Source organism: Roseovarius sp. MMSF_3350, from assembly GCF_030733425.1.
In the GTDB taxonomy this organism is placed as follows: Bacteria; Pseudomonadota; Alphaproteobacteria; order Rhodobacterales; family Rhodobacteraceae; genus Roseovarius.
Genome location: NZ_JASHIZ010000006.1, coordinates 113,832 through 170,895 on the forward strand (window position 1 = coordinate 113,832; position 57,064 = coordinate 170,895).

The window sequence follows — 57,064 nt, forward strand, 5'->3', positions numbered from 1 at the left end:
GCTGAAGATCAGTCTCAGCGACATCGAGCTGTCGATCCCGCCCTATACGCCGCAGCTGGACCTGTCCGAGGGCTGGGAGGGGATCAAGGCCTTCTTTGCCGCGCTCGATTTCGAGAACTTCGTCTTCCTGACCGAGGACGACCTTTACTGGAAAGCCTACCTTTCGTCGCTTCAGATCGCAGTGATCTCGACGGTGCTGACGCTGTTGGTGGGCTATCCGATGGCCTATGCCATGGCGCGCGCGCCGAACCATTGGCGGCCGACGCTCTTGATGCTGGTGATCCTGCCGTTCTGGACCAGCTTTCTGATCCGGGTCTATTCGTGGATGGGGATCCTGTCGACCGAAGGGTATCTGAACCAGCTTCTGCTAAGTTTGGGTCTGATTTCGGAACCCCTGCTGATTCTGAACACCAATGTCGCGGTCTATATCGGGATCATCTACACCTATCTGCCGTTCATGATCCTGCCGATTTATTCCGCGCTGGAGCGGATGGATGACAGCCTGCTGGAAGCGGCCGAGGATCTTGGGTGTTCGCGGCTGACGGCGTTCTGGCTGGTGACGCTGCCCCTTTCGAAGAACGGGATCATCGCGGGCTGTTTCCTGGTCTTCATCCCGGTGATGGGCGAATTCGTCATTCCGTCGCTCTTGGGCGGGTCGCAGACGCTGATGATCGGCAAGGTGCTGTTCGAGGAATTCTTCAACAACCTTGACTGGCCGGTGGCAAGCGCGGTGGCGGTGATCCTGCTCTTGATCCTGATCATTCCCATCGTGCTGTTCCAGCGCAACCAGCAGAAAACGCGTGAGGCCGAAAGATGAGCGTGGGCAAAACTCTTGAGAAGAGTTTTGCCAAAAGCTTTCGGAAAGCTTTTGGCGGACTGGCACGGAAGGGGGCGCGATGAAACGTTTGACCTGGTTCAACACCACCTCCCTGACGCTGGGCTTTGCGTTTTTGTACCTGCCGATGATCATCCTGGTGATCTACAGCTTCAACGCGTCGCAGCTTGTCACGGTCTGGGCCGGGTTCTCGACCAAATGGTATGGCGAGCTGTTGCGGAACGAGGCGTTTCTGGATGCCGCGTGGGTGACGTTGCAAGTGGCCGTGGTCAGTTCGACCATCGCCACGGTTCTGGGCACGATGGCGGCCTATGTTCTGGTGCGCGCGGGGCGGTTCTGGGGGCGGACGCTGTTTTCGGGTATGATCTATGCGCCGCTGGTGATGCCCGAGGTGATCACCGGTCTGTCGCTCTTGCTCTTGTTCATCGGAATCGGGCTGGACCGGGGGGTGCTGACGATTATCCTGGCGCATACCACGTTTTCGATGTGCTTCGTGTCGGTCGTGGTGTCCTCGCGGCTGGTCAGCTTTGACAGGTCGCTGGAAGAGGCGGCACTGGACCTGGGATGTTCGCCGTTCCAGGCATTTCGCCTGGTCACCCTGCCGATCATCGCGCCGGCGGTGATTTCCGGCTGGCTGCTGGCCTTTACCCTGTCGCTGGACGACCTGGTGATCGCCAGCTTTACCGCGGGGCCGTCGGCCACGACGCTGCCGATCAAGATATGGTCGTCGATCCGCCTTGGCGTCAGCCCCGAGATCAACGCGTTGTCGACGATCCTGATCGGTATCGTGGCGGTGGGGGTTGTCACCGCATCGCTGGTGTCAAAGCGCCAGTTGATGCGACAGGATGCGGATGAAAAGGCCGCGGTCCGGGCCGAGGCATGACCAAGCTGAAGCGAATCTGGGAAGACGGGGCCTATGGCGCCGCGCCGGTGGCCGACTGCTGGTGGGCGGATACCGTGCCGCCGGGCGACTGGCCGGCGCTGGAGGGTGACACGACCACCGATGTGGCGATCATCGGCGGCGGTTTCACCGGGCTGAACGCGGCGCTGGCGCTGGCCGAGGCGGGTGTCGGCATCACGGTACTGGAGGCGCGGCACCCGTTCTGGGGTGCCTCGGGGCGCAATGGCGGCTTCTGCTGTCTGGGTGGCGCCAAGGCCAGCCATACCGAGATCAAGGCCCGGTTCGGCGAGACCGAGGCGCGCGCCTTTGCCCGGGCCGAGATGGCGGCGGTGGAGCATGTGGGCGGTTTGATCGACCGTTTCGGGCTGGACGTGGACCGCCATTCGGAGGGTGAGACGCAGCTGGCGCACCGTGCGGGCGATTTCGACGCGATGCGCGAAAATGTCGGTGCGACGCAGGAGCTTTACGGTGTGACGCCGACGTTGACGCCGCCGGAGGAGTTGGCGCAGGCCGGGCTGAAAGGGCCGTTCCACGGCGCCTGCACCATGCCGATCGGCTTTGCCCTGAACCCGCGGAAATACGCGCTTGGGCTTTGCCGGGCGGCCGAGGCGGCGGGGGCCGTGGTGCATGGGCAGAGTGCCGTCACGCGAATCGAGGGCCTGGCCGATGGGCGCTATCGGCTACACACGGATAAAGGCTCTGTTACGGCCGAAAACTTCATTGTCGCGACCAACGGCTATAGTTCTGACAACCTGCCGGACTGGATGGGCGCGCGGTACCTGCCGACGCAATCGAGCGTGATCGTGACGCGCCCGATGAGCGATGACGAGCTGGCCGCCCAAGGCTGGACCAGCCGACAGATGTGTTACGACACGCGGCACCTGTTGCACTATTTCCGGCTTATGCCGGACAACCGGATGCTGATGGGGATGCGCGGCGGGCTGCGGCATTCACCTGGCACCGAGGCGCAGATCAGGGCGATGATTCGCGCCGATTTCGAGAAGATGTTCCCGGCTTGGGCGCATGTGGAAACGCCGCATTACTGGTCGGGCTTCGTCTGCGTGACGCGCGATCTGGTGCCTTATGCCGGTCCGATCCCGGAGATGCCGGGCGGGTTCGCGGCGTTCGGCTACCACGGCAACGGCGTGTCGATGGGCAGCTATGCGGGCAGTCTGCTGGCCGATCTGGTGCTAGGCGAGACGCCCGACAGGCCCTACCCCGCGCCACTGCGGCACAAGCCGCGAAAGTTCCCGTTGGGCCGGTTCCGCCGGATGCTGATGCGGCCGGCCTACCTGCATTACGCGTGGCTTGATCGCTAACCCTGTGGCGTCTTTGCCGCCTTGGCCTTGCCGCGTTGGATTCCAAGCTGACGTTCGCGCAGGATGATGATGATCCCCGCCAGCACGATCAGCGCGGCGCCGGTCAGCATTTGCGCGGTCGGCACCTCGTCGAAGATGACGTAGCCGATGGCGATGGCAAAGAGCATCGAAGCATAGTCGAAGGGCGCGATGACGCTGGCATCGGCAAAACGGTAGGCCGAAGTCAGGAAGATTTGCGCAAGCCCGCCGATCAGGCCGGCAAGTACAAGGTAAACTGACTCTGTTCCGCCCGGAATGACCCATCCGAAGGGCAGGGTCAGCAGCGACAGCAGCGTCGAGGTGAGCGAGAAATAGAACACGATCGCGCTGGTCTGTTCGGTCTGGACCAGTTTGCGGATATAGATCTGCGCCAAGGCGGCGCAGACCGCGCCCAAAAGGACCAATACCGCACCCACCGCCTGTGCGGTTTCCACGGTGGCCCCGCCAAAGGTGGTCAGGCGCGGGGTCAGGACCACCAGGACTCCGACAAGGCCCAGCGCCACGGCCCCAAGGCGGAAGATGCCGACCTTTTCATCCAGGAACATCGCCGCGAAGACCACCACCAGAAGGGGGGCGGCATAGCCCAGCGCCGTCACCTCGGGCAGTGGCAGAAGGCCCAGACCGGCGAACATCAGGCCCATTGCCGTGGTGCCGACGAAGCCGCGCCAGAAATGGCCCATGCGCGATTTCACGCGAAGGCCGGTCGACATTTCGCCGCGGATCGCGAGCCAGGCGAGGATCACCGGGATTGCAAAGAAAGAGCGGAAGAAAACCGCCTGCCCGGGTGGAACAGTGTCTGATGCGGCCTTGATCAGGGCGGACATGACGATGAACAGAGTCACCGCGACAAGTTTTAGGGCAATACCTTTGAGAGGTTTCATGGAGCGTCTCCGTCACCCTGAATTGGCCCAAAGCTGCGGCAAAATCAATCGCCGCGCACGCAAGGCCGCCATGCGGGATTGATCCGGGCTGGGCGATGGCGCGTACCGCCCTATAATCACGGAGTATGATGATGCGCTTTCTTTTCGGGCTTCTGGCCACGGTTTTTGCCCTTCCCGCGCTTGCGCTGGACCTGCAATCCACCTTCACCAATATCGACGGCGGTACGCACCGCCTGGCGGATTGGCAGGGACAGCCTGTGTTGGTGGTCAACACCGCGTCGATGTGCGGGTTCACCGGGCAATATTCAGATTTGCAGACGCTGTATGACACGTATCGCGACCGGGGGCTGGTCGTTCTGGCGGTGCCGTCGGACGATTTCAATCAGGAACTGGCGAGCGAGGACGAGGTCAAGGATTTCTGCGAAGTGAACTATGACCTGACCCTGCCGATGACCGGCATCACCAACGTGCGGGGCGCGGCCGCTCACCCGTTCTATCGCTCGGTCGCAGAGGAGGCCGGGTTCACGCCAGCGTGGAATTTCAACAAGATCCTGCTGAGCCCCGAGGGCGAGGTCGTTGCGACCTACGGCTCGCCCGTCAAGCCGATGTCGTCCACGATCACGGGCGAGATCGAGAAGCTGCTGGCCCGGAAGGGCGGCTGATCGGGGTCGTCGCATCCGCCTCCTTGCTGGGGGCAATGTTGTAGAGCTTGCGGTAGGCGCGGGAAAAATGCGTGGGGCTGGTAAAGCCGCAGAGCACGCTGATCTCGGTGATGCTCATCTCGGTCTGACGCAGCAGGTTTCGAGCCTTTTCCAGCCGAATTTCCAGGTAATAACGGCTGGGTGAGGTGTTGAGGAACGCCATGTAGAGGCGTTCGAGTTGGCGCACAGAGACACCGACCATCGCCGCCAGTTCGCTGAGCTTCAGCGGATCCTCGATATTGCCGCGCATGATCTCGATCGCCTGCGTCAGGCGGCGGTTTCCGCGCCCGACACGGGCAGGCAGCGCCAGGCGTTGAGACTGGCTGTGGTCGCGCGGAGCGGTGTAGACCATTTGTTCGGCCACGTACTCCACCAGTTTCGGCCCGTAATCCTCGCCGATGAGGTGCAGCATCAGGTCCATCGAGGAGGCACCGCCAGCACAGGAAAAGACCCGGCCGTCGACCGAATAGATCGTGTCCTGGACCGTGACCTGAGGCAGCGCCTCGGTCAGGGCATCGACATATTCCCAGTGCGTGCTGACCCGGCGGCCCGCGATCAGGCCCGCAAGTGCGAGCGTGTAGGCGCCGCTGGAAAGCGAGCCGAAACTGATGCCTTTGCGCGTTTCGCGGCGCAACCAGGCCAGCACATCCTTGGTGCTGCCCGCGGCGGCGGCGTGACCGGCGCAGACCACCAGCGTATCGTCGCGGCGCAACTGTTCCAGCGCGCCGTCGACGGCGACTGTCACGCCGTTCCAGGCCTCGGCCGGGGCGCCGTCGGCGCTCAGCAGGCGCCATTCATAATAGGTGCGGTTGCTGGAGTGCCGGTTCGCCAGGCTCAGCGATTCCAGCGCGCAGGTGAAGCCCAGCATCGAGAAGCCCGGAATCAGCAGGAAGACATAGCGTTTCGGCGGCTGGGTTCTGTCGCGCATCAGATGGTCTCTGGCTGTGGGTCACGAAAGGCGTGTCTGCGGGATGCATGATCGGGCTTCCTTCAACCGTTCCGGCCCTGCCTGTCGCGCGTGTTTTCGGCGCGAAGCTGTCCGCAGGCGACATGAATTGACCCAATCCGTCAGATTCGTGTCGTTGGCCGGTTCATGGCTTCAGGACTCGCCCCAGTCCATCACCACCTTGCCGGAATTGCCCGAGATCATCGCGGCGAACCCTTCCTCGAAGTCGTCGATGCCGATCCGGTGCGTGATCAGGCCGGAGACGTCCAGCCCCGACTGCACCAGCGCGATCATCTTGTACCACGTCTCGTACATTTCGCGGCCATAGATGCCCTTGATATGGAGCATCTTGAAGATGACCGTGTTCCAGTCGACCGGAAACTCGGTGGGGGCGATGCCCAGCAGGGCGACCTTGCCGCCATTGTTCATGCGCGCGATCATCTGCTGCATGGCCGCCGAGGCGCCCGACATTTCCAGCCCCACGTCGAAGCCTTCGGTCATGCCGATCTCGTCCATCACCTCGCGCAGTTCTTTGCGGCTGACATCCACGACGTGCTGCACGCCCATCTCTCGGGCGAGGTTCAGGCGATAGGGATTGATATCGGTGATGACGGTCTTTCGCGCGCCGACCTTCTGCGCGACCAGCGCGCCCATGATGCCGATCGGGCCGGCGCCGGTGACCAGAACGTCCTCGCCCACGAGGTCGAAGGACAGGGCCGTGTGCACGGCGTTGCCGAACGGGTCGAAAATGGCGGCGATCTCGTCGGGGATATCCTCGGGGATCGGCACGACGTTGGATTCGGGGATGCAGAGATATTCGGCAAAGCTGCCGGCGCGGTTGACGCCGACGCCCTTGGTGTTGCGGCAGAGGTGCCCGCGCCCGGCGCGGCAGTTCCGGCAGGCACCGCATACGATGTGCCCCTCACCGCTGACCCGCTGGCCGATCTGGTATTTCAGCGCGGCGGGGCCCATGTCGACGATCTCGCCCACGAATTCGTGGCCCACGACCATCGGCACGGGCACGGTCTTGGCGCTGAATTCGTCCCATTTCCAGATATGCACATCAGTGCCGCAAATGGCCGATTTCTTCACCTTGATCAGCACGTCGCTCGGCCCCGGTTCGGGGACCGGGACATGTTCCATCCACAGTCCCGGTTCGGGTTTGGACTTCACGAGGGCTTTCATCTGGTTCTGCATGGTCTAGTCCCACAAATCGGTGCTGAGGTATTTCAGGCCGCTGTCGCACATCACGATGGCGATCGTGCCGCCCTGTTCGAGCCCGCCCAGCAGCTGGATCGCCCCGGCGAGGTTGGCCCCGGCGGAATAGCCGGTGAATATGCCTTCGGTGCGGGCCAGGAGGCGGGCGGCCTCGGCGGCGTCACGACCGGAAACAGTGACTGTTCCGGCCAGATCGGCGGATTTCAGGTGAGTGAGGTCCGGCATGGAGTAGCCGCCTCCCTGGATCGGATGATCGGGTTTGTCGGGGTCGATCCCGTAACAGCGCACGCCTTTTGGTCCAAGATAAGCCGTTACCCCGGCGAGTGTGCCGCCGGAGCCGATGAAGTCGCAAAAGGCGGTGACCGTGCCGTCCGACTGCGCCCAGATCTCTGGCCCGGTGCCCATCTCGTGCGCCAGGGGGTTGCCGGCCCGTTCGAACTGGTCGGCGCGGTAGGCGTCCCGTTCTGCCGTGATCTCCTGCGCGGCGGCGTCGACCAGCGCGAGGTCCGCGCCGGACACCTCTCCCTTGCCGCCGCCTTGCGCCTGCGGGACGAGGATCACCTCCGCCCCCAAGGCGCGCATCATCCGGGCGCGTTCCTCGGAATTGCCTTCGCTCATCACTGCGACGAACGGATGCCCCAGCACGCCGCAGACAATGGCCAGCCCCGTGCCCATGTTGCCGGAGGTCAATTCAACCACCGTCTGACCGGGCGCGAGGTCGCCCGTGGCGCGCGCGCCTTCGATGATCGCCCGCGCCGCGCGGTCTTTCTTGGAAAAGCCCGGCATCAGGTAATCGAGCTTGGCGAGGATCCGGCCGTCGAGGTGCAATGCGTCTCTGATACGGCTCAACTCAACCAGGGGCGTGTCGCCCATGGCCTCGATGACAGAGGGCAGGACGGTCACGCGATGACCTCCAGTTCGCGGCCCACGGTCTCGAACGCGTCGATGGCGCGGTCCAGCATGTCACGGGTCAGGGCGGCGCTCATCTGGGTGCGGATGCGGTCCTGTTCGCGCGGCACGACCGGAAAGCTGAAGGCGGTGACATAGACGCCGCGGTCATTGAGCCGTTTGGCCATTTCCTGCGCCAGCTTCGGGTCGCGCAGCATGACGGGGATGATCGCGTGCTGACCGGGCAGCAGTTCGAAGCCCAGCTGGCCCATACGCTCGCGGAAATAGGCGGCGTTGTCCCACAACCGACCGCGCAGATCGTCGCCACGTTTTTCCAGCAGGTCGAAGACACGCAGCGACGCGGCGGCGATCACCGGCGCGAGGGTGTTGGAAAATAGGTAAGGCCGCGAGCGTTGGCGCAGCCAATCGACCACCGGCTCGCTGGCCGCGGTATAGCCGCCCGATGCACCGCCCATCGCCTTGCCCAGCGTGCCGGTCAGGATGTCGACGCGGCCCATGACGCCGCAATGTTCGTGACTGCCGCGCCCGGTTTCCCCCAAGAACCCGGTGGCGTGGCAGTCATCAACCATGACCATTGCATCGTACCGCTCGGCCAGGTCGCAGATCTGGTCCAGCCTGGCGATATAGCCGTCCATGCTGAACACGCCATCCGTGGCGATCAGGCGATGGCGCGCGCCCTCCGCCTCTTTCAGGCAGCGTTCCAGGTCAGCCATGTCGCTGTTGGCATAGCGATAGCGCTGCGCCTTGCACAGGCGCACGCCGTCGATGATGCTGGCATGGTTCAGGGCGTCGGAAATGATCGCGTCCTCGGGGCCCAGAATCGTCTCGAACAAACCTGCATTCGCGTCGAACGCGGCGGCGTAAAGGATGCTGTCCTCTGTCCCCAGGAACCCCGCGATCCGCGCCTCCAGCGCCTTGTGCTCTTCCTGCGTGCCGCAGATGAACCGCACGCTGGCCATGCCGAACCCGTAACGGTCGAGCGCATCGTGGGCGGCGGCAATCACCTCGGGATCGTCGGCAAGGCCGAGGTAGTTGTTGGCACAAAGGTTCACTACCTCGTGCCCGCCGTCCAGCGTCACCTCGCCGGACTGCATCGAGGTGATGACCCGCTCGGTCTTATACAGCCCGTCGTCGCGCAACCCGTCGAGGCGCCCGGCAATATCCGCGTCAAATTTCTCGGCCGCCCGCATGGTACGCTCCCTCTCGCTTTCATCGTTCCTCAAATACTCAATGTAGCATCCGCCGATCACTAGCGCAGCCGTCAGATGTGTGACCCGGTCACGTGGCGATGCGCGGTCGGCCGCTGACCGCGACCGTGACAGTTGCCTCGAGAAACACCTCCCGTGCCTCGGCCTGCGCGGTCTTGATGTCGCGGCTGACGCTGAGTTGCAAGTCCTCGGCGCCGGCGGCGAGGGCTGTCTGACGTGCATCGGATTTCAACACGTCTATCAACCGCTCCATGGCTTTGTCGGACTCGATAAAATCTTCCGGCCCGGTTTCCAGATGCACGCGAAAGCGGCCCTCGGCGGGGCTGGTGATGGTGCCCTGCCGTCGGATCGTGACACGCCCGACCACCGCGCCGATGGCATTGGCGACACCGGCGTGTTCGGGCAGGATCATGTCGCAGCCAAGGCGCACGCCCACCGCCGGATAATAGCTGCCGGCCGAGGCGCCCAGCCCGATCACCGGCACGTTCAGCCCGGTATCGAGCCGCACCAGCCCGCGATGCCGGTCCAGCCCTTTCTGCATCAGGACATGCCGCGCCAGTTGCGCCGAGGGCAGGCCGAAGTCCTGGTCATCCTCGGCGAAAGCAGTCTCTAACAAGGCCAAACTTGTCTGTTGGGTCAGTTGATCGACGATCATCTGCGCCATCGCCTGAGGCTCGGGGCACAGGCGGTTGCCGTTGCCGGTGCGCTTGCGCCCGACCAGTTGCACGGCCTTGCGCGCCGCCCCGGCATCCCAGGCATCGAGTCGGCCCAGCACGTGACTGGCATCCGAAGGCGTGACGCCCGCGACCTGCACCAGACCCCGCGCCACCAGTCGCCGTAATGCCGCGCCGTCCATCCGGTTGCGCAGCACCACGCCAAGGGGCTGTACCCCGGTGCCGATCCGCTCCAGCAGAGCGGCCTCTTTCGGCCCCAGCCCGTCGGCCTCCATCCCCGGCACGATGCGGATAAAGCGCCCGTCATGTTCGCCGGGCGTGTCGTTGCGCAACTGGTCGTCCAGCACGGCATGCAGAGCTGCTGGGTCTTCCAACGCGATCAGGCTGACCGGGACCACCCGGCGCGGGCCCAACGTGACGCCGCCAACCAGCCCTTCGTCGATGACGTGCACCTCGCTGTCGCCGCCCAGGCCGGTGGTGCGCATCGCGACCGCCTCGACCATCGTGCGCCAGGGGCCGACCTGTGCACCCGCTGGGTCGATCATGGGACGGCCATCGCGCAGCACCGCCACGTCCGTGGTCGTGCCGCCGATGTCCGACACCAACGCCTCGGTAGCGCCGGTCATCCAGCGCGCCCCGACGATGCTGGCCGCCGGACCGCTGAGGATGGTCTCGATGGGCCGCTCCCGCGCCTGCGCGCTGGAGATTAAGGCACCGTCGCCGCGCACCACCATCAGCGGCGCGTCGATGCCGAACCGCGCGAGCGTGCCTTCGGCCTTTTCGATCAGCCGGGCGATCATGCCGATCAGGCGCGCGTTCAGCAGCGCGGTCAGCGCCCGCTTGGGCCCGTTCAGCTTGGCTGACAGGTGATGCGAGCAGCTGACGGGCTTGCCCGTCGCGGCACGGATCATCTCGGCCACGCGCAGCTCGTGGCTGGGATTTCGGGTGGCGAACTGGCTGGCGACGGCAAAGGCGGATGCACCAAGATCAGTCTCTAACCAAGCAGAAAGCGCGGTTTCATCCAGCGCTGCCGCCTCGCTGCCCGCATGGTTGTGCCCGCCGCCGAGCACCAGGGCCGGATCCCCGGCCAGAGCCTCGGTCAGTCCATGCGTGTCAAGGTCGCGCTCGCGAAACCCGATATAGACCAGCCCGACGCGACCGCCCTGCCCCTCGACCAGCGCGTTGGTGGCCAGCGTGGTGGAGAGCGAGGCAAGCCCGATCTGATCGGGCGTCACGCCGCTTTGACTCAGCACCGCCTCGATCGCGTCGCCGATGCCGATGGACAAGTCCTGCCGCGTGGTCAGGGCCTTGGCGCTGGCGATCACCTCACGCTCGTCGCGCACAAGAACGGCGTCGGTATAGGTGCCGCCGGTATCCACGCCCAGAAGTATCGCCATGATGGTCCCTCTCGTCCGGGGTTCGGTTTACGCCAAACCGCGGGCTATTCGCGCCCGTTTGCGGCATCCGCGAGCCGCTTTACCGCCCATCGCGCCGCATCTGCCACGGTTGGGTCGGGATCGTCGCACAAATTTTGCGCCACCGGCGTCAGACCGGTACGGCCCGAGTTGCCGATGGCATAAAGCACGTTGCGCACGAAACGGTCCCGCCCGATGCGCTTGATCGGGCTGCCGGAAAACCGGGCGCGGAACGCGGCGTCGTCCAGTTGCGCCAGCTCTGCCAGCGGCGGCGCGACGAGATCGTCGCGCGCGTGATAGCGCAGCTCGGTCGCCTCTACCGCGAACTTGTTCCACGGACAAACCGCAAGGCAATCGTCGCAGCCATAGATCCGGTTGCCCATCTTTTCGCGCAACTCCTCGTCGACGGGGCCCTTGTGTTCGATCGTCAGGTAGGAAATGCAGCGCCGCGCATCCAGCTGGTAGGGTGCCGGAAAGGCATCGGTCGGGCAGACATCCAGACAGGCGCGGCAGCTGCCACAATGGTCATTTTCTGCCGGATCAGTGTCGATTTGAAGCGTGGTGAAAACCGACCCGATGAAGAACCAGCTGCCCATGTCGCGGCTCACGAGATTGGTGTGCTTGCCCTGCCAGCCCAGCCCTGCCGCCTCGCCCAGCGGTTTCTCGGGCACCGGAGCGGTATCGACGAACACCTTCACCTCGCCGCCCGCCTCCGCGATCAGCCAGCGTGCCAGCCGCTTCAGCCGCTTCTTCACCACATCGTGGTAGTCGCGGTTGCGGGCATAAACCGAGACAGTGCCCACCTCGGGGTCAGCCAGCGTCGCCATCGGGTCGGTGTCGGGCGTATAGCTTTCGCCCAGCATGATCACCGATCGCGCCTCTGGCCACAGAAGATCGGGCGCGCCGCGCCAATGCGCCCGGTCGGCGAGCCAGCCCATCTGCCCGTGATACCCCTCTTCCAGAAACGCGGCCAACCGCTCGGCCACCTGCGGCACGTCGCCGGGCCGGCACACCCGGCAGAGGTCGAACCCTTCGGCCAAAGCCTGCGCAACCAGTCTCTGTTTCAGCCCATCCATGGCTCTTCTTCTGGCCAAAAATATCCTGGGGTGAGGCCGTAGGCCGAGGGGCAAAGCCCCTCAGAAATCAAGATTGGCATATTGCGACGGCGGCGGGAAACCCGGCACCTGGTCGGCCAGGATGCTGCGGAAGGCCGGGCGCGACTTGATCTTGGCGTACCAGTCCTTGACCACGTCCGAGCGGTTCCAGTCCACATCCGAGATATAGTCGAGGCTCGACAGGTGCGCGGCCGCGGCAAAATCTGCCAAAGTCATCACGTCGCCGGCCAGCCAGCGGCGCCGGTCCAGCAGCCAGGCCATGTAATCCAGGTGGAACTTGATCGCCTTGGCGCCCGCCTTGACATTGGTGCTGTCGGGAAAACCCTTGCCCATGACCTTCTTGTTCACCCGCTCGTAGAGCAGCTTCGACGACACCTCGTGGTGAAACTTGTCGTCGAACCACGCCACCAGCCGCCGCACCTCGTAGCGCCCTTCATGTGCCTTGGGCAGCAGAGCGGGTTCGGGGTACTTGTCTTCGAGGTACTCGCAGATCGGCGTGCTTTCCGACAGGGTCATGCCATCCAGGCGCAGCACGGGCACCTTGCCCGCCGGATTGCGGCGCAGGAAATCGGGATCGGCCTCCCAGTAGCGTTCCTCGATCAACTCGCACTCGATCCGCTTTTCGGCCAGGCAGAGCCGAACCTTCCGGCAGAACGGGGAGAGGGGAACGTGGTACAGCTTGGCCATCATGACTCCGGGCGGCTTGCGAGAATCTGTTCTTCCATGCCCTCAAACCGCGTCCATTTCAATCCTCGAAACACGACGCGCGCCCGTCGCGGCGAATCGTGGCCGCCCCGTCCATGATGCCGGCGGCGCGCTTGCGGGTGGCGTCGCTGGGCTGAGAGGCGGAGCGCTCCTTGGGATTCGGCAGGATGGCCGCCAGCCGGGCGGCCTGCACGTCGCTCAGCGCGGCGGGGGCGACGCCGAAATAGTGGCGTGCGGCGGCGTCGATGCCGAAAATCCCCTCGTCGAACTCGGCGACGTTGAGGTAGACCTCGATGATCCGCCGTTTCGACCAGAACAACTCGACCACCGGGGTCAGGGCCGCTTCGAGCGCCTTGCGGGTCCAGCTGCGCCCGTGCCAGAGATAGACATTCTTGACGACCTGCTGTGTGAGGGTCGAGGCGCCGCGCCCGCTGCCGTCTTCCAGCGCGTCGCGGATGGCGTTCATGTCAAAGCCCCAGTGCAGGCAGAAATTGGCGTCTTCGGCCGCCACCAGCGACCGCGCCATGACCGGCGCCACATCACCGAGCGGCACCCACTGGTGCCGGATCTCGCCCAGGCGGTGGGCTTCCTGCTTCATGTAGAGCGTGTCCGGCGGGGCCCACCAGCGATGCGCCAGGACCGTGCCACAGACGATCACGACGACGATCAGGAAGACGCGCACGACCCAGTTGCGCGCCCACACCACGGGGGCCGCGATCCGATCCATCACCGAAGGTCTGGATTTTCTGCTGCTCTGTTTCCTGGCCATCGCTGCCCGCAATAGTGCAAACCGGGGTCCGATGGTCAATCGGCTCGTTCTTCTGACGCGAAGCATCTCGGCCGAGGGCAGGTCGTGCCCGCCCTCGGCAAGATCTCGATCCAGACCCTATTCCGCCGGAACGGCGCTTTCTTCGATGCCGATCGGGTGCTCCAGCTTGCCCAGCATTTCCTTGGGGCAGACCTGGACGAACTTGTCCTTCTCGGCCTCCCAGTACTGCAGGATCTCGCTGGCCTTGACGCTGCCGGTCTCATCGACGTGGCGTTCGATCAGGCCTTTCAGCTCGGTCAGCCAGTGGATCTCGGTCACCGGGCAGGTCACCACGGATTCCCGGTTGATAAGCTTGTCGGTGGCGCCTTCGGGATCATAGAGGAAGGCCATGCCGCCGGTCATGCCCGCGGCAAAGTTCGCTCCGACCGAGCCGAGGATCACGGCGATACCACCGGTCGTATATTCGCAGCCGTTGCTGCCGCAGCCCTCGATCACCACCTTGGCGCCCGAGTTGCGCACGGCGAAGCGTTCGCCCGCCCGGCCGGCGGCAAAGAGGTACCCTTCGGTCGCACCGTAAAGCACGGTGTTGCCGATGATGGTGTTATCGGCCGCCTCGAGCGGGCTGACCATGGGGGGGCGCACCACGATGGTGCCGCCCGACAGGCCCTTGCCGACATAGTCGTTGGCATCGCCCGACACCTCGATCTTGAGCCCCGGCGCCGCGAAGGCACCCAGAGACTGACCCGCGCTGCCGGTCAGCTTGACGGTCAGGTGATCGGGTTGCAGCGCGTTGCGCATGCCGAAGTTGCGAACGATATGGCTGCTGACGCGGGTGCCCACGGTGCGGTGCGTGTTCTGCACCGCATAGTGAAGCTGCATCTTCTCGCCATCGTTGAGGAACCGCGCGGCGTCGCGCACGATCTCGGCGTCCAGCGTATCGGGCACCTCGTTGCGCGGCTTGTTGCGGTCATAGGTGATGTGCTGGGCGCCATCCACGGTGATCAGCATCGGGTTGAGGTCAAGGTCATCCAGATGCGCCGAGCCACGGCTGACCTGGGTCAGCAGGTCGGCACGCCCGATCACGTCGTCCAGCGACCGTGCGCCGATGCTGGCCAGCACCTCGCGCACTTCCTGGGCGTAGAAGGTGATCAGGTTCACCACCTTGTCGGCATTGCCGGTGAACTTCTCGCGCAGCGATTCGTCCTGGGTGCACACGCCCACGGGGCAGGTGTTGGACTGGCATTGGCGTACCATGATGCAGCCCATCGCGATCAGCGCGGCAGTGCCGATGCCGTATTCCTCGGCCCCCATCATCGCGGCCATGACGATGTCACGCCCGGTGCGCAGGCCGCCATCGGTCCGCAGGGTGATGCGGTCGCGCAGGTTGTTCATCGACAGAACCTGGTGCGCCTCGGTCAGGCCCATTTCCCAGGGCAGGCCGGCATATTTTATCGACGTCGCGGGCGAGGCGCCCGTGCCGCCATTGTGGCCCGAGATCAGGATCACGTCGGCCTTGGCCTTGGCGACACCGGCGGCGATGGTGCCGACACCGGACTGCGACACCAGCTTGACGCAGACCTTCACATTCGGGTTGATCTGTTTCAGGTCATAGATGAGCTGCGCCAGGTCCTCGATCGAGTAGATGTCGTGGTGCGGAGGCGGCGAAATCAGGGTCACGCCTTCGGTCGAGTGGCGCAGACGCGCGATCAGCTTGGTCACTTTCATTCCCGGAAGCTGGCCGCCCTCGCCGGGCTTGGCACCCTGGGCGATCTTGATCTCGAGCTCTTCGCACTGGTTGAGGTATTCCGCCGTCACGCCGAAGCGGCCCGAGGCCACCTGCTTGATCTTGGCGCTGGGGTTGTCGCCGTTGGGTTCGGGCACGAAATGTGCCGGATCCTCGCCGCCCTCGCCCGAGTCGGACCGTGCGCCGATGCGGTTCATGGCGACGTTCAGCGTCTTGTGCGCCTCGGGGCTGAGCGCCCCCAGCGACATGCCTGGCGTGACGAACCGCTTGCGGATCGCGGTGACGCTTTCCACCTCTTCCAGAGGCACGGCCTCGCCCATGGGCTTGATCGCCATGAGGTCGCGCAGGTGAATCGGCGGATTGGCCTGCATCGCCTGGCTGTAGCGTTTCCACAGCTCGAAGCTGGCCTTGTTGCAGGCCATCTGCATCATGTGCATCGTCTGCGCGCCCCAGGCGTGGGTCTCGCCCGATTTGCGGGACTTGTAGAAGCCGCCGATGGGCAGCACGTTCTTGCCGCCGCGGAACGCGGTGGCGTGGATTTCCTCCAACTTGGCCTGGATGCCGCTGATCCCGATACCGGAGATGCGGCTGGTGAGGCCCGGGAAGTACTCGGCGCACATGGCGCGGGAAAGGCCCACGGCCTCGAAGTTCAGACCGCCGCGATAGGACGAGATGACACTGATGCCCATCTTCGACATGATTTTCAGCAGGCCCTGGTCGATCGCCAAACGATAGCGCGCCACGGCCTCGGTCAGCGTACAGTCCAGCAGGCCGCGGTCGATTCGGTCGGCCAGGCTGTCCTCGGCAAGGTAGGCGTTGACCACGGTCGCGCCAGCGCCGATCAGCACGGCAAAGTAATGCGGGTCGATGCATTCGGCGGACCGCACGTTCAGGCTGGTGAAGGTGCGCAGGCCCTTGCGGGTCAGGTGGCTGTGCACCGCGCTGGTGGCCAGGATCATGGGCATCCCGATGCGTGTCTCGCTCACGCCCTGGTCGGTCAGGACGATATGCCCCGAGCCCGAGCGCACCGCATCCTCGGCCTCGGCGCGGATGCGTTCCAGCCCGTTGCGCAACGCGCCGGTACCGGCCTCGAATGTGCAGTCGATCTCGCACACCTCGGCGTTCAGGCAACCCAGCATGGCCTGCCATTGCGCGTTGCCGACAAAGGGGCTTTCAAGAACCATGATCTCGGTCTGGGCGCTCGATTCGTCCAGCACGTTCTTGAGGTTGCCGAACCGGGTCTTGAGGCTCATGACGCGGAACTCGCGCAGGCTGTCGATCGGCGGGTTGGTCACCTGGCTGAAGTTCTGGCGGAAATAGTGACTGAGCGGGCGGTATTTCTTGGACAGAACCGCACTGGGCGTGTCGTCGCCCATGCTGGCCACGACTTCCTTGCCGTCCTCTGCCATTGGGGCCAGCACGCCTTCGAGTTCCTCGACCGAGTAGCCGGCGGCGATCTGACGGCGTCGCAGGTCGGTGCCCGAACACGTCGCCGTCTCGGTCACGCCGGCCAGTTGTTCGTCGAGGTCGGTGATCTTGCCGACCCATTCGTCGAAGGGCAGGGCGCGGGCCAGTTTGTCCTTGATCTCGGTGTCGTGGTAAAGCACGCCTTTTTCGGTATCGATGGCCAGCATCTGGCCCGGACCAAGCGCGCCTTTTTCGCGCACGGTGGCCTCGTCGATCGGAACCATCCCGGCCTCGGACCCGGCGATGACAAGGCCGTCGCCCGTCACCACATAGCGCATCGGGCGCAGGCCGTTCCGGTCGAGCCCGGCGCAAACCCAGCGGCCATCGGTCATGGCAAGGGCAGCGGGACCGTCCCACGGCTCCATCACCGAGTTGCAGTAGGAATACATGTCGCGCCATGCCTGCGGCAGTTCCTCGGCCTGCTTGGACCAGCTTTCGGGGACCAGCATGGTTTTCGCCATGGGGGCGGAGCGGCCGGCGCGCACCAGAACCTCGAAAACAGAGTCCAATGCGGCGGAATCCGACGATCCTTGGGCAATGATCGGCTTGATGTCCTCGGCCATCTCGCCAAAGGATTGCGAGGCCATGCGGATCTCGTGGCTCTTCATCCAGTTGGTGTTGCCCTTCAGCGTGTTGATCTCGCCGTTATGGGCCAGCATGCGGAAAGGCTGCGCAAGCCACCATTGCGGAAAGGTGTTGGTGGAATAGCGCTGGTGATAGATGGCGAAGTTGGACTTGAAGCGCTCGTCCTTGAGGTCGGGATAGAACTCCGCGACCTGCTCGGCCAGCATCATGCCCTTGTAGATGATGCTGCGGCAGGACAGCGACGCGATGTAGAGCTGTCCGACGCCAGCCGCGGCTGCGGCTTTCTCGATCCGACGGCGGATGACGTACAGTTCGCGCTCGAAATCCTCCTCGTTGATGCCCTTGGCATTGGAAATCAGGATCTGCTCGATCTCGGGACGGGTGGCGTTGGCCTTTTCACCCAGCACGCTGATATCCACGGGCACGTGGCGCCAGCCGTAGATGTAGTGACCCATGCGCAGCACTTCGGTTTCCACGATGGTCCGGCAGGTTTCCTGCGCCCCGAAATCGGTGCGGGGCAGAAAGACCTGGCCCACGGCCAGCAACTGATCCTCGCGCGGCTCGTGGCCGGTACGGCGGACCTGGTCATAGAAGAACGGTGCCGGGATCTGGATGTGGATGCCGGCCCCGTCGCCGGTCTTGCCGTCGGCGTCCACGGCGCCGCGGTGCCAGATAGCCTTCAAAGCGTCGATGCCGGCCTCGACCACCTTGCGGCTTTCCTTGCCGTTGATCGAAACCACCAGACCGACGCCGCAGGAGGAATGCTCTTCGGCTTCGGAATACATGCCGTTCTCGGCCATCCACTTGCGCTTGGCCTCTTCCTGCGAGGCCCAGTTCTCATCGAATTTCGTCATCACTATACCCTTTCAGTGGGTGCGGGCAGGGCCCTGAAACAGTCTCTAATGCGGCGATAAGCGCTTATTCCGCCGCCACCGCCGTTGCGCCGGCGTCCATCTCATCGAGGATTGCCGCCGCGGCATCCCGCCCGTCGCGGATGGCCCAAACCACGAGGCTCGCGCCGCGCACGATGTCGCCCACGGCGTAGACGCCCGGAAGCGAGGTCTTGCCGCTGGTGAACTCGGCGCGGATAGTGCCCCAGCGGGTCACGGTCAACTCATCCTGGTTCCACAGCGTCGGCAGTTCCTCGGCCTCGAAGCCCAGCGCCTTGATCACCAGATCGGCGGGCTCGTCGTAATCCGCGCCTTCGATTTCCTCGGGGCTTTGACGGCCCGTCGCGTCGGGCGAACCCAGCCGCATCTGCTGCACCTTCACGGAGGTCACTGGATCGCCGTGGAAGGCCTTGGGCGCGGAAAGCCACTGGAAGTCGACGCCTTCTTCCTCCGCATTCATCACCTCGCGCTGGCTGCCCGGCATGTTGGCCCGGTCGCGGCGATAGAGACATTTGACGCTGGTGGCGCCCTGCCGAATCGCGGTGCGCACACAGTCCATCGCGGTGTCGCCGCCGCCGATCACGACGACGCGCTTGCCCTCTGCATTCAGCTCGCCGCTTTCGAACTCGGGCACATCGTCGCCGAAACTCTTGCGATTGCTGGCGGTCAGATAGTCGATGGCCCGCACGATGCCTGCGGCGCCCGCGCCGGGGCCGGGCAGTTCGCGGCTCTTGTAGACGCCCGTCGCAATGAGGACGGCAGTGTGTTTCTGGCGGATCTCGTCAAAGGTGATGTCCTTGCCCACGTCGCAGTTCAGCACGAATTCGACGCCACCTTTTTCCAGTTGTTCGACACGGCGCATCACCACGTGCTTTTCCAGCTTGAAGCCGGGGATGCCGTAGGTCATCAAGCCGCCGGCGCGATCATAGCGGTCGTAGACCGTAACCTGCACGCCGGCGTTGCGCAGCACGTCCGCCGCCGCCAGCCCGCCAGGGCCCGCGCCGATGATGCCGACGCTTTCCTCGCGTTCTTGGCTAGGCGCGATGGGCTGCACCCAGCCTTCCTCCCACGCGGTGTCGGTGATGTATTTCTCGACCGCGCCGATCGTGACCGTGCCGTGGCCCGATTTCTCAATCACGCAATTGCCTTCGCACAGGCGGTCCTGCGGGCAGATGCGGCCACAGATCTCTGGGAAGGTGTTGGTGGCCTGGCTGACCTCGTAGGCCTCCTGCAACCGCCCCTCGGCGGTCAGGCGCAGCCAGTCGGGGATGTTGTTGTGCAGCGGGCAATGGTTCTGGCAATAGGGCACGCCGCACTGGCTGCAGCGGCCGGACTGCTCTGCTGCCTTATCGTCGGCGTATTCGGCATAGATCTCGTTGAAATCTTCCCGCCGCGCATCAGCGGTGCGCTTGGTGGGCATGTCCCGCTCGACGGACACGAATTTCAGCATCGGTGTTTTTGCCACGATTCTCTCCAAAGATCGCCTAGGTTCAACAGGTGTAGTTCAAGGTCATGGTAAAATAAAGTCAGCATGATTGACCTATATTCCATTATTTCTATCTTCCATCCCGGCTTGCGTCAAGTTTGATCAAAAACTTGAGTCCGATTCGGACTTAAATGCTCTCTTTCTTCCGTAGGGCCATGCGGTATAGCTGGTTAAAAAGAGCAGAGCAGCGCATATGCCACTTTTCCATCTCATCCTGGTCGCGGTGATCCAGGGGATTACCGAGTTCCTGCCGGTGTCGTCCTCGGGCCACCTGATCCTTCTGCCGGGCCTGACCGGGCTCGAGGACCAGGGACAGGCGATCGACGTGGCGGTGCATGTGGGCACGCTTTTCGCGGTGATCCTGTATTTCTGGTCGGACGTGAAGCTGGCGCTGTCGGGCCTGCCCCGCGCCCTGACGGGGCGGATCGACACTGACGGCGCGAGACTGGCTTTCCTGCTGATCGTGTCGTCGATCCCTGTGGTGGCGTTCGGCTTGCTCTTGAAAATGACGGGGCTGGACGAGGACATGCGGTCGATCGCCGTGATCGGCTGGACGATGCTGGTTTTCGGCATCGTCCTTTATTGGGCGGACCAGGCTGGCGAGGCGACGCGCAAGGCCGCTGACTGGTCGCTGCGTGACGCGATGGTTATGGGGGTCTGGCAGGCCATCGCGCTGATCCCCGGCACGTCGCGATCCGGCATCACCATCACCGGCGCGCGGTTCATGGGCTACGGCCGGTCCGACGCTGCGCGGCTGTCGATGCTGATGTCGATCCCGGTGATCATCGAAAGCGGCGTGTTCCTGGGGGGCGAGGCGATCTTCACCGCGAATACCGCACTGATCCGCGACAGCGCCATTGCCGCCGCGTTCGCCTTTGTCTCGGCGCTGCTGGCGCTGACCCTGATGATGCGGCTGTTGCGCAGCGTGTCGTTCACGCCTTACGTGGTCTACCGGATCGTTTTGGGTGTCGTGCTGCTGGTCGTGGCTTATTCGTAATCCGGCAGGTCACTGAAACGCTCGGGGATGAACAGCGCATAGGTCAGAAAGCCCCAGTAGTCGTTCCAGGCCGGATCTGTCACGGCGACGGTCACGGTGGAGAAGGTGGTGAAGGACGAACCGTCGAGCGTATTTCTTCCGAAATACAGAATTTGTCCGCGCCATTTCTCTGCCATCGCGGGCGAGGCGCACCACAGGTGCAACGTGTCGCCCAGCGGCAGATCCAGCGACAGGAGCACATGCCCCTTGCGCGCCATCGCCCCCTCGATCGCGAGGACATGCCCGCCAAAGCCCTTGCGGAAGGCGCGCCATTGATCGGCAGTTGGCCCGGTTTCAGGGTCTATCTCGCCGGGAAACAGGGTCATGATATCCCTTTGCGGGTCGCCTGCGAAATCGGCCAGGCCTTGCTGTTCCAGCACCAGCGGCATCTCGTTGATATACTTGTCCTCGAACCCGAGGATGTGACCGCGAGCGTCCAGCAGGCTGATAATCCCGCGCAGCGTGCGCTCTGCCGCCGGGGCGTTCTCAAGACCGTAATAACCAATGGCTTCGCGCGTGGTGGGCGGCGTTTCGATCAGACGCTGCGCGGTATCCATGACCTGCGGGTCGTCGCCCGACACGTCGCGCGCGAATTCGAGAAACAGCTGCGCCTGCTTTTCGGGGATCGGTTGCGCAGCGGCACCAAGCGTCCCCAGCAAAACGATCAGCGCGGCACAGATCGCGCGGGGGATCATCCCTCGCGCAGGTTGCGCGCCGACTCCTTGATGTCGGAATACTGGCCCGACGGGCGGAAGCGCCACAGATAGTCGGGCAGAACGGCTTCCATCGCCGTGGGCCGGATGCCCAGCGCGGCGAAACCCCTGGCATCGTCGGAGGCGACATTGTCCCGCCCAAGGCTGGCGACCTGGTCACGCGTGATCTGCGCCGGGATCAGCCCGCCGCTGAGAAACTGGACCCCGTCCATCACCGCCCCCAGGGGCCGCGCAACCGCGAAGGGGATGTTCATGATCAGGCGACGGCGGCGGATCACTTCCAGCATCTGCTGCATCAGCTCGCGGAAGGTGTGCACGTCCGGCCCGCCCAACTCGTAGATGCCGGGCGCGGCCTCGCCCGTGGCGCCCATCACCGCGGCCTCGGCGACGTTGTCGACATAGACCGGCTGGAATTTGGTGCTGCCCCCCACGACGGGCAGCACCGGCGAGAACTTGGTCATGCCCGCGAACCGGTTGAAGAAATTGTCCTCGTGCCCAAAGATCACCGACGGGCGCAGGATCACGGCGCCGGGCATATGCTCCAGTACGGCCTCTTCACCCTTCGCCTTGGTCTGGCCGTAGATGCTGGGGGACTCCGTGTCGGCGCCGATGGCCGAGATCTGCACCATGCGGTCGACGCCCATCTCGGCCGCCAAATTCGCCACGCGGCGCGCTCCGTCCACCTGGATGGCGTCGAAATTGTTCTTGCCGCGCCGCTCGAACGTGCCGACGCAGTTGATCACCGCATCCGCGCCGTGCATCACCGAGCGCACGCTGGCGTCGTCACGGATGTTGCAGGCCACGGGCGCGACCTGTCCCACCACGCCATAGGGTTTCACGAAGATCGCCTCGTGCGGGCGGCGCACAGCGACCCGCACGCGCCAGCCCTTTTGCGCCATCCGCCGCGCGATATACCGGCCGACAAACCCCGATCCGCCGTAAATGGTGACAAGCCTGGACATGATTGGTGCTCCCGTCTGCGCCTTTGGGTTCCTTTCTACTAGACGTGATGGGCGAAATCGACAAGGCGAATTGCCCATTGCGAATTATCCGCACGAATCCTCGTTGACATGGTGAGGCGTCATGTCTAAATGCCCCTCCACGACACCTGCCCAGGTGGCGGAATTGGTAGACGCGCTAGCTTCAGGTGCTAGTGTCCGTATGGACGTGGAGGTTCGAGTCCTCTCCTGGGCACCATCAAACTTCTGTAAAATCCAGATTAGCCATTGACTTGAGTGGCTTGCACCTAGCAGGCGAGCGAGCGTGGTTCAGTCTGGCGCAGCCATCTCGCAGAGCGCGAATTGCGGCAACCGCCGGGCCTCGGCGGTCGCCGCGCGCATCCTCAAATGTTTGCTGTAAGAACTCGCTACACATCGCAGGTGTCGCGATTCTATGCTGGGCAAAAAAAGACACGCGCATGTCGGATTTGCACCTCCGCACATTGTCCGGAAGCCACGACACCGAATTGAGCCCTTCGCTGCAATTCGACCTTGGGCACGCGCAAGGCCACTCCTGTCGCTCATGAAGGCGCTAGGGCAAATCCGAGCAGCCACGGACGGGGCGGGCCCCTTCAAGGGGCTACGCCAGGCCGGGCTCTCCTAGATGTTCATGCTGCGTTTGTCGTACCAGAAATCTTCCAGGTTCCGTGCGTGGCGCCCGCTTTCGCGCTCTGCGCTTTCGTGGGCCGTTGCCAGCGCGTCCACCGCACTCTGGCCGGACTTCCATACCAGGCGAACCTGTTCGCCGGCCGACACGAAGGCACTGATCGGCGTACCGTCGTTGGAATAAAGCTCCATCCCGCGCAGGGTCATGTTCACCTGATCCGCAAGCGCGTCCGGCCTCAATTGCGTTCCGCATTCCAAAACACAGAGATAGGTGCCGTTCCCGGCATAGGAAATCAGCGCGCCGTACTCTTCCAGGGCGATCGAAATTGCCTCGGCCACGTCGGTGACGATGCACTCGTATTCGTATCGAGTGGATTTCCTGTGCAGTTCCTCGATATCCCGGATGGTGAATCCGATGATGGACGATCCGAAGAGCTTTTTCCGCGACATCAGCGAAACGTAGTTCTCCAGCGCGAGATAGGTGATGCACCCCTCGACGTCCTGAACGAAAATCGGGTCATGCAGCGCCAGCGTCGTGGCTTCCGTCTTGACCGGGCTCGCGCTGGACTTGGCGCTGATGACGGTTTGGCGGCTGTTCCTGGACAGGTCGTCGATCAGCTGGATGCGGCCGCGCAGGTTGTCGATGTCGAACGGTTTGGTGATATAGTCGCTGGCGCCGGCGAGGAAGGCCCTGTCGATGTAGGACTTGTCGGTCATCGCGGTAAGCATCAGGATGGGCGTCAGCTGGTACTCGGGGCGCAAGCGAAGCGTCTCGCAAAGCGAGATCCCGTCGGTATCCGGCATCTGGATATCGATAAGGAAACAATCGATCGCCGGCGTCTCGGGCTTCTCCAGTATCTCCAGAGCCTCGGCAACAGACGCTGCCGTAATCACGGTATGGTCACCCAGGGTCTGGATGATCAGCTGAAGCAGCTCGAGGATTGTTGGTTCGTCGTCTACGGCAAGTAGATGCATTTCCATGGCTCCTGACAGGTGACGGTTCAGGGCCCTTTTGCTGACGGATGCACCCCTAACCATCTCGTTAATAGTTAAACCTTGGAAATCGGCTAAATTAAGACAACTTTAAGGTGATTTTTAAGGTTATAGGACGTCAATGTGGCGGGCTCCGGGCCCGCAAACGCCCGGTGCGGCGCAGCGCATGACGCACGCCAGCGGTCCGGGATGGTCATCGATTGCGGCCGGTACGGAGTGCCGGTTGGGGCGATCGAGGATCCGCCATGGCGCGCTTGATACCCGGACGGGGCAGCATTGATGTTGTCATGCTCCGCGACGCCCAGAAAATGTGCAACCAGGTCCAGAACGACCGGGCCGTCAGTATACGGCATTACGAACATCACAACTCCAAGACCATTGCGCTCCAGCGCTTCAGGGGTCTTGTCGGCGAGGATTTCGGTCGTTTTTTGTCGAAACCGGGATAATTTTACTTCCGTTTTGTGGTAGCTGCCTTAACCTGGCCACAGTTCGGTCCTGGACGGTTCCGCCGCATCAATGCCTGACGGTCCATCGACCAATAATGCACCAAAAGGTTGATCACCACTTCCGATCGCCGCACATCCCTCGTTACATGCGGCCTGCGGCCGATAACGAGCCCCGATCCAGGCAGAAGTTGTGGCCGATTTGCATCAAAACTAACCGTCAGCAGAAACAATGGGTGTTGAATCAACCCTTTGTTGCCCTTGTGGCTTGCAATGTCGGTCTGAAATACTAAAAATTTACTAATGATTTTATCGGCCTGCGATTGGTTTCGCACCTCATTTGGCGGATGTGCACATGCCGTCGCAACCTCTTTCAGAAGGACGTGTTCGCCGTGAGTCTTGTTGAAACAAACGGCACCGGTTACGCGTCGAACGCTGACTGGAGCGCCTATGCGACGGCCTACGACCTGCTGTCGAGGCACAACCCAGAGTATAAGGCGTTGATGCGGGAGTTCGAAGAGTTCCTGGCAGAGATCGACGCGCCCAAGATCATCTACGATGTCGGAGGCGGAACCGGAAACTACACCGAGATCGCGGCCCGCCTGTGCCCTGAGAGCAGTGTCTGCCTCGTGGAACCCGACCCCGGAATGATGCAGGCCGCAAAGGCCAAACTGTCCGCTCGAAAGAACGTCACGTACCAGAATGTCGGTCTGGAGAATGCCGAAGTGCCGGAAGAGGCCGATCTCCTTATCAGCGTGCATTCGCTTTATGCCATGCCGGACCCGCATCAACGGCTGGCCGACATGCGCAGGATGCTGCGTCGCGGTGGGCTGCTCTATCTCGTCGATCTTGGCCGTCCGATGGACGTTCAGGACTGGCGCAGGTTTCTCTTTTCCAGAATCCGGCAGGAACATGGCCTGTTCGGTGCACTCATGATCTTCTGGCAGGGCCGGCAGATCGCCAAGCAGAACAAGGCAATATTCGAGGCGCAGCAGGACGGCACGTACTGGACACACTCCGCGGAGGAAATCGCGGCGGCCGTCACGGCGGCCGGCTTTGACATTCTCGATCAGCGATCCGTGTATCGCGGCTACAGCGACCTTCTGGTGTGTCGCGCGACGCCCTGACACCGCAGGTTTGAAGGACAGTTAATGAACGAACACGTCATAGAAGCTCTCAGAAAGGCGCGTTACTCCGTTCTGACGGATGACGACGATCTGGAAGAGCTCTATCGCCTGAGATACGCGTGCTACCGCGCCGAAGGCGCCGTGCCGGCGAGGGCGGACAAGAGAATGACCGACGCGTTCGACGAAACGGCGAACTGCCTGCATGTCGCGGTGCGGATGGAGGGCAGGATACAAGCGGCGGTCCGGCTGCATCTTCTGTCAAAGCTTTGCTGGCAATCACCGACCGTCGAGGTATTTCCGGAACTTCTGGATCAGCTCAAGGCGGGTAAAACCATACTCGATCCGACCCGCTTTGTTATCTCTGCGTCTGCAAGACGGCAACGGATACCGTTGAACTTTCTGACGTTGCGCATCCCGTTTCTGGCGTCGATCTTCTATGACATCGACCTGGCCCTGGCCCCGGTACGCGCCGAGCATACGGCGTTCTATCGTCGTTACCTGGCGTACGAACCGGCGCTGGAGCCGCGCACATATCCCGGCCTGACCAAGCCGATCCAGCTTTTGACCGCCAACTTCCAGCAGCAGCGCGAAAGGGTACTGGACCGGACGCCGGTCTTCGGCCCGCTGGAGGATTTTCCGGATGCGAGTATAGATTTCCCGTCGCTTTCGGACGTGTATGCGCCCTCCAAATCGGGCAGTTCCGAGGCTGCGTGACATTCGGCCACGAAGGCGGACCATGCAATGCGGCACATTGCGGCCGGATTTGGGCGTCAATTGCACGAAATAAACGCATGACAAAACGCGCGCACAAGCCTTTCTGCCTTGGATTGTTCGACGAAATACCGCTTTCTGCCCGATTAACGGCAGAATTTAAACAAATAGGGTTCGTAGGGTGAGCCAACTTCTGTAGCGACGAGGCAGATATGAGAACGCTATTGAGGACTTGGTCGGCACCGGGAGACTGGTTTGCCTCGCAAGGCCGCGAACAAAGGATCAAGGACTACATGGTCCTGTCCAACCAGTTGATCTGGCAACGGCAGGCAAGCTTCTTCGCGGCTGCCGTCCTGGCGGCATTCTACTTCGACCCGGTCTCGATCTTCGCGTGTTACGGGGTTGTCGTGCTGACGGAGATGCTCGATCAGATCCTCGGAGTGCATGCCAAGGCCTGGGACGGAGAAGATCCCGTATTCGGCCGTAAACTGCTGAAACGCATCGCCATCAACACCGCCATCAGCGCCCTGGCGATCAGTGTCTTCATCGCCAACATAGCCTTTCAGCAGACCACGGGCGGCCAGTTCACATCGCTGTTCTTCCTGTTTTCGGCCTCGCTATTTGCGGCGATGTACAACAGCCAGATGATCGGCATCCTGATCCTGCGCCTGTCGATCTACAGCGTCACGTTCATGTTCATCGCGTTTCTGGACGTCGTGCGTTACTTGCCGCCGATCACCTCCCCGATCTGGCTGCAGTTCTTCACGATCATGTTCGTGCTCTACTTCATCGTGGACATCTCCGCCAAGTTCTACCGCGGCTACCAGGACCGGCTGGAACAGATGAGGCTGATGGAGGAAGAGCACGAGCGGACCAAGGCGGCCCTGGAGGTCAAGTCACAGTTCTTGTCCACGGTCAGCCATGAATTGCGCACGCCGCTTACCTCGATCATCGGGTCGCTCGAGCTGGTCAAGAACGGCGTGCTTGGAGAGATGCCTCAGAACTTCAAGCCGGTCATCGACATCGCAGCCAAGAACAGTCGCCGGCTCGCCAACCTGATCGACGATCTGCTAGACCTGCAAAAGATCGAAGCAGGCGAGATCGACTTCCAGATGCAGCCGCTCTGCGGGAACGACCTTGCCAAAGAGGCCGTGGACTCCATCTCGGGTTATGCCGACATGCTCGGGATCGGCGTCGAACTACACACCTGCGAGGACGAGTGTGTGATCTCGGGAGATCAGAAACGTCTGATTCAGGTCATGAACAATCTTTTGTCCAACGCCCTGAAGTTCTCCAAGGAGAACGGTGTCGTGAAGGTGCGCGTCGAAAACGTGGGAAGCCGTGTTCGCATCTCCGTCGAGGACAAGGGCATGGGTATCCCCGAAAACGCCGAGGAACGCGTTTTCGGCAAGTTCAGCCAAGTCGATTCCTCCGACGTGCGGAAGGTCGGCGGCACCGGACTCGGCCTCAACATCACCAAGCAGATCGTCGAGCATCACGACGCAAGGATCGGATATGTCAGCGCGCTCGGTGTCGGGTCTACCTTTTATGTGGAATTCGACCGGATCGAAGACGCGGATGAAGACGGCACAGTGGCCAAAAACACGACCCGAATTCCTTACAGTGACATGCGCGCATCAGCCGAAGTGGCTTTGAAAAGTCGGAAAGCGAGCTAAGTCGCTTTCGGTTCAGGGCCTTCTCGCTCCGATTCGCTGCGCCTGCGCAGTATTGAACCCTTTGCATCATAGGCACGACCGATGGAAACAGGGCGTGCTATTCTGCGCTCTGACATCTGCGCAGGAGGAAGGAATCATGGCGCCACGTCACTGCCTTGCCGCGTGCCTTGTTGCACTGGCCCCCACGCTTGCCTTCGCCTGCGAACCGCCGGCGATTTTCTACACCGCCTACGAGCCGCGACCAGGGGATGCCGAGGCGGGCGACATCGCCGCGTTTGTCGCCCGGACGAAGCCGGTCATCCGCAAGACCTCTTTGGCGCGCGGCGCGCCGGGGGAGTCGTCGATGTGTGGCGGGATGGGCTATATCAATGTCGAAATTGCTTTGCCGCCCGGCGCGCCCTACACCTTGGGGCAGGTCGGAACCGAGATCACCCTGGCCGAGGGGAGGTTCCATGATCACGTCTTTCCCAAAGGGCCCGTGATGCCCAGTGAGGCGGGGGCGGATACGCTGGAACTCGGCAACGCCTGGTACGAAGGCCCGCCGCCGCAGCACAAGCCGATCGACGCCGCATTCGACCTGCGCCTGGTGGCACCGGACGGCACGCGCGGGCCGGCCGCACGGGTGGTGGTGAGATCGGTGCCGAAACGCTCCGGCAAGGCGGAAGGCGTCTCTCGCTAGGGGCGCGTCCATCGTGAGCCCGAACCGCAAAACGCCCGCCTTACGGGCGGGCGCCGCGCGCTTCTTCGGCCAGGATCAGCCGTAGGCCGACTCCTTGCCGAAATGCTTGGTCAGCATGTAATAGATCACGGCGCGGTACTTGTTGCGCTCGGACTTGCCATAGGTCTCGATGACCTGATTGATCGCGTCCATCAGTTGCGGACCGTCGGCAAGACCCAGTTTCTTGACCAGGAAATTGTCCTTGACCGTTTCAAGCTCGTGTTCCTGGCCTGCCGCGATGGTCGAGGCATCGGCGTTGTAGATCGCCGGCCCGCAGCCCACGGTCACCTTGGTCAGAAGATCCATGTCGGGGGTCATCCCGCACTTTGTCTTGAGCTCATCCGCATATTTCGCGATCAATTCATCACGACGTCCCATGAAAAGTCTCCCACGTGTCCCGGCGTGTCGCCGGGTCTTGTTTTCAATACCGGCCCAGGGCCAGAGGCAGGATACCCACAGACGGGAAGCTGACAAAGGGAATTTTCGCCGGGTTTCCCCTGCGCGCATGACAAAGGGCGCCCCACGAGGGGACGCCCGAATGCCTGCGTACAAATGCAGTACCGTTTACATCGCGTTGTCGAGCGGCACGTCGTCTTCCAGCCCCTCGACACCGGTTTCGTCGAATTCCGGCTGTGCCTTCAGCTCTTCTTCGGTCCAGGAGCTGAGCATGAGGCCTTCACCTTCGGCGGCCATCGAGAACTCTTCCAGCGGGATGGCGACGGTGTATTCGCCCAACCCAAGGAAGCCACCGATGCCGATCACGGCTGCAAGGTCTTCGCCTTGGCGCACGATATAGTCGATCTCGCCGACGTCTTCACCGGCTTGGGTGGTGACGTTCTGGCCCAGGATGTCTCCGACCAGCATACCGCTGAAGGACGAGCTCATGCCGCCTTCGGTGCTGGTGACTGCGTTACCGTCATCGGCACCCATTTCGGTGTCGGCGGCCATGTTTTCGTCCGACGTCTCGGTGTCGGTTTCGGTGTCGGCAGCCATGTTCTCGTCCGACATTTCAGTGTCGGTTTCGGTGTCGGCGGCCATGTTCTCGTCCGACATTTCAGTGTCGGTTTCGGTGTCGGCGGCCATGTTCTCATCCGACGTCTCGGCGTCGGTTTCGGTGTCGGCGGTCAGCGTACCGGGGTCGACATCGGTCTCCGCTTCGGCTTCGGCCGCGACGTTTTCGTCCGTCATGTCATCTGCGGTACCTTCGGCAGACTGTGCAACGTCGTCGGTCGCGTCTTCGGCCGTGTCGGTGGCATCCTCAGCTGTTTGCTCGACAGAGTCAGCGGCGCTTTCGGCCGTGTCCTCGGTCGCCTGGGCAGTGGATTCGCCAGTGGATTCCAGCTCATCGGCCGCTTGCTCCAGTTCGTCGGCAGCCTGGTTGAGCTCTTCGGAAGCGGTGCTGTCCGACTGAGCGAACGTGGCACCGGCCATCAGGGCGATGGCGGCAACAGAAGTGGTCAGTGTCTTATACATTGGATCTTCCTCCTTTGCGTTATGTCGCCTTAACATCAGCCGCCCGAGGTTAGTTCCCTGCTGAATCGAAAATGCCGGAGGGCGATTTGCGGGGCGGCATTTTATTGCCGACACCGGCGGTGTGCGATGGCCCTTTGTTTCAGGGCGAAACCGTCCCAAATGTCGTGATTATCGCTTTTTGGCCAGTGACCTGTCCTGTTTCGCCCAGCGTTTGATACTGGAGCGCCTTTGGTGCACCCGGCTCTCAAGACAGACGACCTCCTACACGGTGCGGCAGGCTTCTTCAGGAACACATCCGCCCCGCGCCCGCGTTGAGTCACGTAAGATTGGAGCAACCATGACATATACTCGTTTCGCCCTGATGATCCTGACCTCCACCGTAGTGATGTTCGTACTGATGTACCTGAACACATATGCTTTCGAGCATGTCTTCTTCAGTGAAACACGCCTGTACATGGCGATTCTCATGGGGGCGACCATGGCCTTCGTGATGATGGGTTTCATGGCCTCCATGTATCCCAGCCGCGCCCTCAACATCGGCATCCTGGCAGGCAGCATCGCGGTATTCGGCCTCTCGCTCTGGCTGGTCCGCAGCCAGACCACGGTGAGTGGCGAAAGCTACATGCGGGCGATGATCCCCCATCACTCCATCGCCATCATGACCTCGGAGCGGGCCGGAATAGAAGACGCCCGCGTTGCCAAGCTCGCGCAGGCCATTTCTGGCGCCCAGAAACAGGAGATTGCCGAAATGCGCGCCCTGATCGACGATCTTGAAGCGGGCGAGGTCGTGCGAGAGGTCTACGAAGATCCGGCGCCAGAGCGCGGCACGCTCTCGGACGCGCTGAATACGACCCTGCTGGCCGAATTCGATCTCGCCCCGCTCTCCGGCGAGGCTGTTACCGCCGGTCAACCCTGCTCCTTTCGCCGCACCCGCACCGAAGAACCAATCCTGGTGGCCAATGAGGAGGGGAGCGAGGCAACGGTGCTGTTGAACGGCGTCATCCTGTCCCTGGATGGCGGCCAAGGGGGCGCGAACTTCGCCACCGAGGGGCTCGAGATTGCCATCGATTCGGTGGACGCATGGCGCTTTGACGATCGGCTGACCTTCACCCTCGACCCGGGGCCGAGGGTCGCATACGGCGGTTTCTGGTCCTGCTGAATGTGATCGGGGTCCTGGTTCGAACCTTTGGCAAAACCGGCGGCTCGGCGACCGGGCTGTGTTCAAACGTGGATCCGGGGACTCAATTCCTGGTGACGGCGTCGCTTTCGCTCAGCGAAAGTTGCGCGAGGCCTGTCAGCGCGGCCTCGTCGTCCTCGACAAGCCGTATGGCCGGAATCCAGTCTTCGCCCAATACGCTTGGACCGCGCAGCGCGCGCAGTTCCTCGACGGTGAAAGAAGCGCGCAGCGCCGAGCGCGCGACGCTCCCGGCAAAGTAGATGCCGCCCGTGGGAAGAAAGCAGGAGGTGAGATGACGGACCAGACGCGCAAGGCAGGCCCCGTAAAGACGCTCGAACCGGGAGGTGGCCTTTGCCTCCTCGGACATCAGGCGGTTGGCTGCATTCGGATCGGTGACGTCGATCCCCGAGGTGGCGCGGAAGAGCGCGAGAAAACCGCTGCCGGAAAAAATGTCCTCGAACACCCTCGCCTGTACGCCGAAGGGCGCGACGAGGGCCGCGATGTCCGAAGGCAATGAGGCATGTCCGGTTTCACTGCTCAAGGTGACGGAGGCGCCGGTGGAGAGCCTTAGCGCCGGACACACGTTGAATCCGGTTCCGATGCCGACCACGAGGGATTGCGGCCCGTCCTCCCGGCCGTGGTAGATGGTGGCGGAATGCGCCGCGATCTGGGGCAGGGACAGGCCCAGCGCCTCGAGATCGTTGACAAGGCCGACACGGCGAAAGCCCAAAGCGTCGCGCAGCGTGCGCGGCAGGATGGTCCAGTCGCGGTTGGTCAGCCGGATCGCGTCGCCGGACTTGGGCCCGGCTGCGGCAAGGGCGGCATCGTGAGGGATATCTTGCCGGTCCCCGCAATAGGCTTTCAGCAGGGCCTCCAGGGACGAGAAATCAGCGTTACGATAAGTGCGGACTGTGTCGGCGCGCACCGAGCCATTGGCGGCGAGGCCGATACGGGCGTTGGTGCCGCCGATATCCGCAACCAGGCGCTCAGGTTCCAATCGAACTTTCAACTCCCGTTGTGTCCGCGATGCTTTCGCGGCGTTTTTGCGTTGAGCGCGCGGACATGGTTATCGTGCCCGGGCAGCGCGCCAGTGCCTGCAGGAACTGCGACGTCCAGAGGGATATGTCGGAGTTCTCTACCGCGCGAAGGCAGGACTGGTGACGCCGCTGCCGTTCCTCGAGGGGCATGTTCAGGGCGGCGTCGATCGCGGATGCCATTTCGCCGACATCGTAGGGGTTGACCAGCAGCGCCTCGGGCATGTCCTCGGCGGCGCCGGCGAAGCGCGACAGGATCAGTACGCCCGGATCCTCCGGCTTTTGCGCCGCGACGAATTCCTTGGCGACAAGGTTCATGCCGTCGGCAAGGGAGGTCACGAGACACGCGCTGGCCTGGCGGTGCAGCATCGCGAGGCGGCCCCGATCAATGGAGCGGTGGATGTAGCGAATCGGGGTCCAGTCAAGCTGGGCATAGCGCCCGTTGATGCGGCCCGACAGCTCTTCGAGTTCCTCGGTGATCTGGCGGTAGGCCTCGACCACCTCGCGCGACGGCGGGGCGACCTGAAGCAGGCACGGGCGGCGGCCCTTGGCATGATGTTCAAGATACTCGCCGAAGGCGCGAAAGCGGTTGGGCAACCCCTTGCTGTAGTCAAGGCGGTCGACGCCGATGACGAATTCCTCGGGCTGTTCCGAGCCGAAGGGCGCCGTGCCGTCGTCCGCGGCCATCTGGCGAAATTCGTCGACGGCGATGCCGATGGGAAAGGACCGCACGCGCACCAGGCGTTCTTCGAATTTGATGGAACCGTCCGCGAAAGGCTCTGCGCGCGGGTCGGCGCGGAACATCTCGAGGCAGCGGGCGGTATCGGCACGGGTTTGCAGCCCGACAAGATCGTAGGCGGCCAGCCACGCGGCGATCATCCCGGGATCAGGCAGGACCGACATGTCGCCCAGCGCGGGAAACGGAATGTGCAGGAAGTAGCCGATCTTGCAGGACACGCCGCGCGCGCGCAGGGCGTGTGCGATCGGAAGAAGGTGATAATCGTGCACCCAGATATCGTCATCGGGGCGCGCGACCTCTGCGATCATATCCGCCAGCCGTTCGTTGAGGGCGAGATATTGGTCGTAGAATTCCGGGCGCAGATCGACGAGGTCGCTTCGGCGATGACACAAGGGCCAGAGCACGGAGTTGGAGAAACCGAGGTAATAGTTGCTGTAGTCCTCGGGACTCAAGCGGAAGGCGAGGCGCATGTAGGGATCGCTGCCAATCTCGAAAAGGCCCTCTTCGGGGCCGGGTTCTGGATGTGCGCCGATCCAGATGCCGCCGTTCTCCGCCAGCCCGTCATGAAGCGCGACAGCGAGACCGCCGGCCGTTGCACCGCCGGTGGGTATCCTGTTGGAAACGACAATCAATCTTCCGGGCATTACGCACGCGCTTTTCTGGCTGTTCGTTGGTTCGAAGCGACGTGGAAATAACTTTACTCGCGCGAGATCGTTCCTCGGAAACGGGCGCGGTCGCGTTCAAAGTTGGCTTTCCCAGGATTGAGAGAGTCGCATGGCGCCGTTGACGATCCCGACCATGGAATAGGTCTGGGGAAAGTTGCCCCATCCCAGACCTGTGTCAAAGGCGGTATCCTCGGACATGAGGCCCAGCCCGTTCCGGGCGCGAAGCAATTCTTCGAAATACTCGCGTGCCTCTTCCTTGCGCCCGATCCGGGCCAGCGCGTCCACCCGCCAGAAGGCGCAGACGTTGAAACCAACCTCGGGAACGCCGAAATCGTCGGCCTCCTCATAACGCAGCATGAACGGACCGCGCCCGAGCGAGCGCGAAAGCGCCTCGACGGTGAGCTTGAAGCGCTCGTCCGAGGGCGGCAGGAAATTCACCTCGCCCATCAAAAGGACACTGGCATCCAGGGTTTCGCCACCGAAGCTTTCGACGAAGGTCTGGCGTTTGTCGGACCAGGCCTCGGCGAGGATTCTTTCGCGGATCCGGTGCGCCCGATCGCTCCAGAAACGTGCCCGGTCGGCGATACCCAGATGCGCGGCGATGCGGGCCAGCCGGTCACAGGCGGCCCAGCACATCAGGGAAGAGGACGTGTGGATGCGGGAGCGTGTGCGCAGTTCCCATATCCCGGCATCGGGTTCGGCGTGCAGCCGCCAGGCCTGCTCTCCCAGCGGTTCCAGCATTTCGAAGGCGTGCCGACCCACATCCATCCGCAAGCGCTGATCGAAAAAGGCAGGAGCGGCGCCAAGTATGACATTGCCGTAGGTGTCGTGCTGGAAATGCTCGTGCGCCTGGTTGCCGATGCGCACCGGGCCCATGCCCCGGAAGCCGGACAGATGATCGGACTGCCACTCTGTCAGCTCCGTCTCCAATCCGATGCCGAGAACGGGCTGGATGTGGCCGCCCTTGGCGTCCGACACCACGTTCATCAGCCATTTGAAATAGTTCTCGAGCGTGCGCGTCGCGGCGAGCGAATTGAGCGCACGGACCGTGAAGAAGGCGTCGCGCACCCAGCAGAACCGGTAATCCCAGTTTCGGCCGCTATGCGGCGCCTCGGGAAGCGAAGTGGTCATCGCGGCGACGATTCCGCCGGTCTGTTCGTAATTGCAGAGCTTCAGCGTGATGGCCGAGCGGATGACGGCATCCTGCCATTCGAACGGGACGGCGAGACGCTGTGACCATGTCTTCCAATAGGCGCGCGTTTTCTGGAAAAACTGATCTCCGGTCGCGCCGGCGGACTCGTTGAGCGTTTCGTCCGGTCCGAGGATAAAGGTGTAGGGGCGGTCCAGATGAATCAGCTGTTCGCTTTGCACGTGATCGAGCGGGGCGTCGGAGGTCAGGCGGATGACCTCCTGCTCGCCCACGTAGCGGATGTGATTTGATCCTGACGAGACGAAAGGTTTTCTCGCGCCGTATTCGAAACGGGGCCGGATCTTGATACGGACGCGCGGCCAGCCGTCGAGCGGGCGGATCTGGCGGACGAACATGCGGGGGCGGTAACGTCTGCCGAAGGCTTCGAAACGGGGGCAGAAATCGAGTATCTCGACCGCGCCGCCGCTGCCGCGCAGCACGGTGCGCAGGATCGCGGTGTTGGGCAGATAGGCCTGCTCGGCCTCGGCCAGTTCTTCCATCTCGATCTTGAAGGCGCCGTCATCGGGGTTGTCAGGACCATGCCCCAGAAGGGCGTGAAAGACGGGGTCGCCATCGAACCGGGGCAGGCAGAACCAGTTCAGGCTGCCATGCGGGTCGATCAGCCCGGCGACGGAGCAGTTTCCGACAAGTCCGAGATCCATCAGCCGGCCTCCGTTTCTTGCTCGAGGCTGTGTTCGAGCCAGTCGACGAAATCGGTGCGCGTGGCGAAAACGTGCTCTGCCGCCGTTTCCGCCAACGTGCGGGTCGCGATCCGCAAGCCGACACCGCCCAGAGACCGGGCCGCGCGAAACGTGTCTTCGTCTGTCGTGTCATCCCCGACCGAGACCGGGATCCGGCCCTGAAAGGCACCATGCTCCATCAGACGCAGCAGGGCCGTGCCCTTGTCGACGTCGCGCAAGGTCAGTTCGCTGACCATGTTGCCATGCAGGGGCTTCAGGGCGCTGCTGGTTTCGGCCAGATCACTTACGAAGGCGGTCACTGCCTGCTGCATATCCGGCTTTTCGCGATAGTGCACGGCCACGGCCGCTGCCTTCTTTTCCACGAGCAAACCGTATTTTTCGGCATAGCCTCGTACCGCATCGTGACACCGGGTCAGCTCCGCCTGTGCGTCCGGCCGAAGCAGGGGGCTGTCGTGGCCCTCGATCTCCGCGCCGTGGCTGCCGCTCAGGACGACCGGCATGTCCTTGAAGAAGCCGCGGATGTTGCTCAGGTCACGACCGGTCAGGATGGCCACGGCGCCGCCGGTGAGGTCACTCAATCGGTTCACCAGCCTGCGCTCACGGTCCGGAAGGCGGACGTCATCGGGGTGCTGCTCCAACGGGGCAAGGGTGCCGTCGAAATCAAGGAAAGCCGCGCTCAGGCGCCAGTCTATGTCGGGCGGGTGTGCGCCGTCGCTGGCGTCGTGGAGTTCGGAAAGCTGTGTCATGACCGAAAGTTAGTGCGCCGTGTCGGGCTTCAAGGACCAGTTGCCGGCCACTCCGGAGAATCTGCGTTCAGCCGCGCAAGGTGCGAGAATGGGGGGATGGCGGTCGAGCCGCGTTCCACGACCGCGACGCGCGAATTACGGAACGGTATGGCGCGATCACGCGTTCACACAAAAACGTGAGGTTCAATATGCGTCGTTTGATTGCCGCCGTTTTGAGTATGTTCGCCACGGTGGTTCATGCGCAGGACGACACTGCCGATACCCCCGGCCCGAGCTTTGAATCCTTCGGTTATGTCCGATCTGGTTTCGGGATAAATGCAGACGGCGACCGGCAGGTCTGCTTTCAACTTCCGGGCGCACGGGCGAAATACAGGCTTGGCAACGAATGCGAGACCTATGCCGAGCTTGGCGGGACATTGACTTTCGGCGCAGAGGGCGGCGGACCGGAGGTGGCGCTGACCTTCCGCGGAAGTCTGCTTGCCACGCCGCTCAATGCCTATGACGATGTCCAGTTCTTCGGCGAGGAAGCCTGGATCGGGGTGTCGAAGTTCACGGATACGGGGGCCATGTCGGGAGCGGAAATCTGGGCCGGGCACAGGTTCTACAAGCGTCAGGATGTGCATATCAACGATTTCTACTATTGGGACGCCACCGGCAGCGGGCTTGGGGTGACGGGTGTCGATCTCGATTTTGCCAAGGGGTCGGTCGCGCTGTTCTTCGCAAGTGCCGGCGATATCGAAACAGCGCTGGACGGCACACCGTATATCCGTCTCGACACGCGCCTCGAAGAGATCGCGCTGGCAGAGAACACCGACCTGACCGTCGGGCTGGACTTTCGCTTTGCCGATGAAAGCGGGCTGGCCAACGACGGCGGCGGCATGATGACCTTTCAGGTCGATCACGAAACAAAGCGCGGTCAGAAAGTCGTGGTGGCCTTGCAGACCGGTTGGGGGGCAGGGCGCAGCCTGTCTTTCGCGTCAGATCCACAGGCGGCCAACAGCGACATGTCGGCCCGGTTGGTCGGATCGTACCTTTGGAACGCAACCGACAGGTATTCCGTGATGGCCACGGGTGTGGCGGAATGGCAGTCGGACGATCGAAACTGGTATTCGATCGGTGCGCGCCAGATCTGGCGCCTGAACCCGAACAACATCTACTTCGCCTTGGAAACGGGTCTTGATCACGTCGTGCCCCAAAGCGGCGACAGCCGCACGCTGGGAAAGATCACCGGCGCGCTGGAATGGCGTGAGGGTCCGAAGTTCTTCGACCGCCCGAGCTATCGCGCCTATGTGACCTATGCCGGATGGGACGACGGGGCGGAACAGGCGGGCATCGCGCCCGGCGTTTCGGGCCGCGACGGGCTGAGCATCGGGCTTCAAGTCGAACATTTCTGGTAGGCCGGGCGTTGGTGACCTGAACGAGCTAAAGGCCCGTCGCGCCGTTGCGAGGCCGCGCAGTGCTTTCAGGGGTCTACCGAGAACGGTCTCGCAGGAGGACCCTGTATGAATTTCGATATGAGCGATGTTTCTATCATGGTGTCGCTTGAACAATGGATCTCGGGCCTGCCCGAGGGTGTCAGTGCTGCGATAGTGCTGACCCTCGTCGCCTGCGCGGCGCTTTTGGTGCACGCGCTTTTGTACCGGGTTCTTCTGGCGCGGATCGAAAAGCGGTTCGACATGACGCGTTCGCTGCTGCGCCGGGCGCGCCGGCCGCTTCGCCCGGCCTTTGTCCTTGCGGCGCTGATCTTTGCGGTGCCACGCACGGATCTCAGCAATCGGGCGGAAAACACGCTGGAACATGCCGCGCTTGTTCTGCTGATCATCCTCATCGGCTGGATGCTGATCGTGCTGACCAACCATTTCGCCGATCGCTCGAGCCGGCGCTTCAACTTCAACGTCGATGACAATCTGACCGCGCGCAAGCATGTCACCCAGTTGCGGCTGCTGAAGCGCACCACGAACATCATCATTGCACTCGTCACGGCGGGGGCGGCGCTGCTGACCTTTGACGAGGTTCAGGAATACGGGGTCAGTCTATTTGCCTCGGCGGGCGCGGCCGGCCTGATCCTGGGCCTGGCGGCGCGCCCGGTCCTGACCAATCTGATCGCCGGTATCCAGATCGCGATTACCCAGCCGATCCGGCTGGAGGACGTCGTGATCGTCGAAGAGGAATGGGGCTGGGTCGAGGAAATCTTCGCCACGTTCGTCGTCGTTCGGATCTGGGACAGACGGCGCATGGTGGTGCCGCTGTCCTACTTCATCGAAAAGCCGTTCCAGAACTGGACGCGGGAGAGTGCGCAGGTGATCGGCGTGGTGACCTGGGACCTCGATTACACGGTTCCGGTCAAGGAAATGCGCGACAAGCTGAGCGATTTTCTGGAAGAGAGCAAGCTGTGGGACCGCGATGTCGCCAACTTGCAGGTCGTCGAGACGGGTGGGGAGACAGTCAGGATCCGCGCCCTGATGACGGCGCGCACCTCGCCGATGGTGTGGGACCTGCGCTGCGAGGTGCGCGAGAAGATGCTTGAATGGCTGCGCGCGGCCTATCCCCAGTCGCTGCCGCGGATGCGCGGCGAATTGCACGTCGGCGGCGGGCCGCAATCAGAGCAGACGCCGGAGGTGTCCGCCGAGCGTTCATTCTGAGCGCTGCGTATTTCATCACATCACAGCCCGAGAGGAATCTAGCAATGGTCGACAAGGTCGCAATCGTAACCGGCGGAACCGCCGGAGTGGGCCGCGCGGTGGTCGCGCGACTGCTCGAGGATGGCTATCGTGTGGGCGTGATCGCGCGGGGTCAGGGGCGGCTTGACGCGCTGCGCAATGAGGCGCCCGAGGGACGCGTCGCCACCGTGGCCTGCGATGTGGCCGACGCCGATGCCATGATGGCCGCCGCAACGCGGCTCGCCACGGATCTCGGTCCGCCTGTGGCGTGGGTCAATTGCGCGATGCTGACGAGCTTTTCACCCTTTGCCGAAATGACGGCCGAAGAATTCGACCGCATCGTTGCGGCGACGTTCGGCGGACAGGTCAACGGAACACGCGCGGCGCTGTCGGTGATGGACAGCCATAGCGGCCAGCCGGTCATCGTGAACGTGGGATCGGGTTTGTCCTATCGCGCGGTGCCGCTCCAATCGGCCTACTGCGCCTCAAAGCACGCCATCAACGGGTTCACCTCGTCGTTGCGATCCGAGTTGATCCGCGCCGAGCATCCTGTGCGGTTGTCGCTGGTTCAACTGCCCGCGCTCAACACGCCGCAGTTCGACTGGGCCAGACACCGCTTGCCAAAGCAACCGCAACCGGCGCCACCGATCTATGACCCCGACGTTGCGGCCAAGGCGGTCATGCGGGCGATCGAGTCGCGGCCGCGCGAATTGTTCGTCGGCCAATCCGTGCTGAAGCTGGTGCTGGGGGACATGGTCTTGCCGGACTGGCTGGACCGCAAGATGGCCGACAGCGGGACGCAACAGCAGAAATCCGAACGTGAGGCCACGGGCGACACGTTGGACGGCAATCTTTATGACCCCGACCCGGACTATCCGGCAAATGCACGCGGCAGCTATGGTGAGAAGGCGAAAGACAAGGGCGTGATCCTGGATGCGGACCGGGTGCGCCTGGCCGTCTTCGCAGGACTGCCCGCAGTGACATTCCTGATCGGCCTGTTGTTAGGATAACCGCCACAAGCCCGCGGCGCGGGGCGGCAGGCGGTCGGCGGAGACGGCATTTTCCGTTGCCAACAGACATTCGCCGGTGATGCCGGAAATAGGCCGCTGCTGCTCGGTGCCGAAGTTCATCGCCACCACGAAGGACGCGGCATCACAGCTTGTACGCAGGTAAAGCAGATCGTCCTTCGCCTCGATTGCCTCTATCCGTCCGTCGGCAAAGCGGTGAGCGCGGCGCAGGTGAAGCAGGATCTTGTAGAAGTTCAGCACCGAGCCGTTGTCCTGAGACTGCGCCTGAACGGAGGCGCCCTCGGACCAGCGCATCGGCAACCATGGGGTGCCGGAGGTAAAGCCGAAAGCGTTGCCCTCTTCGGTCCAGGGGATCGGGACGCGTGGCCCTTCGCGACCCGGGCCGTCGGGCCAGAACATCAGATCGAAAGGATCGGTGGTTTCCTCGCGGCTCAGATCGGGCTGGGGCAGGCCAAGCTCCTCGCCCTGGAAGATCAGCCACGGACCCGGCAGGCATCCGGCAGCCATCGCGAGAAACCTGGCGTCGCGCGCGCTGCCGTCGCCGAAGGTTGAAACATGACGCGCCTGGTCATGCGAAGACAGCCACATCGTCAGACGCCCGGCCGGTTCCCCGCGGCGGGCCGCTCGGTCGAGCACGTCGGCGATCACCCGGGGCGTGAACCCGCGCTCCCGGAAATCGATCGTATAGGTCGTGTCGAGACGGCCCTTTTCGGTGAACTGCCGGGCAAGTTCGACCGCCTCGTTGCCGACATTGATCTCCCCCAGAAGATAGGCGTCCTCCCCGGCCCAGTCGCGCACCTTGTCGCAATAGGCGGCCCCATCGCCGGGCAGCAGGTCGTATTTATGGTCCTGCCGCGCATAGGGGCTGAAAGAGGGTCCGGCCACGCGTTCGCGGACGTCGGGCGTGGCGACGGGATTGTCGGCAAAGGTCTCATCGTGAAGATAGGCCGAAATCGCATCCATACGGAAGCCATCGACTCCAAGGTCGCGCCAGAACCGCATTTGAGCCTTCAGCGCTGCCTGAACGTCCTCGTGACGCAGGTTGAGGTTGGGCTGGCAGGCGAGAAACTGGTGCCAGTAATATTGCTCGCGCCTATGGTCCCATGTCCAGGCCGGAGGGCCGAAATAGCTCATCCAGTTGTTAGGCGCCGTGCCGTCCGGCTTGGCATCGCGCCACACGTACCAGTCGTCGAACCCGTCCTGCCGGTTGGCACTCTTCTCGAACCAGACGTTGCGATAGCTTGTGTGGTTCAGCACCTGGTCCGTCAGGACGCGCAGCCCCAACTCGTGGGCGCCATCGATGATACGGCGTACGGTATCCAGATCCCCCATTGCCGGGTCCACGGCACAGTGGTCGATGATGTCATAGCCGCCGTCTTCCATCGTCGAGGCGTAGAACGGCGCTATCCAGATGGCGTCGACACCGAGGTCGGCCACATGGTCGAGCCCGTTCAGAACGCCCTGAAGATCACCCGTGCCCGAGCCGGTGGTGTCGCGGAACGAGCGCGGGTAGATCTCGTAGATGACGGGGCAGCGGGGCCAGGGCTCAGGCGGCAACGATCGCCCCGCCATTGGGGTGAAGCGTCTGGCCGCTGAAATAACTGCCGTCGGATGAGGCAAGGAAAAGGAAGGCGGTCGCCACCTCCCAAGGCTGGCCCGCACGGCCCATGGGCACATGGCTGCCGAAATCCTCGACCCCTTCTGGCGGCATGGTTCCGGGAATGAACGGCGTCCAGATGGGTCCCGGCGCGACGGTGTTGACGCGGATGCCTTTCTCGACCAGCGCCTCGGCCATGGAGCGCGAGAAGGCCAGCGATGCACCACGCGTCGTGGAATAGGCCACGAGCGATGCGTTGCCCTTGAACGCGTTGACGGAGGAGGTGTTGACGATGGCGGCACCCTCGCCCAGATGAGGCAGCGCGGCCTGCGTGACGAAGAAATAAGCCATCACGTTGCTGTCCATGGTACGGCGCAGGGTTTCCTCGTCGAGGTCTTCGGCGCCACTGTCCAGCCACTGCTGAGCTGCGTTGTTGATCACGATGTCGAGTTTGCCGAACGTATCGACGGTGCGGGACACGACGTTCTCTGCGTGATCCTTCTCGGCCAGGTCGCCCCGGATCAGCAATGCCTCGCTGCCTTCTTCCTCGACCAGGCGCTTGGTCTCTTCCGCGTCCTTGTCCTCATAGAAATAGGCGATGGCAACCTTCGCGCCCTCTCGCGCGAAAAGAACCGAGATCGCCCGGCCGATACCGCTGTCGCCGCCCGTGATCAGGGCGACCTTGTCCTTCAACTTGCCGACGCCGGGGTGGCGGGGCGCGTAATCCGGTGGCGGGTCCATTTTGTGCTCGTCGGCAGGCATCTTGTCCTGCGCCTGGGCGGGAATGTGCATGTTCGTGCTCATGATGTGCTCCTGCATCCGGGGGTGATGATACTTGCCCGTAGAACAAACCGGTGGCGCATGTGGTTCCTGCTTCAACCTCGGAACCGGGCCGATTCCGAGCCGTTGATTGCAGAATTGCGAACATACGCCATTTAATCAGAAGGAAAGGACGGATTTATGGATCTTGGTATCAAAGGCAAGACGGCCCTCGTCACCGGAGCGTCGGGCGGCATCGGTCGCGAGACCGCGAGACTACTGCACGAGGCGGGGGTGGATTTGACACTGACCGCCAAGCATGCCGATGACCTGGGGACCGTGCCGGGGGAGTGCGACGCGCGCGCCACTGCCGCGGACCTGTCCTCGAAGGCCGGCGTGGATGCACTTGTCGACGAGGTGGGAGACAGGTTCGACATCCTGATCCATCTGGCCGGGGTCACCGGTGCAAAGGGCGATCCTCTGACCATGTCCGAAGAAGACTGGGATCACGCGCTCAATACGGATTTCCTGTCGGCGGTAAGACTTGCCAGGCACGTGGGGCCAGGCATGGTGGATCGCGGCTGGGGTCGGATGGTGTTCGTCACGTCCGAGAATGCCGCGCAGCCCTATCCCGAAGAGGCTGTCTACAACAGCGCGAAATTCGCCGTGTTAAGCTATGCCAAGAGCGTGGCGATGCAGCATTCGGGCAGTGGTCTGCTGGTGAATTGCGTGGCGCCGGCCTTTATCGAGACGCCGATGACCGATGGCATGATGGAGAAACGCGCCGAGGCGGAAGGTGGCTCGGTCAAGGATGCGGTCGACGGTTTCCTGAAGGAGGAACGGCCCTTCCTGACGCTGGAGCGTCGGGGTCAGCCCGAAGAAGTGGCGCCGGTCATTGCCTTTCTGGCCAGTCAGCGCGCCTCGTTCGTCACAGGCGCGAATTACCGGGTTGATGGCGGGTCTGTGGGATCGGTCGATATCTGACACCGGTACCTGGTGCGCGGGGCGCGATCTTTGCGCCCCGCGCGTGACGTGCTTACCAGAACCACCAGATCATGCCGCCCATGCAGACGATCAGAAGTATCGAAAGCAGGGTCCGGTCCAGGTATATCGGGCTTTCGAGCTGGAAGAGTTCCTCGCGCGCTTCCTTCGCATTCCAGACAAGATCCTCGACACCTTCCTTTTCCGACTGGCGCGTGGCTGCGGATATGCCGAAATGCAGGCCGATCGCGATGAACATCATGATCGAGGACATGACCGTGTAGTGTATTTCCGGCAGGCCGAGATTGGACCAGATGTCATAGACCTCCTTGGTGATGAAGATCGGCACGCCCACGACCAGCCCGAAGAGGATCGTCCAGAAGGCGCCGTTCCCGTTCAGCCAAGGCACGAACAGGCCCAGGATGTAGACCACCACGATCGGCGGGATGATATAGGACAGCGACGACTGGAAGTAGGAGAAGAGCGACTCGAACCCCGCGATCATCGGGGCGTAGATCGCGCCGATGACCATGCAGATACCGGTCACCACCTTGCCGATCTTCACGTAGGTCTGTTCGTCCAGGTCAGGCTTGAGCGGCTTGACGAAGTCGAGCGTGACCAGCGTGCCGGCGGAGTTGAGCGCGGAGTCGAGCGACGACATGATCGCCGCGATGAGGGCGGCCATGATCAGCCCGCGCAGCCCGATCGGCATCAGTTCGAACGCAAGCGTCGGAAAGGCCAGGTCGGGCGTCGACAGATCGGGGTAGAGTTTCAGCGCGATCAGCCCGGGCAGGATCATCAGAAACAGGTTCGGGATTTTCAGGAAGCCCGCGAACAGCGCGCCGATCTGCCCTTCTCGCAGCGATTTCGCACCAAGTGTACGTTGCACGACGAACTGGTTGATCGTCCAGTAATAGAACCCCAGCAGGATCACGCCCCACAAGCCCGTCCACGGCAGGAAGTCGTTCGAGGCCGGCAGGATCAGGTGTTTCTTGCTGTCGTCGAGATCGGTGAACAGTTCCTGCCAGCCGCCGACTTCGTCGAGGCCGATCCAGAACAGGACCGCGGCCCCCACGATCAGAAGGATCGCCTGTACCGTATCGGTGACAACCACCGCCGACAGGCCGCCCAGAATGGTGTAGATGCCGGCGACCAGCGCCAGCACGGCGACGGCTGTCCAGAGGTTGAGGTAATCGGTCACGTTGGCGATCACCAGCCCGCCCGCGTACAGCGCGCCAGCCGTGTCGATGAACATGATTGCGAGGATCGTGAAAAGCGAAAACGCCCGCCGGGAGCGGACGTCATACCGTTGTTCGAGAAACTCAGGGACGGTGGATACCTTGGCCTTGAGATAGCTTGGCAAGATGAACACCGCGAAGATGACGAGGACGAAGGCCGCGGTCCACTCGTAGTTGAAGATCACGACGCCGTTGTCATAGGCGCCGCCCATCAGTCCGACGAAGCTGGAGCCCGACATGTTCGAGGCGAACAGCGAGAACCCGATCAGATACCAGGGAATGGTTCGCCCGGCGAGAAAATAGCCCTCGGAGCCGGACCCCTTGTTCTTGCGCGAGACATAGATGCCGTGCGCCACCACGCCGATGAAGTAGACAACGACAATTGCGTAATCAATCCAGCTTAGCGAGAAATTTGCTTCTTCCATCGTTGATACCTCAAGTCTTCGTGATCATGGGTGATCAACCAAAGACAGTCGGCATGGTTCCAAAATATAAATATTCTCAATGTCTTAATCTGTCTTGGTATCGTCCCGAATTAACCCGGTAACCAGCCGGGGGGCGATGCCTGTGTGTGCGCCGGATCGTCGGGGCAGTCCCGTCCGTGGCGCAGTTATGTCACCTCCGGCGGGTCCGCCCAGAAATGCGGGACGCCGCCGCAGTAGCTGATGACGTTGTTGGTGGCGTCGATGGCCTCCCACTTCAGCGCGTTGGAAAAGCCGATGCGCGTCGGATCACCGTCCTCGCTCGCGGCGGGCAGGACGCCGGAGTAAAGGCCCTTCAGGACGCGCTTGGATAGATCCTCGGGCAATGTGTCCTCTCGGCCCAGAACGTCGCGGGTTTCGGGCGAGAGGGCATCCGTCAGGTTGGCGAAAAGATGACGTGGCAACGCCTCGACACCCGCATGCGCGGCAAGGCGCGTGGCAATGTCGATATGGGGTGTTTGCGCTGCGACATGGGACGAAGCGGTTGCGCCGAACAGGATCAGGCTGCTGCCGCTGATCATGACCTCGCGGCGGGACAAGTGATGGTTCGTGCTCTCGGTCATTGCTCATCCTCCGTCGTGGCATATGCGGCGAGGTAGGCCGAAAGGTCGGCGATCTCGTTGTCGGTCAGGCGTTCGGCGTAGGCCTGCATCCGTCGCAGCCCCCCCGTATCGCGTTCGCCGCTGGCAAAAGCCCGCAAGGTGCCGGCCAGATAGGTTTCCGGCTGACCGTGTATCCAAGGGGCATCATGCGCCCCAGTCTCAATGCCGTCTTCGTCGGCGCCGGGAAGAACATGACAGGACGCGCAGGGTGCGATCCCGCGCTCCCAGGCACCTTCGGTCATGAGGCGGATCGCATCGGCGAAGCGCTCCTCACGAGGCTGCGGCGCGAGTTCAGGTGGGGGTGCATCGGCATACATGCGTGACATTGCCGGCGCGCCCTCTGACCCGAGCGCGATCGCCGTCCGACGCATCTGCGGATGGGTGCGCGTGCCGGACCGAAAAGCGGCGAGTTGTTCGATGAGGTAGTTGACCGGTTGCCCGTTGAGGACGGGATAGCGCGGCGCCTCCGTGTTGGACAGGCTGTGACAGGAGGTGCAATTCAGCAAGATGTCGGACGATTGCGACGCTGCCGTACCCGGCGTCAGGAGTGCCACGCCTGCGGCGAGGAATGCGCTTGCTCGGTACGTTGCTGTCATGCCGCCATCTCCGCTGATTGTCCGGTCAACGTGCAGTCTGCGCAACCGTTCCAAGAATATCGGAACCCGGGTGACGCGGCGCGTGTTGTCATTCTGGCACGGGACGTTTCCAGGAGGACCGCGGTGGCGATCATTGAAGTGGAGTACGAGCCCGACATCGTAGTGGTCGGCGCGGGCGTCGCCGGAGGAATGGTGGCGGACAAGGCCTCTGCCGCAGGCCTAAAGGTATTGATCCTTGAATCCGGCCCACGCCTGAGGCGAGAGGACCTGGTGCAGAACTGGCGGCACTCGGCGCGCACGGATTTCATGGCGCCGTATCCACAACCCGCCCATGCACCGGTGCCGGATCCCAGCAACTGGGGCAACTATCTGATCCAGACCGGCCCGGACCCGTATAATCAGCAATTCGTCCGCGGTGTCGGCGGCACGACATGGCACTGGGCCGCGGCGACCTGGCGGTTTCTTCCGAACGACTTCAAGCTGAGGGGGCTTTACGGCGTCGGTCGCGACTGGCCCATCGGTTACCGCGACCTGGAACCCTATTATCTGGAAGCGGAAACTCTCATGGGCGTCGCGGGACAGCCGGGCGAGGGCCTTGCACCGCGCAGCGCGCCCTTTCCGATGGAGGCAATGCCTGTCAGCTATATGGACCGGGTGATCGCCGAACGGCTGAACCCGCACGGGTATCTCATGCAGACCGAGCCGGTGGCCCGCAATCGCGAACTCTATGACGGGCGGCCGCCCTGCTGTGGCAACAACAATTGTATGCCGATCTGCCCCATCGGGGCGCAGTACTCGGGCAACCTGGCTGTCGAGAAGGCAGAGCGCCAAGGCGCAAGGGTGATTACCGAGGCGGTCGCGCATTTCATCGAACAGGACGCGAATGGCGACATTGTCGCGGTCCGGTATCTGAAACCGGACCGGTCGGAACATCGCGTGCGTGCGCGCAGCTTCGTTCTGGCGGCGAACGGGATCGAGATCCCACGGCTGATGCTGATGTCTGCCGGTGAAGATGCGCCGGAGGGTATCGGCAACAGTTCCGGGCAGGTGGGGCGCAACCTGATGGATCACCCGGGCACGCAGGTGGTCTTTGACATGCCGATGCCGGTCTGGCCCGGGCGGGGACCGCAGGAAAATACCTCGATCCTGAAATTCCGGGATGGCGATCATCGCCGCCGGATGTCCGCCAAGAAACTGCACCTTTGGAACGGGTCATCGGTCGACGGCGTGGCGGAAGAGGCCATCGACGAAGGTCTTACCGGCGAAGCCCTTGCGACCGCGGTGCGTGACAGGGCCGCCCGCCGCTGTGCCATCGCCAATTTCCACGAACAGTTGCCGGATCCTGAAAACCGGCTGACGCTGAGCCCGGACAAAACCGACCCGCTGGGCCTTCCGCGCCCGAGTATCCACTACAGCATCGGAGACTACGTGCGGGACAGCGCCCAGCATACGGCCGGCATGTTCCGCGACATCGTTGACAAGCTGGAAGCGTCGCTGGTCAGCATCGAAGATGGCAGCGAAGGCTTCCGGCCCAACAATCACATCATGGGCAGCACGATCATGGGGGACGATCCGACGGATTCGGTAGTGGACGGTGACTGCCGCAGCCACGATCACCCAAACCTCTACATCGCCAGTTCGTCGGTGTTTGCCTCGGGGGCCTGCGTGAATTCCACACTGAGCATCGCCGCGCTGTCCTTGCGGATCGGTGATCGCGTTGTGGCGGATCTGACCTGATCAGATCACGTAAATTACAACACCGACCAGAAGCATCAGCACCGCCGCCGCCGCGACGACCAAAGCGCCGTCAAGCGTCAGGATCGCGATCGTCAGAAGAGAAACGCTTGCCGCGACGAAAGAGGCCGAGAACGGGATGACCTCGAGAAACGGCATCGTCATTCCGCCCAGCATGCACAGAAAGAACAACAGCCGGGCTCCGATCCCGGTGGTCAGAAACGACAATCGCTTGTGAGTGTGTCGCTCCAGGAACATCAGCGGACGGCGCACCTTTTCCAGCCCGTCGTAAAGCTTGTCGCCTTCGACATTCCGTCGCAAGATCTTGCCGGGCAACCACAGGCCGCGACGTCCGATGACGGCCTGTGCCGAGATCAGCGCGATCATTATGCCGCACAGCGCCGAAAGGCCCGGTATGCCGCTGAGCGGTGTCGTCGCCACAACGGCAGGCAGGAAGATCAACGCGGCCGTCCCGGCGCGGCCGAGCGCCTCGACAACGTCGCCGACGCTGACCTGATCATTGGCTTTCGCGACGTCCTCGACGGAGTCGAGAATATCGGACAACGATCTGGGGACGCCATCGGAATTGCCCTCATCGGCATTGCTCATTGGGAACTCCCGCCTCCGGATGGTCCTGCATACGCTTCGGATGCAGCCAGTGAGTCAACACGTGGTAGCATATACAGTTCCGGCAGAACGCGGGCCGCCGTGGCTCGTCCGTCAGGGAACCATGTCGGCGCACCGGCGTTGAAACGCCATGCTCAGGAAGAAAGCCGGTCAGCCTTGAGCGCGTTCACGACCTCCACCGCGCTGCGTGCCCGCCCTAATGTCGTAGCCATGGCAATGGCCCAGCAGGCGATCGTGCTTCTCGCGGTTGTCGGGGCGCCGTTGATTGCCGGCGTGGCCTTCGCGGAGTGGAATTTCGTCCTGTCCCTGACGCCGCAGGCAATACTCCTGACGCTGGTCGCATTGCGGTACCGCGCGCGGGCGTTCCCACAAGACCTGCGCCGGGTCGAAGCCTTTGTGGTCTTCGCATTAATATTCGTTGTCGCCAGCCTGTTGGTCGCCCCGCCTTTCATGGCGCTTGGGATGCCGCCACTGGATGCGGTGTTCGAGGCTGTGTCGGGTATCACCTCGACCGGGCTGAGCCTTGCGGTTGGCGCCGAGGACTGGCCCATCCCGGGGCATCTCTTGCGCGGCTGGATCCAGTGGTGCGGCGGTTTCGCCATCGCCCTTGCAGGCTTGGCAATCTTTGCCGGCAGTTCGGGCGCGTCCCTGTCCATGAGCAGCACGAACATCACCGACCGAGATAACCTGTCGTCGATCAAGGCACAGGCCCGGCAGGTCTTGCTGGCCTATGTGGCGCTGACAAGCGTTGCGATGGTCCTGTGCCTTTTGCTGTTGCCGAACTGGTGGGAAGCCATCAGCGTTGCCTTGGCGGCTGCGTCGACCGGCGGGTTCTCCCCCCGTGCCGACAGCCTGGCCAGCTATTCCTATCTGGCGCAGGGCGTGGTGATCGGCATCTGCATCGCGGGGGCGGTATCATTGCTGTTCTATATCCGTATCTGGCGCGACGGCCTGCGCCTTGCGCTGGGCAAATCCCATGTTCTGGCAACATTGGGGCTGATGGCGGGCGGTGTCACGATCTTCGCGGTTGTCGACCTGGCGGTGAACGCGCCAAGCCTGGTCGAACTTTATTCCGGGGCCCTCAATTTCCTGAGCGGGTTCAGCACGGCGGGGTTTTCGACCAACGAGGTGTCGAGCCATATCGCACTGCTGCCGATGCTGCTGCTCGCGATGGTGATCGGCGGCGACCTGGGGTCGACGGCGGGCGGTATCAAGGTCGCCCGGCTTGTCGTGCTGTTGCAGATGGTCAGGCTGAGCCTGCTGCGCGTGCGGGTCCCGGCAAGTGCGGTCACCTATCTGCGCGATGGTGGCGACAAGGTCGCGGTGGACCGGGTGATCGCGGTCACCGCGCTTCTGGTCACCTACCTGGCGGCGGTTCTGATCTGCTGGGTGATATTCCTGGTTTCGGAAATCCCGCCACTCTCCGGTCTGTTCGACGTCGTGTCAGCCCTGTCGACCGTGGGACTGATCCAGGGCGTCGTCGCGCCGGACCTCGCGCCGCACCTGAAAGTGACGCTGATCGTGGCGATGCTGCTTGGCCGGCTGGAATTCATCGCATTGATCATATTGTGCCTTCCCGGCACCTGGATGAGAAGGACCTGACCCATGAGGATTATCGTTATCGGAGCATCGAGGCTTGGCGAGGCGGTGGTGTCGCAACTTTTGGATAACGGGCACAACATCGTTCTTGTGGACCGGTCGCGCGAGCGGCTGGACGACGTGTCGGATCGACTGGATTGCGGGTTCATCGAAGGCGACGGCACCTTGCCCCGGACGTTGCGCGACGCCTATGGCGACGGGGCCGATGCCTTGATGCTGATGACCAACCAGGACGACGTGAATATCCTGGCCGCCGTGGTTGGCCAATCGATCGGTTTCCAGCGCGTGGTTCTTCAGATCGTGCAGTCGCAACTGCTGGAAGTCTGCGAGGAACTGGGCTTTGAAGACGTGGTGACGCCCCATACCACCGTTGCGTCCTCGATCGCCCACTCGTTGGAGAACGAAGAGCGTGTCTGGTCGCAGCTCGGGATCATCGAGGGGGTGCACTTCACCACCTACCCCGTGCCGGAAGAACTTGTCGGCAAGACCCTGGATGAACTGGACATGCCTCGGTCCGCGCGGGCGGTCGCGATCGCGCGGACCGAGGAAGATGCGATCCTGGACGCGGACGAAAAGCTGAAGGAGGGGGACAAGGTGCTTGTCGCCGCCGGCAGCAATGTCGGGGAAGGTCTGCGAAAAATGTTCGGAGCGCAGGAGGATTGAGCCAGGCCGCTACATCTCGTTGCGGATCTGGCCATAGGCAAGCACGGCAAAGAGCCCGGTGCCGCCAAGGATGTTGCCGACCAGTACAGGGGCGATATGCAGCGATAGCGCGGTCAGCAGGCCCATTTCCCCGGCGAGGACCAAGACGAAGATTTCGTTCGAGCCTGCGATGACATGGGTGAATTCCCCGGCGGCGATGAGCCAGGTGAACATGACGATCACGAAGACCTCGGTGCCCCTGGCGGACGGCAGCATCCAGACCAGCGCGGCGATGAAGAATCCCGCCGGTATGCCGCGCAACAGCGCCTCGAGCGGCGACAGTTCCGCAAGGTGACGCGAGATGGCGAAAACGGCGTCAAGGATATCGGGCGTCAGAACGTTCGCATGGACGGCGATCGCGGCGGTCAGGAAGGTCCCGGCCAGGTTCGCCACGAGCACGACGCCCCAAAGGCGCGCCGTGCAGATCAGGCGATGTCGCGATATCTGCGCCAGAAGCGGCAGGATGACGGTGATCGTGTTTTCGGTGAACAGTTGCAGGCGTGACAGGATCACCAGCACAAAGCCGAACGTATATCCAAGGCTTCCGATGGCGGAAAGATACGGGTGGTCCTCGCCCAGATTCACGCGCAGAATTGCGACCGCGAGGACCGATGTGGAAATGCCGATCCCCGCGGCAATACCGGACCACCAGAGCGAAGTTGCCGGGCGCTCGAGCTCTTCCTGACCTTCGCGCAGGATGATGGAATAGACCGTCAGCGCCGAAAGCCGCCCGTTTTCCGCCACCCTGTCGCGTTCCGGGCCCGTCAGGATTTCTTCCGGCGGTGACGTGGCGTTTTCGCGTTGCTCACGCTTCTCGGCGCGTCCGCGGGACCGCGCATGCGCCTCGGTTTCACCGGGGCGGGGGTGTTTCTTGTCCGTAGGGGGCATCTGGATTCCTTTGCCGGTACAGCCAAGTGGAGCGTCAAAAGTTCCATTTGCAGGCACAGTCCTTGCGCCGGGATCGTGCGATCGGGACAGAAGCGGACGCGCCTGCGGCACCGATTGTGCGATTACTGGAACCTGATGTGGATGTTTGAGGTTGATCTAGGACGGAGCGTTTCACATCACGAGGATTTTTCATGACTCACCCCTTTTCTCGCCGGGCCGTGCTCCTTGGTCTTGCCGCGACAAGCGGCGTTGCTCTGGCCAAGCCTCAGCATGCGTTTGCGGCCCTGGACGATCAGCCGTTCGCCTTTCTGACCGAAACCGAGGCGCGGATGCTGGCGGCACTTTGCGACACGCTCATTCCCGAGGACGAATACCCCAGCGCAAGCCAGGCCGGCGTGGTCGATTTCATAGATTTGCAAATGGCCGGACCCTACGGGAACGGCGAGGGGCTGTACATGAAGGGTCCTTTTTTCGAGGGCAAACCGTCACAGGGCTACCAGCTGCCATTGCTTCCGTCGGAGTTGATGCGCGAGGGGCTGTCGCGGCTTGAACAGGCGGAAAGCGGTTTTGCCCTGATGGAAGATGCACGGCGCAACGACGTCGTCACGGCCATGTCGGAGGGCGAGCTCGATATGGGCGACCTGCCCTCGGACGCGTTTTTCGACGAGGTCTGGAAGCTGACGAACCAGGGGTTCTTCGCCGACCCCATCTATGGCGGCAACGAAAACTATGCCGGCTGGAGAATGGTCGGGTTCCCCGGTGCACACGCCTATTATCAATCTTTCGTGGACAAGCACAACGTGGCGTATCCCAAGGCGCCGATGGGCATCAACCATCAGCCTGGCGGCGATGGCGACCTGCCCGTCGCCCCGGTACGCAAGGAGCCCTGAGGCATGGCGGACAAGACACTACCCAAGACAGACGTGGTCATCATCGGAGGCGGCTGGACCGGTCTGACGACCGCATACGAGCTGGCGCATGAGGGGCGCAAATGCGTGATCCTGGAACGCGGCGATCATCGCCACGACGCCACGAGCTTCGGTGCGCCGGAAGAACATGACGAGTTGAAATACGGGCTGCGCTACACGCACATGATGAACGTGCGGGAAAACACCCTGACGTTCCGCAACAGTCGTGGCGATCGCGCCTTGCCCATGCGCAGGCTGGGGTCTTTCCTGCCCGGCGAGGGGCTTGGCGGGGCCGGCATACACTGGAACGGGCAGCTTTGGCGCCCGCTACCGTCAGATCTGGAAATGCGCAGCCATTACGACAACAGGTATGGCAGCGACTTCATCCCCGACGATCTGAGCGTTCAGGATTGGGGCGTGACCTACGACGAGCTTGAGCCGCATCTGGATTTCTTCGAGCGGATCTGCGGGGCGGCCGGAACCGCCGGCAACCTTGACGGAGAGCAGCGGGAAGGCGGCAACATTTTCGAGGGGCCGCGCAGCAACGAGTATCCCAACCCGGCGATGAAGCAGCCAGTCAGCAGCACCCTGTTCGGTCGCGCTGCCCAGGAAATGGATCTGCACCCGTTTCCCTTTCCGTCCGCAAACGTGACAAAGGCGTACGAAAACCCTTACGGCGCGCAACTGCACCCTTGCACCTATTGCGGTTTCTGCGAGCGCTTCGGCTGCGGATACTTCGCCAAGGCCGATCCGATCATCTGTGTCTACGACCGCATCAAGGAGCACGAAAACTTCGAGATCCGGTTCAAGTCCACAGTGCTGCGGGTCGAAAAATCCGAGGACGGCAAGACTGCCACCGGCGTGACCTACGTGGATGCCGACGGGCGTGAAATCTTTCAGCCCGCCGATATCGTCTGCATGAATGCCTATGCATTGTGGAACGTGCACCTGATGCTGGTGAGCGGTCTGGGCACGCCTTACGATCCGGAAACCCGCACCGGCACGGTCGGCCGGAATTATTCCTATCAGACCATCTCGGCAGTGGACGCGTTTCTTGAGAAGGACATCGTCACCAACCCCTTCATGGGAGCCGGCGCCCTGGGCATGGTGGTGGACGATTACAACGGCGACAATTTCGACCATTCCGACCTCGGGTTCGTCGGTGGCGGCTATATCGCCTGCAAACAGTATCACGGTCGACCGATCAGCTATCAGCCCGTGCCCGACGGTACGCCCAGTTGGGGGGCGGAATGGAAACGGGCTGTGCGTGAGAACTACCTGCATCACGCCGATTTCGTCATCCATGGATCCAGCATGTCGACGCCGGAGAACTTTCTCGACCTCGACCCCACCTGGACCGATCAGCATGGTCGACCGTTGTTGCGGATGACGTTCAATTTCCCGGAGAACGACCGGAAAATGGCGAAATACGTGACCGAGCGCGCCGTCGAGATTGCCGAAAACATGGATCACGTGACCAGCGTCAGCGCCACGAACCTCGCCGCCGAAGGCGAAGACTATTCCGTCGTGCCCTACCAGACGACCCACAATGTCGGCGGCGCAGTCATCGGCACGGATCCCAGCACCAGCGTGGTGAACCGGTATGGCCAGATGTGGGATCACCACAATGTCTTTGTCTTCGGGGCATGCCTTTTCCCGCAGAACCTCGGATACAACCCGACCGGCCCGCTGATGGGCCTGGCGTACTGGACGCTGGAGCATCTCAAGAACGACTACCTCGAGAATCCTCGCCCGCTGATGGATGCGTAAAGGAGCTGCAACATGACCATGACACGCACGAAATACTTTGCTCTTGCAGCCTCCCTCCTGGCGGCGACTGCCGGCTTGGCCCCGATCGTGTTGAACGCGCAGAGTACCGAGACAGAAGAGCCGGGCGTGCTGGAATCGCGGCTTGACGACGAAAGAACGCTGTTCGCGGCGACGGTCGAGGATGCGCCGGACGACGATCTGCTTGAACTCGGGCGGCTGGTCGCGATGGGCGGTGCGGAGAACGGCGGATCCGGGATGGCCTGCATCACCTGTCACGGAGGGCAGGGTGCCGGCGACGGCGCGGGATCGTTCCCGCGACTGACCGGGCAGGCCGCCTGGTACACGTACAAGCAGCTCAATGACTATGCCTCTGGGGCCCGTCCGAATGACATAATGACGGGCATCGCGCAACGTCTGACCGAACACGAGCGCGAGGCCGTCGCTGCCTATTACGCGGTGGTGCGCGCACCGATCCCCCAGCCGTTGGGCGCTGCCGATCAGGGAGAATTGCAGTGGGGCGGTCAGCTGGCCGCGGTGGGGTCGGCCGAAAAGGGCATTCCGGCCTGCGTGAACTGTCACGGCCCGCAGGGCACCGGCAATCCTCCGTCGGTGCCGTACCTGGCAGGGCAGTATGCCAATTACATGACCTACCAGCTGCAATTGTGGAAAGAGGGCGTGCGCGACAATGACGCGATGAACGTCATGAGCAGCATCGCCAAGAAGATGACGCGCGAGGACATGGAAGCTGTCAGCGAATATTACAACCGGGTCCATAATCCGGTGACCACCGGAAACTAGGGCAGATGTCGCCCGCAAGGATCATCCGCATCGCCCTGACCTCCGTCTTGACTGCTGCAGTCCTTGGAGTGGTTACGCTCTGGGCGCTGGCCGCGCCGGCCTTTGACCCTGTCGGAGCAGCGCTGGCCTGGAGCAAGCAGCGGGGCGAGGCTCTGGTTGGATGGTACGCGAGTGATCCGGTGGCCGCCACCCCGCAGTGGCAGTCTATGCATATGCGGGTAGCGGGCGGAGATCCCGCGCGCGGTCGGCAGTTGATCAACGAATACGGTTGCGGAGCCTGTCACGTCGTCCCAGGCGTGCCGGGTGCCCGCGGCACGGTAGGCCCCTCGCTGACGTCCCTGGCCGACCGCGCCTACATTGCGGGCGTCTTGACGAACGCGCCGGGCGATCTGACCCGGTGGCTGATCAATCCACCCTACTTTTCGCAAGACACGGCGATGCCCGACCTTGGCGTTACCGAAGCGGACGCGAAAGACATGGTAGCCTATCTCTACACGCTCGGAGGGTTCGAATGAGCGAGCAGAGCACGTTGGGTCAATTCGACAGCCAGACCTCGCTGATCCCCGCCGGAACCGGAGCGGAAGGCACGTTGGTGCTGACCATCACGATGTCGGTGGCGGCGACGTTGATCTTCCTGGCCGTGATGGCGGCGGTCTGGCTGGCCTGGCGGCGGGAAAGGCCCGGCCATATCTGGTGGCTATGGGCCGGCGGGTTCATCTTGCCGGTGATCGCGTTGGTGGCGCTGATGGTCGGGTCGACATTCACGCTTGCCTCCATCGCGCGGGTCGATCGCGACGCGCTGGTGATCGAGGTGACCGGCCACCAGTACTGGTGGGACGTGGTCTATGATCCCGACGGCCGCGCGCTGCGCGACGCCAACGAGATCATCGTGCCGGTCGATACGCCGGTCACGTTCCGCCTGAAGTCCGAGGATGTGATACACTCGTTCTGGGTGCCGTCGATCAGCGGCAAGATCGACATGATCCCGGGACGGGTGAACGAACTGACCGTCGAGGCCAGCCGGAAAGGCCGGTTTCGCGGCCAATGTGCCGAATTCTGCGGCTTGTCTCATCCTCTGATGGCCTTCGAAGTGGTGGTTCTGGAAAAGGATGAATTCGACAGTTTTACGGCTGGCCTTTCGGACGAGGCGCGCGATGCCGACACGCTGCAACTGAAACAGGGGCGCGACGTATTCCTGAACGAAGGCTGTACCGCCTGCCATGCCATTCGCGGCGTGGCCGAGGGCGCGCGTGTCGGGCCGGACCTGACCCGCGTGGGCGCGCGCGCGGCGCTGGGGGCGGGGATGTGGCGAATGAATGTCGGCAACCTTGCGGGCTGGATCGCCGATGTGCAGGACATGAAGCCGGGCGCGAACATGCCCTCCTACAATCATCTCAGCGGCCCTGATCTACGGGCGGTTGCGCATTACCTGTCGAGCCTGAAATGACTGAAACTTCCAACAAACCTGTTCAGGGTCCGGTTCTCGACAGCCTGCCCACCTATGAAAAGGCCTGGGCCACACCGCCCGGCTGGCGCAAGCTGT

General features: G+C 62.8%; 51 protein-coding genes and 1 tRNA gene (2 of these 52 only partly in view). 25 read left to right on the top strand and 27 right to left on the bottom strand.

The genetic code is table 11. The annotated features are described in order from the left end of the window. From RBB31_RS07890 to RBB31_RS07900, 3 genes are all read left to right on the top strand, one after another. A protein-coding gene (locus RBB31_RS07890; protein WP_306128733.1) for an ABC transporter permease subunit crosses the window boundary here: on the top strand, window positions 1–817 show its 3' portion. It extends 74 nt beyond the left edge of the window; 817 of the gene's 891 nt are visible here — the last part of the coding sequence; the start codon falls outside the window, past its left edge; the stop codon is at window positions 815–817. Between the two features lie 79 nt (window positions 818–896). Next, entirely contained in the window at window positions 897–1,718 is an 822-nt protein-coding gene (locus tag RBB31_RS07895) for an ABC transporter permease (RefSeq protein WP_306128734.1), read from the top strand. Then, entirely contained in the window at window positions 1,715–3,055 is a 1,341-nt protein-coding gene (locus RBB31_RS07900; RefSeq protein WP_371931308.1) for an NAD(P)/FAD-dependent oxidoreductase, read from the top strand. Before RBB31_RS07895 ends, RBB31_RS07900 begins: the two co-directional genes overlap by 4 nt. Here RBB31_RS07900 and RBB31_RS07905 read toward each other — a convergent pair. Beyond that, window positions 3,052–3,975, bottom strand: a complete 924-nt coding sequence (locus RBB31_RS07905) for a DMT family transporter (RefSeq protein ID WP_306128735.1) — start codon at window positions 3,973–3,975, stop codon at window positions 3,052–3,054. The genes RBB31_RS07900 and RBB31_RS07905 overlap by 4 nt on opposite strands. Before the next feature lie 128 nt (window positions 3,976–4,103). Between RBB31_RS07905 and RBB31_RS07910 the strand changes: the two genes are divergently transcribed. Then, on the top strand, window positions 4,104–4,637 hold the full coding sequence (locus RBB31_RS07910; RefSeq protein WP_306128736.1) for a glutathione peroxidase: 534 nt from the start codon (window positions 4,104–4,106) through the stop codon (window positions 4,635–4,637). Here RBB31_RS07910 and RBB31_RS07915 read toward each other — a convergent pair. The 10 genes from RBB31_RS07915 to RBB31_RS07960 all read right to left on the bottom strand — a co-directional run bounded on the left by RBB31_RS07915 (window position 4,594) and on the right by RBB31_RS07960 (window position 19,786). Next, window positions 4,594–5,604 carry a GlxA family transcriptional regulator gene (locus RBB31_RS07915; protein ID WP_306128737.1) on the bottom strand — a complete coding sequence of 337 codons (1,011 nt, stop codon included), beginning with the start codon at window positions 5,602–5,604 and terminating at the stop codon, window positions 4,594–4,596. The genes RBB31_RS07910 and RBB31_RS07915 overlap by 44 nt on opposite strands. 171 nt (window positions 5,605–5,775) lie before the next feature. Then, the gene (tdh, locus tag RBB31_RS07920; RefSeq protein WP_306128799.1) at window positions 5,776–6,807 is read right to left on the bottom strand and encodes an L-threonine 3-dehydrogenase; all 1,032 of its coding nucleotides are present in this window, start codon (window positions 6,805–6,807) and stop codon (window positions 5,776–5,778) included. Between the two features lie 15 nt (window positions 6,808–6,822). Next, on the bottom strand, window positions 6,823–7,743 hold the full coding sequence (locus RBB31_RS07925) for a PLP-dependent cysteine synthase family protein (RefSeq protein ID WP_306128738.1): 921 nt from the start codon (window positions 7,741–7,743) through the stop codon (window positions 6,823–6,825). Continuing rightward, complete coding sequence (locus RBB31_RS07930; RefSeq protein ID WP_306128739.1) at window positions 7,740–8,939, bottom strand: glycine C-acetyltransferase; 1,200 nt, start codon at window positions 8,937–8,939, stop codon at window positions 7,740–7,742. Before RBB31_RS07930 ends, RBB31_RS07925 begins: the two co-directional genes overlap by 4 nt. An 88-nt stretch (window positions 8,940–9,027) precedes the next feature. After that, a complete protein-coding gene (locus RBB31_RS07935) occupies window positions 9,028–11,028 on the bottom strand; it encodes a hydantoinase/oxoprolinase family protein (RefSeq protein ID WP_306128740.1) in 2,001 nt (666 codons plus the stop codon). Between the two features lie 44 nt (window positions 11,029–11,072). After that, window positions 11,073–12,122: a tRNA epoxyqueuosine(34) reductase QueG gene (gene queG, locus RBB31_RS07940; protein WP_306128741.1), complete on the bottom strand. Its 1,050-nt coding sequence runs from the start codon at window positions 12,120–12,122 to the stop codon at window positions 11,073–11,075. A 60-nt stretch (window positions 12,123–12,182) separates the two neighbouring features. Further along, complete coding sequence (locus tag RBB31_RS07945) at window positions 12,183–12,848, bottom strand: glutathione S-transferase family protein (protein WP_306128800.1); 666 nt, start codon at window positions 12,846–12,848, stop codon at window positions 12,183–12,185. Between the two features lie 58 nt (window positions 12,849–12,906). Further along, window positions 12,907–13,635: a monofunctional biosynthetic peptidoglycan transglycosylase gene (mtgA, locus tag RBB31_RS07950; RefSeq protein WP_306128742.1), complete on the bottom strand. Its 729-nt coding sequence runs from the start codon at window positions 13,633–13,635 to the stop codon at window positions 12,907–12,909. A gap of 117 nt (window positions 13,636–13,752) precedes the next feature. After that, window positions 13,753–18,285, bottom strand: coding sequence for a glutamate synthase large subunit (gene gltB / locus RBB31_RS07955; protein ID WP_306128743.1), 4,533 nt, complete (start codon window positions 18,283–18,285; stop codon window positions 13,753–13,755). A 64-nt stretch (window positions 18,286–18,349) separates the two neighbouring features. After that, window positions 18,350–19,786 (bottom strand): NAD(P)-dependent oxidoreductase, encoded by a 1,437-nt coding sequence (locus RBB31_RS07960; RefSeq protein ID WP_306128744.1) that lies wholly within the window; start codon window positions 19,784–19,786, stop codon window positions 18,350–18,352. Between the two features lie 214 nt (window positions 19,787–20,000). On the opposite strand from RBB31_RS07960, the gene RBB31_RS07965 reads away from it, so the two are divergent. Then, window positions 20,001–20,804, top strand: a complete 804-nt coding sequence (locus RBB31_RS07965; protein WP_306128745.1) for an undecaprenyl-diphosphate phosphatase — start codon at window positions 20,001–20,003, stop codon at window positions 20,802–20,804. On the opposite strand, the gene RBB31_RS07970 is transcribed toward RBB31_RS07965, so the two are convergent. Together RBB31_RS07970 and RBB31_RS07975 are read right to left on the bottom strand one after the other, a co-directional pair. After that, window positions 20,795–21,538, bottom strand: a complete 744-nt coding sequence (locus RBB31_RS07970; protein WP_306128746.1) for a hypothetical protein — start codon at window positions 21,536–21,538, stop codon at window positions 20,795–20,797. The two genes, RBB31_RS07965 and RBB31_RS07970, sit on opposite strands and share 10 nt — an antisense overlap. Then, window positions 21,535–22,518 carry a complex I NDUFA9 subunit family protein gene (locus RBB31_RS07975; protein ID WP_306128747.1) on the bottom strand — a complete coding sequence of 328 codons (984 nt, stop codon included), beginning with the start codon at window positions 22,516–22,518 and terminating at the stop codon, window positions 21,535–21,537. Before RBB31_RS07975 ends, RBB31_RS07970 begins: the two co-directional genes overlap by 4 nt. Window positions 22,519–22,666: 148 nt before the next feature. Here RBB31_RS07975 and RBB31_RS07980 point away from each other — a divergent pair. Then, window positions 22,667–22,753: transfer RNA gene (locus RBB31_RS07980), tRNA-Leu, on the top strand. A gap of 401 nt (window positions 22,754–23,154) precedes the next feature. Here RBB31_RS07980 and RBB31_RS07985 read toward each other — a convergent pair. After that, a complete protein-coding gene (locus RBB31_RS07985) occupies window positions 23,155–24,141 on the bottom strand; it encodes a response regulator (protein WP_306128748.1) in 987 nt (328 codons plus the stop codon). A 299-nt stretch (window positions 24,142–24,440) separates the two neighbouring features. On the opposite strand from RBB31_RS07985, the gene RBB31_RS07990 reads away from it, so the two are divergent. The 5 genes from RBB31_RS07990 (at window position 24,441) to RBB31_RS08010 (ending at window position 28,789) form a co-directional block, all read left to right on the top strand. Beyond that, window positions 24,441–24,599 (top strand): hypothetical protein, encoded by a 159-nt coding sequence (locus tag RBB31_RS07990; protein ID WP_306128749.1) that lies wholly within the window; start codon window positions 24,441–24,443, stop codon window positions 24,597–24,599. Window positions 24,600–24,988: 389 nt separating this feature from the next. Further along, on the top strand, window positions 24,989–25,723 hold the full coding sequence (locus RBB31_RS07995) for a class I SAM-dependent methyltransferase (protein WP_306128750.1): 735 nt from the start codon (window positions 24,989–24,991) through the stop codon (window positions 25,721–25,723). A 24-nt stretch (window positions 25,724–25,747) separates the two neighbouring features. Then, on the top strand, window positions 25,748–26,437 hold the full coding sequence (locus RBB31_RS08000; protein WP_306128751.1) for a GNAT family N-acetyltransferase: 690 nt from the start codon (window positions 25,748–25,750) through the stop codon (window positions 26,435–26,437). A 209-nt stretch (window positions 26,438–26,646) separates the two neighbouring features. Next, complete coding sequence (locus RBB31_RS08005; RefSeq protein ID WP_306128752.1) at window positions 26,647–28,110, top strand: cell wall metabolism sensor histidine kinase WalK; 1,464 nt, start codon at window positions 26,647–26,649, stop codon at window positions 28,108–28,110. Between the two features lie 136 nt (window positions 28,111–28,246). After that, window positions 28,247–28,789, top strand: a complete 543-nt coding sequence (locus tag RBB31_RS08010) for a hypothetical protein (RefSeq protein ID WP_306128753.1) — start codon at window positions 28,247–28,249, stop codon at window positions 28,787–28,789. A gap of 75 nt (window positions 28,790–28,864) precedes the next feature. Here the strand turns inward: RBB31_RS08010 and RBB31_RS08015 are convergent, their stop codons facing one another. Together RBB31_RS08015 and RBB31_RS08020 are read right to left on the bottom strand one after the other, a co-directional pair. Next, the gene (locus tag RBB31_RS08015) at window positions 28,865–29,206 is read right to left on the bottom strand and encodes a DUF2853 family protein (RefSeq protein WP_306128754.1); all 342 of its coding nucleotides are present in this window, start codon (window positions 29,204–29,206) and stop codon (window positions 28,865–28,867) included. 186 nt (window positions 29,207–29,392) lie between these two features. Beyond that, the gene (locus tag RBB31_RS08020; RefSeq protein WP_306128755.1) at window positions 29,393–30,301 is read right to left on the bottom strand and encodes a PRC-barrel domain-containing protein; all 909 of its coding nucleotides are present in this window, start codon (window positions 30,299–30,301) and stop codon (window positions 29,393–29,395) included. A 337-nt stretch (window positions 30,302–30,638) separates the two neighbouring features. Here RBB31_RS08020 and RBB31_RS08025 point away from each other — a divergent pair, with 337 nt between their 5' ends. Next, window positions 30,639–31,460: a DUF305 domain-containing protein gene (locus RBB31_RS08025; protein WP_306128756.1), complete on the top strand. Its 822-nt coding sequence runs from the start codon at window positions 30,639–30,641 to the stop codon at window positions 31,458–31,460. 82 nt (window positions 31,461–31,542) lie between these two features. Here the strand turns inward: RBB31_RS08025 and RBB31_RS08030 are convergent, their stop codons facing one another. From RBB31_RS08030 to otsB, 4 genes are all read right to left on the bottom strand, one after another. Beyond that, entirely contained in the window at window positions 31,543–32,475 is a 933-nt protein-coding gene (locus tag RBB31_RS08030) for a glucokinase (RefSeq protein ID WP_306128757.1), read from the bottom strand. Further along, window positions 32,465–33,895 (bottom strand): trehalose-6-phosphate synthase, encoded by a 1,431-nt coding sequence (locus tag RBB31_RS08035; protein WP_306128758.1) that lies wholly within the window; start codon window positions 33,893–33,895, stop codon window positions 32,465–32,467. The genes RBB31_RS08030 and RBB31_RS08035 overlap by 11 nt, the downstream gene beginning before the upstream one ends. A gap of 96 nt (window positions 33,896–33,991) precedes the next feature. Continuing rightward, window positions 33,992–35,767, bottom strand: a complete 1,776-nt coding sequence (locus tag RBB31_RS08040; protein WP_306128759.1) for a glycoside hydrolase family 15 protein — start codon at window positions 35,765–35,767, stop codon at window positions 33,992–33,994. Continuing rightward, window positions 35,767–36,552, bottom strand: coding sequence for a trehalose-phosphatase (otsB, locus tag RBB31_RS08045; protein WP_306128760.1), 786 nt, complete (start codon window positions 36,550–36,552; stop codon window positions 35,767–35,769). Before otsB ends, RBB31_RS08040 begins: the two co-directional genes overlap by 1 nt. Window positions 36,553–36,770: 218 nt before the next feature. Between otsB and RBB31_RS08050 the strand changes: the two genes are divergently transcribed. From RBB31_RS08050 to RBB31_RS08060, 3 genes are all read left to right on the top strand, one after another. Beyond that, window positions 36,771–37,949 carry a carbohydrate porin gene (locus RBB31_RS08050; RefSeq protein ID WP_306128761.1) on the top strand — a complete coding sequence of 393 codons (1,179 nt, stop codon included), beginning with the start codon at window positions 36,771–36,773 and terminating at the stop codon, window positions 37,947–37,949. Window positions 37,950–38,066: 117 nt separating this feature from the next. After that, the gene (locus RBB31_RS08055) at window positions 38,067–39,194 is read left to right on the top strand and encodes a mechanosensitive ion channel family protein (RefSeq protein WP_306128762.1); all 1,128 of its coding nucleotides are present in this window, start codon (window positions 38,067–38,069) and stop codon (window positions 39,192–39,194) included. 44 nt (window positions 39,195–39,238) lie between these two features. Further along, window positions 39,239–40,222, top strand: coding sequence for an SDR family oxidoreductase (locus tag RBB31_RS08060; RefSeq protein WP_306128763.1), 984 nt, complete (start codon window positions 39,239–39,241; stop codon window positions 40,220–40,222). Here RBB31_RS08060 and RBB31_RS08065 read toward each other — a convergent pair. Both RBB31_RS08065 and RBB31_RS08070 read right to left on the bottom strand, forming a co-directional pair. Next, window positions 40,214–41,797: an alpha-amylase family glycosyl hydrolase gene (locus RBB31_RS08065; protein ID WP_306128764.1), complete on the bottom strand. Its 1,584-nt coding sequence runs from the start codon at window positions 41,795–41,797 to the stop codon at window positions 40,214–40,216. The genes RBB31_RS08060 and RBB31_RS08065 overlap by 9 nt on opposite strands. Continuing rightward, window positions 41,787–42,641: an SDR family oxidoreductase gene (locus RBB31_RS08070; protein ID WP_306128765.1), complete on the bottom strand. Its 855-nt coding sequence runs from the start codon at window positions 42,639–42,641 to the stop codon at window positions 41,787–41,789. Before RBB31_RS08070 ends, RBB31_RS08065 begins: the two co-directional genes overlap by 11 nt. Before the next feature lie 156 nt (window positions 42,642–42,797). Between RBB31_RS08070 and RBB31_RS08075 the strand changes: the two genes are divergently transcribed. Further along, the gene (locus tag RBB31_RS08075) at window positions 42,798–43,580 is read left to right on the top strand and encodes an SDR family NAD(P)-dependent oxidoreductase (RefSeq protein ID WP_306128766.1); all 783 of its coding nucleotides are present in this window, start codon (window positions 42,798–42,800) and stop codon (window positions 43,578–43,580) included. 52 nt (window positions 43,581–43,632) lie between these two features. Here the strand turns inward: RBB31_RS08075 and RBB31_RS08080 are convergent, their stop codons facing one another. The 3 genes from RBB31_RS08080 to RBB31_RS08090 form a co-directional block, all read right to left on the bottom strand. Next, window positions 43,633–45,240 carry a sodium:solute symporter gene (locus RBB31_RS08080; protein ID WP_306128767.1) on the bottom strand — a complete coding sequence of 536 codons (1,608 nt, stop codon included), beginning with the start codon at window positions 45,238–45,240 and terminating at the stop codon, window positions 43,633–43,635. Between the two features lie 185 nt (window positions 45,241–45,425). Beyond that, a complete protein-coding gene (locus RBB31_RS08085; RefSeq protein WP_306128768.1) occupies window positions 45,426–45,860 on the bottom strand; it encodes a hypothetical protein in 435 nt (144 codons plus the stop codon). Further along, entirely contained in the window at window positions 45,857–46,453 is a 597-nt protein-coding gene (locus RBB31_RS08090) for a c-type cytochrome (protein ID WP_306128769.1), read from the bottom strand. The genes RBB31_RS08085 and RBB31_RS08090 overlap by 4 nt, the downstream gene beginning before the upstream one ends. A 165-nt stretch (window positions 46,454–46,618) precedes the next feature. On the opposite strand from RBB31_RS08090, the gene RBB31_RS08095 reads away from it, so the two are divergent. Next, complete coding sequence (locus RBB31_RS08095; RefSeq protein ID WP_306128770.1) at window positions 46,619–48,232, top strand: GMC family oxidoreductase; 1,614 nt, start codon at window positions 46,619–46,621, stop codon at window positions 48,230–48,232. On the opposite strand, the gene RBB31_RS08100 is transcribed toward RBB31_RS08095, so the two are convergent. After that, a complete protein-coding gene (locus RBB31_RS08100; protein ID WP_306128771.1) occupies window positions 48,233–48,838 on the bottom strand; it encodes an exopolysaccharide biosynthesis protein in 606 nt (201 codons plus the stop codon). A gap of 174 nt (window positions 48,839–49,012) precedes the next feature. Here RBB31_RS08100 and RBB31_RS08105 point away from each other — a divergent pair, with 174 nt between their 5' ends. Then, window positions 49,013–50,458 carry a TrkH family potassium uptake protein gene (locus RBB31_RS08105; protein ID WP_306128772.1) on the top strand — a complete coding sequence of 482 codons (1,446 nt, stop codon included), beginning with the start codon at window positions 49,013–49,015 and terminating at the stop codon, window positions 50,456–50,458. Window positions 50,459–50,461: 3 nt separating this feature from the next. Next, window positions 50,462–51,118 carry a TrkA family potassium uptake protein gene (locus RBB31_RS08110; protein ID WP_306128773.1) on the top strand — a complete coding sequence of 219 codons (657 nt, stop codon included), beginning with the start codon at window positions 50,462–50,464 and terminating at the stop codon, window positions 51,116–51,118. 9 nt (window positions 51,119–51,127) lie between these two features. Here the strand turns inward: RBB31_RS08110 and RBB31_RS08115 are convergent, their stop codons facing one another. After that, complete coding sequence (locus RBB31_RS08115) at window positions 51,128–52,045, bottom strand: formate/nitrite transporter family protein (RefSeq protein WP_306128774.1); 918 nt, start codon at window positions 52,043–52,045, stop codon at window positions 51,128–51,130. Between the two features lie 191 nt (window positions 52,046–52,236). On the opposite strand from RBB31_RS08115, the gene RBB31_RS08120 reads away from it, so the two are divergent. The 6 genes in view from RBB31_RS08120 to ctaD are tightly spaced (at most 47 nt apart) and all read left to right on the top strand, a layout consistent with a single transcriptional unit that may run on beyond the window. Next, window positions 52,237–52,935, top strand: coding sequence for a gluconate 2-dehydrogenase subunit 3 family protein (locus tag RBB31_RS08120; protein ID WP_306128775.1), 699 nt, complete (start codon window positions 52,237–52,239; stop codon window positions 52,933–52,935). A gap of 3 nt (window positions 52,936–52,938) precedes the next feature. After that, window positions 52,939–54,723: a GMC family oxidoreductase gene (locus RBB31_RS08125; RefSeq protein ID WP_306128776.1), complete on the top strand. Its 1,785-nt coding sequence runs from the start codon at window positions 52,939–52,941 to the stop codon at window positions 54,721–54,723. Between the two features lie 12 nt (window positions 54,724–54,735). Further along, a complete protein-coding gene (locus tag RBB31_RS08130; RefSeq protein ID WP_306128777.1) occupies window positions 54,736–55,521 on the top strand; it encodes a c-type cytochrome in 786 nt (261 codons plus the stop codon). A 47-nt stretch (window positions 55,522–55,568) separates the two neighbouring features. Then, window positions 55,569–56,036: a cytochrome c family protein gene (locus RBB31_RS08135; protein WP_306128778.1), complete on the top strand. Its 468-nt coding sequence runs from the start codon at window positions 55,569–55,571 to the stop codon at window positions 56,034–56,036. Next, the gene (gene coxB / locus RBB31_RS08140; protein ID WP_306128779.1) at window positions 56,033–56,968 is read left to right on the top strand and encodes a cytochrome c oxidase subunit II; all 936 of its coding nucleotides are present in this window, start codon (window positions 56,033–56,035) and stop codon (window positions 56,966–56,968) included. The genes RBB31_RS08135 and coxB overlap by 4 nt, the downstream gene beginning before the upstream one ends. Next, window positions 56,965–57,064: the beginning of a cytochrome c oxidase subunit I gene (ctaD, locus tag RBB31_RS08145; RefSeq protein WP_306128780.1), read on the top strand. Its footprint extends 2,393 nt past the window's final position; 100 of the gene's 2,493 nt are visible here — the first part of the coding sequence; it begins with the start codon at window positions 56,965–56,967; the stop codon falls past the right edge of the window. Before coxB ends, ctaD begins: the two co-directional genes overlap by 4 nt.

Excerpts from the sequence above, each read along its gene's own strand:
- RBB31_RS07895 (WP_306128734.1), top strand. The coding sequence starts at position 897 with ATGAAACGTTTGACCTGGTTCAACACCACCTCCCTGACGCTGGGCTTT.
- RBB31_RS07900 (WP_371931308.1), top strand. The coding sequence starts at position 1,715 with ATGACCAAGCTGAAGCGAATCTGGGAAGACGGGGCCTATGGCGCCGCG.
- RBB31_RS07905 (WP_306128735.1), bottom strand. The coding sequence starts at position 3,975 with ATGAAACCTCTCAAAGGTATTGCCCTAAAACTTGTCGCGGTGACTCTG.
- RBB31_RS07910 (WP_306128736.1), top strand. The coding sequence starts at position 4,104 with ATGATGCGCTTTCTTTTCGGGCTTCTGGCCACGGTTTTTGCCCTTCCC.
- RBB31_RS07915 (WP_306128737.1), bottom strand. The coding sequence starts at position 5,604 with ATGCGCGACAGAACCCAGCCGCCGAAACGCTATGTCTTCCTGCTGATT.
- tdh (WP_306128799.1), bottom strand. The coding sequence starts at position 6,807 with ATGAAAGCCCTCGTGAAGTCCAAACCCGAACCGGGACTGTGGATGGAA.
- RBB31_RS07930 (WP_306128739.1), bottom strand. The coding sequence starts at position 8,939 with ATGCGGGCGGCCGAGAAATTTGACGCGGATATTGCCGGGCGCCTCGAC.
- RBB31_RS07935 (WP_306128740.1), bottom strand. The coding sequence starts at position 11,028 with ATGGCGATACTTCTGGGCGTGGATACCGGCGGCACCTATACCGACGCC.
- queG (WP_306128741.1), bottom strand. The coding sequence starts at position 12,122 with ATGGATGGGCTGAAACAGAGACTGGTTGCGCAGGCTTTGGCCGAAGGG.
- RBB31_RS07945 (WP_306128800.1), bottom strand. The coding sequence starts at position 12,848 with ATGGCCAAGCTGTACCACGTTCCCCTCTCCCCGTTCTGCCGGAAGGTT.
- mtgA (WP_306128742.1), bottom strand. The coding sequence starts at position 13,635 with ATGGCCAGGAAACAGAGCAGCAGAAAATCCAGACCTTCGGTGATGGAT.
- gltB (WP_306128743.1), bottom strand. The coding sequence starts at position 18,285 with ATGACGAAATTCGATGAGAACTGGGCCTCGCAGGAAGAGGCCAAGCGC.
- RBB31_RS07965 (WP_306128745.1), top strand. The coding sequence starts at position 20,001 with ATGCCACTTTTCCATCTCATCCTGGTCGCGGTGATCCAGGGGATTACC.
- RBB31_RS07970 (WP_306128746.1), bottom strand. The coding sequence starts at position 21,538 with ATGATCCCCCGCGCGATCTGTGCCGCGCTGATCGTTTTGCTGGGGACG.
- RBB31_RS07975 (WP_306128747.1), bottom strand. The coding sequence starts at position 22,518 with ATGTCCAGGCTTGTCACCATTTACGGCGGATCGGGGTTTGTCGGCCGG.
- RBB31_RS07985 (WP_306128748.1), bottom strand. The coding sequence starts at position 24,141 with ATGGAAATGCATCTACTTGCCGTAGACGACGAACCAACAATCCTCGAG.
- RBB31_RS07990 (WP_306128749.1), top strand. The coding sequence starts at position 24,441 with ATGCTCCGCGACGCCCAGAAAATGTGCAACCAGGTCCAGAACGACCGG.
- RBB31_RS08000 (WP_306128751.1), top strand. The coding sequence starts at position 25,748 with ATGAACGAACACGTCATAGAAGCTCTCAGAAAGGCGCGTTACTCCGTT.
- RBB31_RS08005 (WP_306128752.1), top strand. The coding sequence starts at position 26,647 with ATGAGAACGCTATTGAGGACTTGGTCGGCACCGGGAGACTGGTTTGCC.
- RBB31_RS08010 (WP_306128753.1), top strand. The coding sequence starts at position 28,247 with ATGGCGCCACGTCACTGCCTTGCCGCGTGCCTTGTTGCACTGGCCCCC.
- RBB31_RS08015 (WP_306128754.1), bottom strand. The coding sequence starts at position 29,206 with ATGGGACGTCGTGATGAATTGATCGCGAAATATGCGGATGAGCTCAAG.
- RBB31_RS08020 (WP_306128755.1), bottom strand. The coding sequence starts at position 30,301 with ATGTATAAGACACTGACCACTTCTGTTGCCGCCATCGCCCTGATGGCC.
- RBB31_RS08025 (WP_306128756.1), top strand. The coding sequence starts at position 30,639 with ATGACATATACTCGTTTCGCCCTGATGATCCTGACCTCCACCGTAGTG.
- RBB31_RS08035 (WP_306128758.1), bottom strand. The coding sequence starts at position 33,895 with ATGCCCGGAAGATTGATTGTCGTTTCCAACAGGATACCCACCGGCGGT.
- RBB31_RS08040 (WP_306128759.1), bottom strand. The coding sequence starts at position 35,767 with ATGGATCTCGGACTTGTCGGAAACTGCTCCGTCGCCGGGCTGATCGAC.
- otsB (WP_306128760.1), bottom strand. The coding sequence starts at position 36,552 with ATGACACAGCTTTCCGAACTCCACGACGCCAGCGACGGCGCACACCCG.
- RBB31_RS08050 (WP_306128761.1), top strand. The coding sequence starts at position 36,771 with ATGTTCGCCACGGTGGTTCATGCGCAGGACGACACTGCCGATACCCCC.
- RBB31_RS08055 (WP_306128762.1), top strand. The coding sequence starts at position 38,067 with ATGAGCGATGTTTCTATCATGGTGTCGCTTGAACAATGGATCTCGGGC.
- RBB31_RS08060 (WP_306128763.1), top strand. The coding sequence starts at position 39,239 with ATGGTCGACAAGGTCGCAATCGTAACCGGCGGAACCGCCGGAGTGGGC.
- RBB31_RS08070 (WP_306128765.1), bottom strand. The coding sequence starts at position 42,641 with ATGAGCACGAACATGCACATTCCCGCCCAGGCGCAGGACAAGATGCCT.
- RBB31_RS08075 (WP_306128766.1), top strand. The coding sequence starts at position 42,798 with ATGGATCTTGGTATCAAAGGCAAGACGGCCCTCGTCACCGGAGCGTCG.
- RBB31_RS08080 (WP_306128767.1), bottom strand. The coding sequence starts at position 45,240 with ATGGAAGAAGCAAATTTCTCGCTAAGCTGGATTGATTACGCAATTGTC.
- RBB31_RS08085 (WP_306128768.1), bottom strand. The coding sequence starts at position 45,860 with ATGACCGAGAGCACGAACCATCACTTGTCCCGCCGCGAGGTCATGATC.
- RBB31_RS08100 (WP_306128771.1), bottom strand. The coding sequence starts at position 48,838 with ATGAGCAATGCCGATGAGGGCAATTCCGATGGCGTCCCCAGATCGTTG.
- RBB31_RS08110 (WP_306128773.1), top strand. The coding sequence starts at position 50,462 with ATGAGGATTATCGTTATCGGAGCATCGAGGCTTGGCGAGGCGGTGGTG.
- RBB31_RS08115 (WP_306128774.1), bottom strand. The coding sequence starts at position 52,045 with ATGCCCCCTACGGACAAGAAACACCCCCGCCCCGGTGAAACCGAGGCG.
- RBB31_RS08120 (WP_306128775.1), top strand. The coding sequence starts at position 52,237 with ATGACTCACCCCTTTTCTCGCCGGGCCGTGCTCCTTGGTCTTGCCGCG.
- RBB31_RS08125 (WP_306128776.1), top strand. The coding sequence starts at position 52,939 with ATGGCGGACAAGACACTACCCAAGACAGACGTGGTCATCATCGGAGGC.
- RBB31_RS08130 (WP_306128777.1), top strand. The coding sequence starts at position 54,736 with ATGACCATGACACGCACGAAATACTTTGCTCTTGCAGCCTCCCTCCTG.
- coxB (WP_306128779.1), top strand. The coding sequence starts at position 56,033 with ATGAGCGAGCAGAGCACGTTGGGTCAATTCGACAGCCAGACCTCGCTG.